The sequence below is a fragment of the Methanocella paludicola SANAE genome (assembly GCF_000011005.1).
GTDB lineage: Archaea > Halobacteriota > Methanocellia > Methanocellales > Methanocellaceae > Methanocella > Methanocella paludicola.
Genome location: NC_013665.1, coordinates 1,124,767 through 1,181,299 on the forward strand (window position 1 = coordinate 1,124,767; position 56,533 = coordinate 1,181,299).

The following is a 56,533-nucleotide window of genomic DNA, read 5'->3' on the forward strand; positions in this document are numbered from 1 at the left end:
GTCGAGCATAATATCATGTACACCATCGCCTGCGTCCTCGCCATACCCGTGACGCTCTACCTCGCCTACGTTATGGTCAAGGACGAGCGCGAGTCGCTCATGGTGCTTACCCGGGCTGCCGCCATCAGCTCGATATTCTATTTCCCGTTCGCGTATTTCACCTGGCTGGGAGACTGGCTGATCGGGGTCACTACCTCTATTACGCTGGCCGCGGTGAACGCCCTGGGGAACAACGCGACCGCTTCGGGCAACATCGTTACGCTGAACGGCCTCAAAGTGGAGATCATCCTCGCCTGCACCGCCATCCAGAGCATGGCGCTCTTCGTGGGTGTCGTGGGATGCATCCGCGCCCCCGCAGACCGGCTGTTCAAGGCGTTCATGGTCTCGGTGCCGGTCATCTACGTTTTAAACGTCGTGAGGAACACCTTCGTTATCACTTCTTATGGCAACCAGTGGCTCCAGATCGCCCCGGACATGATCGTAGAGTGGACCGGCGAGCTGCCGAGCTATGCCAGCTTTTTCTGGGCTCATAATGTACTGGCTGAGGCGGGATCTCTTATTGCATTAGTGGTCATCTCATATGCGGTCATATCGATACTGCCAGAGACGCTGACCTATATTAGGGATATCTTCAGCCTCATACAGATCGACAACATTAAAAAGAACCTGCGCGGCGAAAAAGTGGTCGAAGCAGCCCCGCTACAGCGCAATAAATGATCAATAATTTTTTGGTTCATCTTGTGCATTTTATGTGATTAATTGGTCTAGCCGATGCGAATTTTCACATTTCCATGTTATGCCTTCGTGGCATGTCCTCAACCACAGAGGCACCGAGAGCACGGGAGACGCACAGAGATTTTTTAATAATGGAGGTCACAGAGGGCACGGGGACGGGTTTATAGTTATCTAAGGCACGGAGTCTTTAGAGGCACTGGCGGGGATAAACCGGATAAGTTTTTTATTGGTCAACCGTGCCTCAACAGTCTCTGTGCCCCGGGTAAGCCAATAAAACCTATTCTGTGGCCTCTTTGTCTCAAATTATAAAAAAGTCTCTGTGAAACTCCGTGGGCTCTGCGTCTCTGTGGTTGAGGACACGCCACGAAGGCCCAAAGTAAAATGGGAAAAATGTTTATCCCACAACAGCCGAGTCGATTTTTATTTTATCGCCTATAGCTATGCCGTGTGCCTCGCAGAAACCGCCGTTGACCTCGACGACGTACTTACACGGCTTTGCAGACGTGAATATGCTCTCACTATACGGGGTGGCGTTATGATTGATGTCGACAATGGTGAGCCCGCTGTCGACGAATATCATGTCCAGGGGCAGGGGAGTGTTCTGCATCCAGAACGACCTCGGCATGTCGCCGCTGAAGATGAACAACATGCCGCTGCTCTCGCCTAGCGACGTCCGGCTCATGAGCCCGTGCTGCTGCTCCTGCGGCGTGTCGGCGATCTCGACGTCGATGGTCGTCGTGCCTTTCATGCCGATCAAGTCAACGCGGCTGATCTCTCCATTGCCGTTCGCGTGCGTGCTCAAATAATAAGCCGCCCCGATCAAGGCCAGAATAACAATAACGGCCGCTGCGATCCATTTTGTTTTCACTGTATATCCCTCTGCGACATCTGCGCCGCCCATGAAAGGTATGACTGCTTCAACTGTATCTCGTCGAGCACGGGCTTAATGCCTTTCCACCGCTCTTCCAGTAATTCTAACTCCCGGCCGGCATTCTTAGCGCACCGCATGCCCTGACAGGTGCCGAAGCCCACGCGGTTGAACTTCCAGAGGTCCTCCGGCCTCATGAAATCCATCTCCATTATACGGCCTGCGGCCCTCTCACAATTACAGAGCAGGCTTCCGTCGGGCTGGTCTTTCATTATGTCGGGCAGGGCCGCCTTAGTCCGGCATTCTCCCCTCTCGCCCAGGAGCCTCATGGCCGCATTCGATACCGTCTCAGCGATGAGCCGGTATGTCGTCAGCTTGCCCCCTGCGACCGTAATAACGCCTTCATCTTCCTCGACCCTGTAGTCCCTTGACAGGGACCGGCCGTCACCGCTGCCGATAAGCGGCCGTACGCCCGAAAAGGCACGGATTATCCTGATCTCCTTATTATCGGGCAGCAGGGCCTTAGCCTCTCGCATGAGCGCCCTGTACTCGTCCCTCGTTGGGACTGTGCTCGTTGAGCAGGAAGACGTCGTGCCTATGAGCGACGTCGTGTGGCTCGGGACGATGATATCCCCGTCCGTGGGAGGCCTCATCCTGTTGAGCACCACGTCGCATAATCTCCGCTCCGTTACGAGTATGGTGCCTTTATCTGGCTGAACGCACAGGCGCAAGTCCCTGTTGATGGCCCCACAGGCATGCCCTGTAGCATTGATCACTATGTCGGCCCTTATCGTACGGCCGTCATCCAGGCGGACGCCGCTGTCCGCGATCGACTGCACGCCCGTCCTGGTATGAATTGCGGCACCGTTGCAGCGGGCCTCATAGAGGTTGGCAAGTGTGAGCAAGAACGGGTCAATGGCCGCATCGTTGGTCCTCATGCACCGTACGGCCTTTTTATTAAGGGGATCTTCGGGAGATATCTCCTCCATCGGGATCGAAGCCTTTTCGCAAGCAGCTAACAGCGTATCCCCATAAGCCGCCTCATCATCGCTCGTGGCAACGAACAGCCCGCCGGTATCTTCCACATAGTGAGACGCAATATCTTTTAGAATGAGGTTCTCCCTGGCGCATTCGGCGGCCGCGGCAGGGTCTTTAACCGCGTAGCGGGCGCCCGAATGCAACAGCCCGTGGCACCGGCCGGTAGCGCCGGCGGCAGGCGCCTCACGCTCTAAAACCGTGACAGGCAAACCACGCAGGGCGAGGTCTCTGGCGATCCCCGCACCAACGATACCAGCGCCAACGATCACGACCCCGCTCATAACTACAGAATAGCCGGATATGTCTGATAAATCTTATGCGAGATAAAAATAAAAGAGGGGGCGATAATCGCCCTCGGTGAAATCTACTTAGCAGGGAACTTAAAAGCGTCCTTCGGGTTCCTGGCCAGCTCATTATACTGGATATGCTTGATGCCGATCTTCTCGACGCTGGCCTTCCAGATCTTAGCGGGCAGCCATGCCGGAGAGTTCGCGGGCTTCGGGACCTGCTTGCGCTCACCCTTGAAGAAATGCAGCTTCTTCGTGCCCTTTTCCCTGAGTATGATCTTCGTGATGTTCTTGTTCGCGACCTTTAATGCGGCATCCCTGGGCTGGGCGCCGGTGAAAGTGCCTATCTCCTCCCCGTTTTCGTTGAGTAAGCCGAAATTCTTTTTCTCTCTTGCTACCATTGAATCACCTTTCCTTGCCGTTGTTTTAACGGCCCTCGATATAAAATAAATTGGAATCCTTCTATTTATAGGTTGTGAAATTAACCCTCCTCGATATATTGAGCGCATTTAGGGGTTTTTTTGATAGTATAAACTGATTCGGGGAAATATTTAGGCATATCATGCACAAAATAAAAAAGGAATTGTAGTGGAGAAGAACAGAATTAGCGTATAGCGTGCAGGATAGTCGCTGCTGCTCTGCCATTCTCCGTGAGCTCGTATTTGCCCTTTAGCTTTTTAATGACGCCCTTCTCTGACATGTCCCTGAGCGCCTTTTCCAGCAAGAGCTTCGGCGCCCTGGTCAGCTTTCCTAAGGCCTCTTCGGTCTCAGCCCCGTTCTTGTCAAGTACGTCGACGATCTGCTTCCGCTTGACGTTGCCGCTGATGAACCCGGCCAGCTCTTCGATGGTAGCTTCAGCCATTTTATCACTATACTCCTGTATGTCCTTATTGTGCAAAAAGTTTTAGGCCATCTTCTTTTGTGCGATCTTCATCATTCGCCATACGTAAATGACGAATCTTAGCTGTGCCTCAGGGTAGCGTACGTTTTCGGCCTCGTTCTGGTGCCCTCGCGCCAGCAGCATCAGTTTTTGTTTCATCGTACCTCCGACGGTGACCGTTATACTGGCGGGCTCTTCGGCGATTTTTTCCGACATCTTCCTGATAACGTCGAACGTTCCCATTTCATTCAACATACACTGGGCTTCCACTTCTCCTATGACCGTCGCCAGGTCGATATCGTCCGGGTCGACATTATCCAGGGCCTCATATGCCGCGTTCCTGAGGGCATAGTTATCGTCCTTTAATGCTTTGATGAGCGATCGTGCCGCCCTTTTTCCGCCTAAAAGGCCAAGCGCTCGTGCCGCTTCTCTCCGTGCCTGGTTTTCCCTGCCCTCCATGAGGGCTGCGAGGGCCTCTGTTGCCCTCTCGCCGCCAATGGCCATTAGCACGTATGTCAGGCATTTTTGTGTGTCCCTGGAGAGCGACGGCCAGCATTCGAGCATCGGGCCGACCGTCATGTCGCCCATCTTGATCAATGCGTCCATGGCCGACGATTGTAATCGGCCGCCGTCGTCATTTAACATAAAGATCAGCGGAGCGACGGCCCTTTCATCCTCGATCTCCTTGATCCGGCTTATGGCGTTCATCCGCTCTACATAGTTCCCTTTTCGAAGAATTTTGATCAGTTCATTCGTATCTTCACGCTTTCCAGTAACGGACAAACCTTCTAACATAAGCTAATGCTCCCCATATACTTGCCTAATTATATATCGAGGATCAAACCAATAACAACCTTTACCTCCAATATCACAATACAATGCTTAAAAAACCGTTATTATCACAATTTTGGAAGGATAAAGTTTATTTCATAGACGGGACATTTGTTATCGGCGAGCTAGCCCGGGTGGTTCGGCGTCACCTATTACCTTCAATCGTCGGCATGTCGGGGGCGAAGCTTGAGGAAGGCGTTCCTGTTGTATGAAGGCCTTACTTCTCGACAGTGAAAGCCCGTCCCGCTTGGTTGGCGGTGGCGCTATGTCATGCTGGAGAGCATGACGTACGCCTTAATTACGGGGACCGGCACAGGCCCGGAAGGGAGCATGCTTACCGTGAACAACTAACGCTTGTGGGGTCGCGGGCTGGAGGGAAGGGGTAAGATAACTTTCATATTGCTCGGCGTCGACTGATGGCGTGCTCGCTACTTTAACATAAAATCTTTTTCCTCATGTTACATTACTATGATACTCTAAAGGCTGCATTTTGATTTGATGTTTAAACACACGAGTTTAGAGTGTTGCAAAAGTCTTAGAAAGTATTTGGGTTATCTGGACAAGCTGTGTTTATGACGAGTAAAAACGGCTTGCTGATAACCCATAGTTGTCTTGATTGTCAGATACGAATACTTTCTGATGTGCATATTGAGGTTTTGGATTCGTTTGACTGGCAATGCCTCGTTTTTCTGGAACGTTACCGGGGTGTTGGAAGGCCTCTCGAGTATAGCGTGATCGCCTTTCTGCGGGCCTTCGTTTACATGGAGCTAAGCGGTATGACTTCGGTAAGAAAGCTGGTGAGGATGTTAGCTAGGGATGAGAGTGTAAATTTTTTTGTTGAAACTTCTTTTTTCTCTTTTGTTACTTTTCTCTTTTATACCAACCGTTCTATATACATGCTTCCACGCGGTCTTTGAAGTATACCATGAGTTGGTTCATGATCGTGCCCCATTCCCTGACTGCCATCTTCCATTTCTCCGACTTGTCCATAACGATAAGGTAGAGTATTTTGAAAAGGCTGTCGTCCGTGGGGAAACTACTCTTGTTCTTAGTGATCTTTCTGATCTTCCGGTTGAAACTCTCGATGGGATTCGTCGTGTAGATGAGCCTTCTTATCTCCGGAGGGTACTTGTAGAACGTGGACAGGCAAGGCCAGTTAGTCCGCCAGCTCTTTATGGCGTACGCGTACTTAGCGCCCCATTTCTCCTCCAATCGGTCCAGGGCATCGAGCCCCGCCTCTTCAGTTGGTGCCGTGTACACTTCTTTCATGTCCTTGCAGAACGGCCTCCTGTCCTTGTAATTAACGAACCTGGTACTCGTCCTGATCTGGTGGACGATACACCGCTGGACCTCAGTCCTGGGGTACGCGGCATGGATTGCGTCCTCGAACCCATTTAGCCCATCCACGCTTACGATTAGAATGTCCTTCACCCCACGGTTCTTCAGGTCGGTTAGTATGCTCATCCAGAACTTGCTGGATTCTGCCTCCCCAATCCATATCCCAAGGACCTCCTTGCACCCCTCCACCGTGATGGCATACACCAGGTAAGCAGTCTTCTTGACAACGTGGCCGTCCTGCCTCACGTTAAACATCACCCCATCCAGGAATATGATCGGGTACAAGGGTTGCAATGCACGGTTCTGCCACTCCCTGGCCACGGGGAGGATCTTGTCAGTAACCCTGCTGACCATCTCGGCCGACACTTCCACACCGTACACCCTCCTCATCTGCGCTTCGATGTCCCGGTTACTCAACCCGCTGGCAAACAACGAGACGATGGTATCCTCCAGCTCAGTACTGATCGAGCGCTCATACTTTTTAACGATCACAGGCTCGAACTCCCCCTTCGAGTCCCGGGGAACGTCCAGGCTTATCTCGCCAAACTGGCTCTTCACCGTCTTCGATGAATGACCATTCCTCGAGTTATCAGTATCCTTGTTCTTCCAATCGTACTTCGAATACCCCAGGGCACAGGTCATCTCTTCTTCTAAAGCTTCCTGCAGGACTTCTTTGATTTCCCCGACGAAAGCCTTCTCAACATCCCCGCCCCGTTTCAAATTATTATCCTTGCTCGAATGCGAAGCAAAGCCAAGCCCTAATTTGCTCCTTAGTAAACAACTTAGACATGCTAAACCATCCTTTACACAGTACTAGGTAAAAGAAGTATCAGCAAAATTCCTTACACACCCCTAGGATAAATATAAAATGAAAATTCTCGGCTTTCACCGTTTGCCAGATCATAGCCTGTTCAGCAGGTATAAAGAACGGTTCGGAGACCACATACCGAGGATCATGACGATCATTAATACAAGCATAATGCTTGAGGAACCCATGCATATGTCCATGCTTGGTATCGACAGCACCAAGCTGGAGGCCTTCAGCCGGAAAGATGATGACGCCGACTGGGGATTCGATCATGTAAGATGAAAGTTCTACTACGGCTACAAGGTTCACCTGATGTACGATCTACAGTCCATGACACCGGTATGTTACACGGTCACCGGGGCTAACCGTCATGACAACACTCAGACCATCCGGCTAGTAAAAAGGCTCGGAGCACGCCTATTAAAGGTAAACACGATACTCGCCGACAAAGCCTACGACACCAGGGAGAACATAGAAAAACACCTAACTGTAGGCGTCCTTTTCATAGCAGCAAGGAACAAAAGGAACACCAAAAAACCGGTAAACAAATACAGGATACAGGACCACCTCGAACTTGGAGATGAGGAGCTAGACCATATTTATAAAAACAGGATGGACTGCGAACACGCCAATTTCCTACTCAAAGAACACCTAGGCCTAACAAACTTAAAAACTACTGGGCGAGAAAAAGTCCGAGTGAAAGTAGGCATAACACTAATCGCAAGACAAATCCAAGTACTACGCCAGCTAATTAACCAGAAAAACCCACGAACAACAATCACAAACTAATTATGCAACACCCTAACACGAGTTGAATAAATAGGCTTATAATGAGTAGAGAAAGTCGAAGCGGAACAACGCAACATTATCAAGCAGGCCTAATTCGATATGACGAGTGGTGGCGAAATGTTCCTGAATAAGCGATTATGAAAAGGCAATCTCCGTAAATTATTCTACAAGTTCGAAATGTCAGAGAGAAATTACTTATAAATGTCAAATTTACTAATTACTTGAATTGGGAGCTCTTATAATTAGAGTTCAATCCAAATCCACTATAGGAGGATCTTGTACGAAAATAAGCTTTGTGAAATTTTCTGCGATGTTAATTGTATTATTAACTTCCACAGCATCAATTTTGTGTACTGTAAATGCACAAACTTTGGATGTCAAAACTAATAATTTAAATACTGATTTACAGTATTCCGAAAATTTCGAGAATATACAATATGGTGAATGCATAGATATGTCTGGGATCGATCCAGTTGTAAGAGATTTAACAGGTACCTATAAAATATCAGACAATAAAGATGGTACTGTTGATATAATCGTCAGCTTTAAAACTGATGACGGTAAAATTTTAAAAGAAACTTATAAAAATATACCGGTTATCTGGAAATACCATATGTCTTCGGATGGTCGAAAGATCATTGATACAATTGATATTATGGATTGGACACACGCAGTATACGCATGTATAGACATTGCTAATAGTAGCTATGGTCTATTCCATATTGCTATAAATACTGAACACGGCCAATATTCCGCAAGTGGTTATATTAAAAACCCGCTTTCAATAAAATATAAAACTGCTGAAAATTACGGTACAATAGTGCCCATTTCCCAAGATGGAACGATTGAAGTTACAAAAGGGAATCCTGTAAAATTTACGACAATTGATGTTGGCAGTGAAAAAGTTTATGCTGTTCCGATAGGAGATTTAAAAGCGCATAATAAAACAATTATTATAAAAAATAAGACTTACAGCGAATCAACAGGTACAATAAGTCCAATGTCTGTGCCACATCCAACAACATATGGTATTGTTGAAGAGGCTATGCAGGCATATGAACTTACGAATCATCATGTACCAACTCAGATTCCAACGTGGTTGATGAATGCTGGTGTTGATTATGCGTTTTATAGAAATCAACCCGATAGAGCTACTGTCATATCTGATATTGATTATTATACTAGGCTTAATAGATATGATGACTCTAAATCCAGGATTCTATCTGTCTTCGAAATTTGCTGTCATGGAGCAGACGGTGTAGGATATACGGAGCCTGACAGGATACTTTGTTATTGGGGAAGCGGGCTATCTGTATTATATCCAAGCGACGTAACCAATATTTTCCAGACACAGCATACCGATTACATTAACAGTGCGGGCGGATGTATTGCATTTTTCCATGTCTGCGAAGGCCTTTGGGATAATAAAGATGCCAATGGGAACTATTTGAATCCTGATTCACCCGAGATGGGACATGCATGGGTTGACTATGGAGCATCTGCTTACATGAGTTTTACTGGAGACGTTAATATAGCAATCGATACTTTTGAAAATACACTCTGGAACTCAATTTGCTCGTCAAATACTGTCGGTACTGCATGGAATGCAGCTTATGCAGCTCAGAACCCCGGATGTTCCGGTGGGATATGGGGTAATTCAGGAGCGACACTATTTACAATCTAATTATAAAATTAAGTGATAAGTTAATTTACTGAAGAAGCGAATTAACTTATCCTATTATTTAAAATTAGTTAGCCTAGACAAATAAATCAATATATTTGAATCATATTACATGTAATAGACGAAATATAATCTATATTATTCCTTGATTCTATCCTTAGTGATCTGAATGAAGAAGCCGATGATATTCGAAGGTATCCTAATAATACTCTTGATATTCCTCGTTTTCATTATGTACTGTATGTTAACGAATGATGATCCAAGTAAGATGAACGGGTGGGAAATCAATGGTATAGCTCCTGTATCATACATACATCCAGGAGTTAATAAGACGTTATATGCGTTTATGGGATATACCGGAAATTCGATTTACTCTATAGATGATAATGGAAATATTAATTGGAAAAATACTATTTCAGATAAATGGTGTGTATATAATACGTTTTATCGCCCTTCTACGATGTACCTAAATTATATGGGCGATTACACCATGCATGGCAAGAAAGTTGTTTGTTGTTCAGAGAATGGAATATTATATCTTTATATCAGGGAAAATAAGACGACTTACTTGAATCATGATTATTTAAGTAACGAATATACACCGTTAAAATATAATTGTTCAGAATTAGGGGAAAGGATCGTAGCTATCTCTTCACATGGTAAAATTTTATGGAATGTATCTATTAGTGAAAAATACAATCCATTCGATAACGTCAATATTGAAGCAAAAAATGGCAGAATATATGTTTTCAACGATTATAATGAAACAATACTTAATAATAAAGGCGATATTTTATTTAAGATATGCAATATTTCAGATCCTGCATCTATTGATGAAAATGGGAATATATATGTCGTAATGAATAAGGATCCCGAAATATTGCCTGTTTTAAATGGAAGTTTGTATAATTATAAGGAGCCATCAAATATCATCAATGCATATGACAGTAATGGTATTTTGATCTGGCAAACAAAAATTTCAACGCTTATTTATAGAGAGGAATCTTTACATTCGTTGCCATTACAAACAAATTTGCCTTTGTACCAAAATAATACCTTATATTTACCGGTAAAAGACGGAGTTGTAGCTTTAGATCGTGATGGTAGCATAAAATGGTCAAAAAATTTTTCCGAAGGATATTTCCGTCTTTTTGACCTCCTGCCTATCGACTCTCAGGACAATGTTTATATTAGATATTATGATTTTGACCCAAATCTAAATGATTCTTATATTATGGCTTTGGCGTCTGATGGGTCTATTATTAGTGAGACTATTATTAACTCCGATGATTACTATCAAGGACGTGCATGTGCTAATAATGGTACCCTATATTCAATAAAATCCATGTCTGCCGGTGACGCTCTAAATATTGAAGACTTGCCTATTTATTGTGTCACAGCCTATGATATGATAAATGGTGCCTCTCTATGGGAGTACTATATTCATCCCGATGGTCAATTTATTACTACAATTAATAAAAGTAACATACACGAATTCATGAGCCCGATGCCAGCCGATTTTATATTAAATACTATGGTGGACCCACATAATCGAAATTATACTTATTATCCTCAGAGCGATGGCTATTCTTATATTTTACACAATAATAATGTAACGTACTTTGGGTATTACATAACGAGATTTGAATGGCCAGCCCTTCTGGATAAAACAAATTGCACTTATTCAGGGGGGATTTATGCTTTTGATAATAATGGTAATCTTTTATGGAAAAAGCCTGCCGCGTACTTCGTTACATCCATGATCGGAGATGACAAAATCTTATATTACGGTAGCAATAATGGAATGTTATATAAGGAACAGATAGATCAAACAATTGGTGGCATCGCCGCAGCCGCCACAATCTATATATTATTCCGTTTTTTCCTTATAGGAATTTTTTCCAGAGCTAAGGATCGTCTTGATAATAACGAGAACAGGAATACAATATTGAGATACATTACAACTCATCCGGGTTTGACGTTATATGAATTAGCACGTAATCTCGATATGAACGTAGGTACAGCGAGATACCATTTGTTTATATTAAGCGTTAATCACCGTATTCTTTCATTTATAGCTACCGGAAAATATTCACGGTATTTCATTAATTCCAGCCAATATAGCAAAGAAGAACAATATATAATATCTTTAATGAGGCGTGATACTGCCAGAGAATTATCAAACTTACTCCTTAAAAAACCCGGGCTATCCAATATCGAATTATCAAAAGAACTTGATATGCAAAAAAGCACAATAAGTGCGTGTGTGAATGAACTTTTAGATCGAGGTATTGTAATAAAAAGTCCTTCACTACATGGAAAGGTGACTTATTTAATAAACCAAGACTATAAGGATTATATCGTTTCTGCCATTGAGCTCATAAAAAGTGAGCCAAAATAATTGGATTCTAATTTTGATATATTATTAATCTCATGATTTGGTATGTGCTAATTATACAGTCAAATTCATATATGGACTTGGCACCATATATTTGGTATAAATTACAACATTAGCCTTAATTGCGAGGACCGGCACAGGCCCGGAAGGGAGCATGCTTACCGTGAACAACTAACGCTTGTGGGGTCGCAGGCTGGAGGGAAGGGGTAAGATAACTTTCATATTGCTCGGCGTCGACTGATGGCGTGCTCGCTACTTTAATTATAAGTAATGGTACTTTTCTGTAATTTTCGTCAATGCGCATTATGGCGGTATAGTCCGATAGTGACCTTAAGTGGTATTATATGGGTCTTGGGGATGTGATAAAATCGGCGCTGGGCGGCGCTAATGTGCCCCCGGAGCTCCTGGAGATGGCGAAGAGCGGGAACATCAACCTGCCGCTATCGGGCGAATCGGAGAACATGTTAAGTGACCTGCTCAGTAAGGGGGTCTTCAGCAGCAAATCCGACTTCCTGACGTTCATCGTAAAACAGTATGTCCTGAACGACGTGGGAAGCATGATGGGCGGGGACAAAACGCCCCCGGAATCGGCCATTCTCGACATTATCCATAAGACGGGGCTGGACAAGGGGTATCCGGATGGCGATATCAAGAATATGATGGTGCCGCTGCTGATACAGGCGTTCTTTGCGGTCTATAAGCTGATGAGCAGGATGCCGGCCATGAAGCCCGCCTGACGCCTAATCGCAGTCGCCGGGCTCCAGCTGTATCACGTATCCGTCGGGGTCCTCTATGTATATGAAATGGCCGGCGCCTCTGGCCGGATTATGGTGGACCCTGATGTTGTTCCTTTTTATATATTCAAGGGCTTTCTCGAAGTTCTTATCGTCGATGCGGAAGCCGAAGTGCATGTGCGTCAGCCCGCAATCTCCCGGGCTTACCGGCCCGTCGGCCTTGAAGAGGAATATGCTGTCCCGGGCGCCCGCAGTCCGGACGTGTACGTAACGGTCGGTGCGCTCTACGATGTTCATGTCGAACATATCGGTGTAGAATTTGAGGGACCTGTTCAGGTCGGATACGTCGATGGCTATATGGCAGAGCCCGCCGGTCTTTACTTTTTCCTGCGTCGTGGTCGCATACATGAAAACTACCCTGTAAATAGTCGCAGCAGCGAGAAAATAGCCGTTCGTAATAAACCGGGCGGGTTTAATTGCTCACGATATCGAGAAGCTTTTCCAGGCTATCGATCTCGTAGTCGGGCGTGGTCCGAATGGGACGCTTGAAGCGGTTGATATAAATGCTCCGGACGCCGGCGTTCTGCGCGGCCATGATGTCGGAGAGCGTATCGCCCACGTAGGCGACTTCTTCGGGCTTGAGCTTCATGTCGACGACACAATAGATTATGGGCAGCGGAGAAGGCTTGTATCCCGTGTCCTCGGTACAGGCGATTATGGGATTAAAGTACTGCCGCATGCCGACCATTTTCAGGAGCATGTCGGTATGGTCGTACGACGTGTGGGTTACGATGCCCTTCGGCACGTCCAGCCCCTTGAGTATGGCCGCATCCTCGTGGAGGTACGTGCTACGCAGCTTCTCGTCGATGTTCTCATACCTGTTAAAGACGGTCCAGAACTTATCGGGATCGCAGCCCCAGCGCTTGATCACGTTATCCCGGGACTCCGAGTCAATGGCGTACCAGAGCTCTCTAGCATGGCATAAATTAAAATCATAGCCCAGGTCACGGCCGACGCGATGGAGCATAAGCTCCATGTAATCGTCGTCGTTGTCAATGATCGTGCCGTCCAGGTCGAAAATGAGCCCTTTGATGCGTTCCATAGGCTTTAACGATAGAATAAGCACGACCCGCTTCAAAATACTTTGCGGTTCGTACAATATAGTAAAGCTTTTACCGGTTCATAGCGATGATATGGGCATATGAGCGGCTACAGGAAGGGCACGCGTAAAGAGAAGGTGCCGAGGATACGGGAGTTCGAGGTCGGCGGTTTTAAAGTGCCTCCTGCTTTGCTTATCTCGTCTCTGCTTGCGGCTTTGTACGTGCTGTTCCTGCTGGGCGGCCAGCTAGAAAAGGGCCAGGACGCCATTATCCTTTCTGCCTTTTCGGTGCTCTCGTTTGCCGTTTTTGCCTACCTCTCCCGCTCGGGTAGCGTTGTGGGCCTGCGGAACTTTATCCATCTGATCGACGCTTTCCTGGCGTTGTCGTTGCTTACGTTTATCGTGGATGCGGCGTCTTATTTCGGCGTCCTTCCCGCCATGAGCGGCCTCATGCAGCCGTTAACGATGAGCTTTATATTTGCCGTTTTAAGCGCGCTGCTGATATGGCTGGTACTGTACTTTGAAAAGGGCGACCTTGATGACGACTTTATCCGGGATAGCAGCCGCTCAAGCATGCTCTACGGTGCCGCCGCCTTTGTTCTTTGTATCGTGCTGGGCCTCGGCGTCCTGTACTTCGCCTTCGGCGGTTCAGCCATGAGCTTTAACAGTCTCGGGTATCTGGCCTGGATGACGATCATTTTTAGCCTTCTCCTCGGCATTAGCGAGGAGGCGTGGTTCCGAGGCCTTATATTATCGAGGATGGAGCCGCTGGCGGGCGAGAAGCGGGCCAACATCCTGCAGGCGCTTATCTTTGGCGTGTTCGAGGCTTTCGCGGTCTATGCCATCAGCCCGCAGCTCATCTATTTGCCCGTCATATTCGTCGCGGGTTCCCTCCTGGGCTATTATTTCGGGCGGCTGACGCTTAAAGAAGAAAGTATCGTCCCGGCGGCGCTTTATCATGCCGGATTCTACGTGCTCATCGGGCTGCCGCTGTTCGCCGGCATCGCTAAATATCTATAATATTCCCTGTGGTGTTGATTAGTTCGGTCGGTATCACGAACCTCTCCAAAGGAATTAAAACACTAATTTTTCTTTTTAGATTTTTCTCACTAAGCCTCTAAGCCTCGAACTCACCGTCAACGCACGAGCTCTCAAATACACAGGGCAGTGCTCGAATTCTCGAAGGCTCTAACCCGAAACGAAGGCTCTAAATCTCTAATTCACGTTTGAAACGCTAAACAGTGGAGCACGAACACTCTAAAAGCCCGGTCGATCCCCCGCATTTTGGCAGTGTCCCGTATTTTCTGTAATTTTGGTTTTAGCCCTTGTATTCGTTATTCTAGTCATTGCGTTCCAGGTCTATATGTTTTTTGTCTACTGCATATTCCTCGTTCACGTCCATCAGGATGTTTACGATGACTCGTAACGCGGATTGGTTGCTTGGAAATGCTCCGATGGGCCTGGTTCTTCGTTTTATGAGACTGTTCACGTTCTCCAGGGTGTTGGTCGTTCGTAGTTTTATCCATTGGTGTGGGGGAAATGCCAGGTAGTTATAGAGGCAAGGCAGGTTTTTATCGATCAGGCTGCTGGCCTTGTCAAAACCACGGGCTTCGAGATCTTCGGCCAGGTTGGCCAAAAGGTTAGGAGATTCCATGTGATCTTTCAGTAATTGGTTGATCTCGCCTCTCTGTTTCGCTGGTACGGTCTTTATCACGCTTCTTCTGAAGTGTACGTGACACAACTGCCAGCTGGCACCCAGAAAACACTGCTCAACAGCCTTTTTAATCCCCTTATGCCCGTCGCTGATAACCATTTTTATGCCTGTGAGCCCCCGTTTCTTGAGATCATCAAAGAACACGGTCCACCAGTCCTCATCCTCCCGGTCCATGATCCTCGAGTCAAGTATCTCCTTGTACCCATCCTGATTGACGCCCATGGCGATGAACACGGGCTTCGAGACGTACATCCCATTATCTCTCACCTTGATGTAGGTGGCATCAACGAACAAGTACGGAGTACCTCCAAGAGGCCTCGCGAGGAAATGTCTCACATCATCATCCAATTCCTCACTTATTCTGCTTACACTGCTTTTACTCACCTCAACACCAAGAGTCTGTAATACCTTCCTCATTTTCCGCGTGCTGACGCCCTGAAGATAGGATTCGCTAATGACATTCACCACCGCCTTTTCAGCCCTGCTGTACCGGTCGAACAGACAGGTCTCAAAAGGCACCTCACGAAGCTGAGGCTTCTCCAACTCCACCTTACCATAACGAGTCACCAATCCACGAGACTTATACCCATTACGACGAGCCCTCCTTCCCTCCGCCCGCTCATAATGCATAGCCCCGGCCTGCTCACACGCCTCTTCCTCAAGAATACTATTAAGAAGATCCCTGATAAGATTCTTCATAGCATCCGAGTCTGCCCTAATATATTTCAACGCGTACTTCGTATCACTGTATGGCCTTGTATTCCTCATATTTTGTTCTCCAAACAATAAATTGAGAATACAGGGCTAAAAATATTAACCAAATAAAAACAAATTACAGCAAAATAGGGACAGAGCCCGCATTTTTGGGTGTTTAGGGTCGTTGGCGTTTTAGCCGAGCCTTAGAGAGTTAGTGCAGGCTTGTTTAGCGTTTCGAACGTGTATTCGCGTTTTAGAGCCTTCTTTTCGGGTTTGAGGCTTCGGGCGTTCGTGCAATGCCCAGAGTATTAGGGAGTTCGGGCATTGACGGTGAGTTCGAGGCTTAGAGGCTTCGTGAGTAAAATTATAAAAGAAAAATTAGTGGTTTAATTCCTTTGGAGAGGTTCGTGATACCAACCGAACTAATTTGCTTAAAATTACGGATTCTTATGTTTTATCTTCCTCGATTTCATCCTGCACGTTATCCAGGGGCATCTCGTACTGCGCATACCGGATAAAGTTGTACAGGAACATCACGAACACGATAAAAGAGATCGCAGCCAGTAAGAAGAATGCCGCGCCGATAAAAACATTACCCTGGACCGTCGCGCCGCCGAATACCAGCCCGACGATGGTGCCGATCAGCGACAACAATCCCACGAGCTTACTATATACGAACTGCATGCGTACCATCTTGAGCATTGTATCATATTAAAACTATGTCGTGGCTGATGATAACCATCCGTCAGCGTCCCTGCCCTTAAAGATGAAGCTTCCGCCCTTCGCGCTCTTGAACATGATCATTATCTCGCCCGGCTCATGGATAAGTCCCTTCTTTTCGCCGGGTTCGATGTGGTAGTAGAACATGACCTTTTTGCCGCCGTTCGGCTCTATGGAGACGATGACGTACTCCCTGTCCTCAAAGTTCGTGACCTTCGTGTGGATGTCTGCGCCGTTCTGCTTCCCGAGCGCCTTCTTTACGTCCTTAAAGTCCTTTTCAAAGAGCACCAGGGCCATGATATTATCGATCATGCCCAGCGCCGAAGGCTCGAATGAATAAACGCCGTTAGAGCCTTTCACGGCTTTCTTGAACTCGTTATAGAAGCCGCTCAGGTACATGTTCATGGCGCCCTGGTAATACTCGTCGGTGCGGCACATCGCTTCCCGCTGTACGGACTGGTTGAGTAATGTCACGTATATTTCGGCACGGAGGTCCAGGTCTTTTAAGTCCTCCAGCGACTTTTCATAATACGGCGCGGCCGTCTTCTCGTCGAACCGGCCGTGTTTCTGGATATACTCATCCGTGGCATTCACGAGTATGTCCATGTCGATCAGTCTATCATTATCGCCTTTGACCATGGTATCGTAAGGATATTCGTTGATGCGGCACTCGTCCTCGATGATGCCGAAGACCTTGTAGGCCGCAAGTGATGCTTCCATATAGTAGAACGGGTTTCGGGCACAGACCACCGGCTTCATGTCCTGCACCGAGCACTGGCTATCCCTCAGGAACGGGCATCCGCCGTCCGCCTTTAGATAGAAGCGCCGCAGGCCGTTGCTGTTGAACTTGTGGGATATCGTGCAGTATTTTCTGAAAAACTCGCCTGGCTTCATTTTGAGCTTTTCAGATAGGCGATAAATATCATAAATAGTCAGCAGCACGACTTTTTGCTTTTTGCAGCAGGTGCCGCACTTTATACATTGAAAATCATCATAGGTAAGGACGCCGGAGGCCATGATTTTTTATTATTGGCCATCCTTTATCAACTATTTCCTCTTGCCAGTTTTTCACGGCTATTTCAAGAGAATTTACTATTGGTTGCTCGTATTGGTATCGGTTGTTGAGGGCATATCACCTTTAAACTTGCTCCACGCATATACTAAACGTTTAAAACGCCGTGGCAGTCAAAGATATGAATTTTAGATATAGAGTATAAATTTGATGTTCAGCATGCGCTTTTTATCGCTTTGATTATATCGTATATGCTTGCGGGCTTTTTAAGGAATATGAACGCCCCGGCATCCAGGGCATCGTTCTCAACTTTTATATCGGCGCTCAAGAAAATTACCCTGGTCTTAGGCTCTATTTTAAGAATTTTCCTCGTAGCTTCGACGCCATGCATTGACGGGAGGCGGTTGTCCATTATCACGACGGACGGTTTGGGGTTACATTCAGCGAATTTATTGATGGCTTCATGGCCATCGTGAGCAACAAAACAAACGGTTAAGCCCCTTTTCTTTAAAATTTTTCCATACATATCGACGAGGTCTTTATCGTCATCTACGATGGCAATGCCCCTCCCCATGCACGCATCAGCAGTCATTCATGGCCTCCGGATGTTTAAAGCGGCTTTTGTTGTGTTTCCTTATTCTCTCGCTTAAGCCGTCGGTCACGGATGTACTCCATCAGTTCGTTTGAGCTTTTTTCGACCTTAACAGATTCCTCAACCATTTTCTCCATGACATCGAGGTATCTCTGGAAATCCTCGGGGGTCTTGTTCTCCTTGTTCATGATTCTCTTAACATCATCGCGCAAGCCCTCCATTAGTTCTGCGTGTAAGCCAATCACGTGCGTTAACTTGCGAATATTATAATCGAACTCCGCATCATCATTACGTGGCATCTGAACGCCCCCCAATATTGTTAATCCGTTCGATTATAAGATATTATGGGATTACACAATTAACATAGGGTTTGATCAAGGCTGCCGCAAGTCCCCGGCGATACGTTTTTACTTGCGATGACCCGCAAAACACAACAGACTTTTTCGCACAAGCGCCAAATAACGGCCTGATGTAACCGTGTTTACGCATTTTATTTGCCCCCGTCGCCCTTGCTTCCCTGAAGGTATCGTTAATAACGGCTTTAGTTAATGTAATAATCAATAATCCATATATCCTCTGAAAAAGAATTTTTTTTTCGGGTGATTGGATTGTCAAGAGAAAATATGGCAATTAGATATGCAGCGCTAGTCATGGCCATCGTCTTGATCGGGTCCGTTCTAGTCGTTGGCCTCGCCACGGCTAAGGCTCCCGTTAGTGGAACAGATAAAGTAATGCAAAAAGCAAAAAATACTCCCGCCGTGACAAAGAATCCTAATCCGTCCATTAAAGCGATCATGTCGGACCTTACCACCAGGGCAAAGGCGGCCATAAAATCTACGCCAAAGCCAACGATAAAGCCTACCATGCCTAAAAAAATGGTGGCGATAAAGCCTACGGTATATCCTACTGTTAAGACAAAGGCAGCCGTAAAGCCGACGGTAAAACCAACGATAAAGCCTACCACGGTTAAAAGTAAACCCTAGGAAATAGACTTAAAATTTTTTTTAATTATGTCAGTTAAAGCCTCACGGTGAAATACTGGGTTAATTAGCAAGCCTTCTACTTACCGGATCATTACCAGTTAAGCCTTTTTACATTAACAACGCCCGCTATAACAATAGTTATTCTATTTGTCTTATTTTTGTGGCACTTCGTGATTTACGTCGTTCGTTGGTGTCTTCTAAACCGTGAGCCTGGTGTTTTAATTCGCTTAATGGGGGCTTTGAGTTTTCATGGCTTGATCGTGTTTACAGTGTCTTCATGGCTTAGTGTTCGTAAAATCTGAAAAAATTTTGTGTCTTCGTGTCTGAAACCGAAGGGCTGTACGTGAGTCGCATCGAGGGAAATCGATAAAAGAGCGAATACGAAACTACTGACCTCTATGGTGAAACCGATACCAGCCTAAAGTTACAAAAAAATGTATAGCGATATTAATCGAAGTAGTCCTTGTTCTCGATCTTGGCGGGCAAATAGTTGTTCGCCGTGAACTCGATGGACTTAGAGACCAGCGCGTCCTGCTCGATCTTATACCCGAACTTCTTGAGGTCGGCCAGCTCTTTCTGCCACTTGTCCTTTTTAAACCAATCGTAGCTGGCGATCTCCTCCATACGCTTGAAATCCTCATCGTTCAGCTTGACCCATGAGCTCCTGGGAATGTCGAATTCCCGGACGTCCTTTACGGACAGGCCGATGTACTTCGCCCGCGGGCATGCCGCTTTTTCCGAGAAGAAGGCCAGGTTGATGGACCCTGATTTATACACGGAATAAATGTAGTATCCCCACGGGTCCATATCGGTGAACACGTAGATGGGTATCTTGTATTCTTCGCCAAAACGGGCAAGAAGGCGCCGTTCGGCACGGGCCGGCTGACCTTTACCGGTAAGCAGCAGGCAATTATTCTTCTTCCAGTACTTCTCCTGGTTCAGCAGGTTCCAGACGGCATATTTTTCGACGACAAGAATATAGTCGGCGCTCATTTCCTTGATGTGGAAGAAATCGTCCTCGACGATGGGAGGCACCGCGCCGCCGGCCGAGCCCATTTTAGTGAAATCAAGCACGTCGCCGGTCTTATCCTCGACGACCATCGGCCCTGAAAGCACGCCGTTAGGCGTGGCGATGAGGTTCAGCTCTTCACGCAGGCTGTTTGTCACGAGCTCCATGTCCTCGATGATGGGGTCGGACTCTTCCTGAAGGTCGAAGGTATTCTCGCCCGCGCCGGGTATCTCGTGCTTCAGCGTGTAGAACAGCTGACGGATGGACAGGGCGGGCTTATCCTGCTCTAACAGGATCTTGATCTGCTTCGCGATGAGCATGGTCTGGAGGAACTTCTTCGCCTGGCCCAGGTTAAAGTAATACCGCTTTTGCTTATCGTCGCCCAGCTTGATCAAGCCCGACTTCTCGTCATAATACACGTTACTCAGCGAGCGCATGGTGATGTCGATGGACGGGTTCTTGCCTGCTTTGATGTCGCCCAGCACGTCCTCGCCGACCTGCGTCAGCTTTTCCACGATCTCCTTACTGCGGGCTGTCATTTGCCGCCTCCTGCTTCACCGGCTCATCGGTATCGATGAACTTCGTAAACTTCTTTGCCAGGACGTCCCGTAGCTGGGCCTCGATGACGGCGTGGTCCTTGCCCGTCAGGTCCTGCAGCGCGATGGCGAGCTCCTTCGTATAGGCTTCGAACATCTTGATCTTCTTGCGAGCGTCCAGGGCCTTCTTCTGCTCTGCCAGATACCGGCCCAGGTCCCTCGCCGCTTCCCTCACGGCCAGCTCGATCTCGTCCTCTAGCTCGGGGATATCCGCTATGGCATCTTTTGATTCTGAGGTGAACGGGACGTTCGTTGAGGCAACGTGGACCATTATCATGATCGGCCCCTGGGGCATCTTCGCCCCTTTAGGCTGCTCCATATTATAGTTCTTCCAGTTGATGCGCTCGATGGCGTGCGTTATGGCGCATGCGCCCTGCTGGTACATGAGCGGCACGCGGTTCGCAATACGGTATATTTCAGCCCTGCCTTCCGTGTCGATGTCGCCGCCGTAGGCGATGGCCGCCTCGACCAGGAACGGGTTGCCGCGGGACACGTTCACCGGGCGGGACACAGTAGAAATGAAGTCAACTCGATGATTCTGGGTCAGGCCCTTCTTTAATAGATCGCCAGTAATAGGCGAAAGACAATCCTTAGGCGGTGCCTGTATCTTGATCTTCTGGAAAGCTGCCATAAGGCGCTTCACGCCGTCGATATCCTGGGCCAGGTCCTGCGGGGCCATGGCGGGGTCTAGATTGGCCTCCTTACAGATAGAATCCATCGTGTGGCCGCCGATCTTCGCAAAAGACAGAGAAAGGAAAGAGCTCAATTTCAGATTATCCGTCGACTGGAGCATCTTAATGAGCGTGCCCAGCTCGATGCCGTGCGGGTGGGGCTTGATCTCGATGGGCTGCTTCGGGAGCACGTCGCAGGCCCGCTCGAAGATGACTCTCTCGTCGTACGGGTCGACGAACGTGATGCGGGCGTGCGGGTTCACTATTGCCGTATTCTTTAAGTATTCCATTACTGATTGCCGGCCCCTGACATACGTGGCCTCCATGTTCAGCTCGATCCGTGTACCCCTTGAGGTGAAGAAATCATCGTAATTTTCAGAGAGCAGCTTCGGCTCGTTCGTCTGGGTATCGATCTTCAGCTCATAAACATAGGCGGGCAACTTGGGGTCGATGCGGGACGTGATGCGCACGGGCTTACCGCTCGTAAGCTGAGCATAAAGCACGGCAGCGGATATACCGATACCCTGCTGCCCCCTGCTCTGGCGTATCGCGTGGAAACGGCTGCCGTACAGCAATTTACCGAAGACCCGGGGCAGCACGTCCTTCTGGACGCCGGGGCCGTTATCCTCGATGACGACGTTCAATATGCGCTCATCGACCTTCCGGACTCTGATGTAAATGTCGGGCAGTATCTGGGATTCTTCACAGGCGTCGAGGGCGTTATCGACGGCCTCCTTGACGCACGTTATCAGGCACCGCGGGAGCGAATCGAAGCCCAGCATGTGCCGGTTCTTCTCGAAGAACTCGGCGACGCTGATCGCCTTCTGTTTTTTTGCCAGCTCGACGGCGATGGGCGAATCCGCTTTTGGGAGCTTAGCTTCCACCTTCGCCTCCGCCTTGGTACCGGCCTTAGCAGGAGTCATCGTGCATTAAGGTATAACGCGCGTTTATAAAAGCTTTCCATCGTCGCGCTTTTCCGATATTATATTTATCCTTCCACAAGTTCATGGACTTTGTAGGGATCTGTCGATGATATTCGAAGTCACCGGTGAAGAGGCGATCAAGCCCCGCGTCTGGGAGACGGCTGTGGCCGAGGTCATCCCGCGCACGAAAGACGTCAAGAGTTTCCGCTTCCCAAAGCCGGAAGGCTTCCAGCACAAGGCGGGCCAGTGGATGTATATTAACATTAAGATCGAGGGCACGCAGAAGCTGCATCACTTTACCATCTCCAGCAGCCCCACTGAGAACTACCTTGAATTTACGAAAAAGATCACGGATAGCCAGTATTCTCAGGCGCTTGATAAGATGAAGCCCGGCGACTGGGCGAAGATCAATGCTCCTTTCGGCGAGTTCACCTATAGCGGGGAGAAAATAAAGATCGGCGCCCTCACGGGCGGCATCGGCATCACGCCGCTACATAGTATATGCCGGTATTGCGTGGACGAGAAGCTCCCGACGAGCATTGTCATGCTCTACTCGAACAAAACTGAGGACGAGATCGTCTTTAAGGATGAGCTCGAGGAGATGCATAAGGCTGATCCGAATATTGTCGTGAAGAATGTACTGACCCGGCAACCGGACTGGAAAGGGTTGAAAGGGCACGTCAACACAGATATGATCAAAGAGCAGATACCCGACTACCGGGAGCGTGTGTTTTATATCTGCGGCCCGCCCAGCCTGAACGAGGCCATGAAAAAGGCGCTGGAAGGGTTGAACTTAAGGGAAGACCAGATCAAGCTCGAGGACTTTACTGGATATCAATAAACTGCCAGATTTATTATATCCCGGGCCAATATTTACGTTATATGGCCACTAGCCCTAAACCAACTAAAGCCCGGGAAAAAATCTATTTTCAGGTCTGGGAACGGACCGGCGTGACCGAGCACATGGGCGGTATCGAGGCAACTGAAGCCCTCGCCCGGATGGCACGGATCGCTTCGGGACAGCTGATCCTGGACATCGGTTGTGGTACGGGCTATACGGCCGCATATATCGCCGGGGATCATAAGGCAAGGGTGATCTGCATTGACCTCATGCCCGGACTTTTGACCATATCCCGGGAACGTATCACCCGGGAAGGCCTCGACGACCGCGTATCGTTCATCAGGGCGGATGCGCACCATATGCCGTTCCGTAACGCCGTTTTCGACCGGGCCCTGGCCGAGTCGGTTCTGGTCTTTTGCGATAAGGGCCGTGTAGCGAATGAGGTATCCCGGCTCCTCAAGCCTGGTGGGCTTTTCGGCGATAATGAGCTGACCTTCCTGGAACCGCCGCCGGCGGAGTTGCATGAAATGTTATCGATGGACAGGGGCCTGGGCATGGAGCCGATGACGGAAAATGGCTGGGAGGAAATATATAAGAATTCGGGCTTATGTCCCGTCAGTCGTCGCGTACGCCCGGTCAATTTCCTGTCCCAGCTGATCGATCATATACGGATCGACGGCCCGATAAGATATTTTTCTTCGACGGTCAAGGGCATAACCGATGTCCGCTTAAGGAAAGGGTTTTTTAATAAGTATACGGGCAAGGCTGCCCGTAAGTTTTCGTCATACGTCGGATACGGGCTCTACATTAGTGAAAAATCCATGACAGATGACGGGCCCAATTAGCTTTATATCGATGAGAGCACAACTCGAAGTAGTGGTCGGCCCATGTCAAGGAAACGATGTGACGAATTTTCAATAAAATACAACATGGCGGCCCCCTGCGGCATGTATTGCGGCTACTGCCGGCAATATCTACAGCGCGAGATGGGCATAAAGAAGGGCTGCGAAGGGTGCCGGGTGCGAAATAAGAACTGCGTGTTCATCCGGAAGGATTGCCCCTACCTGAATAAAGGCGTCTACCAGTTCTGCTATGAGTGCAAAGAGTTCCCGTGCGTCGACCTCAAGGCCATCGACAGCCTGTATCAAAAGAGATATCATACGAGCTTTATCGAGGACCTGAAAAGGATGAAGGAGGTAGGTGTCGATGCCTGGCTCGAAGAAAAATACGTAGCATCAAAGTGCCCGGCCTGCGGCGGGCGCCTGTGCATCCACGATGCAAAGTGCTACGACTGCGGTGCGCCGCTTATCAAGGAATGATCTCACAGCTGTTAAACTTCGTGTGTTCGAAGTCCTGCAAGCTTATCTTTCCTTCTTTTATGAGTTGCCTGATCTCTGGTAGGGCACTCTGGAGTCCGCTTACAAGGTTCCTGATGGTGCCGCAAACTTCAGCAAATCCCTCGTCGCCCCACTTCACGGTCACGTTAGCATAGAGGCACCGGCCTCCGCAGATATCGAGGATATCGCAGCCCTTGCAGGGGCCGGCGATGAGCGTCTGCTTGAGCTTTAACGGGTCGCCAGTAAGGATGTCGCCGGCATAATACGATTTCATTCCGGACATTACGGGGCAGGGGGATATTTTTCCGTCCGTCTGGATGTTGAATTCCGCCCACCCGGCGCCGCAGCGGAGGAGCGTCTTTTCGTCAAGCAGCATCGAGCGCATGACGGACATGAACGGGTACATCCTTAGGACTTTGCCCTCTTCCCTCATTACCCGGACCCATTCTTTTATGAGCCGGTTGATGCCAGGATTGTAACTGTCCCTGGCCCACTCCCTGAAGTGGCGGCGCTGGTAGTCGTTCTTCCAGAAAAGGGCGTTGAGCTGCCAGTGGACGCTGTCGAAGCAAAAGTCGGGATTATTTAATAAGAATAAGGCCTGGCTATAGATATCGCAATCCTCGGTGACGGTCATCCGGGCGATGGTCTCGCCTTTGAAGCCATTCTGCCGGATGAGCCGGGCGTTCGCCATTATTTTATTGTAGACGCCTTCGCCCCGGTCATAGTCGGTAAGCTTCTCGTCGCCATCAAGCGATATCGATATAGTGTGAAGGCGGTTCAGGTACTCGGGCTTTACCTTATGGAGCATCGTCCCGTTCGTGTGGAGCATGAAGCGCCGGGCAGGCAGCGAGTCCATGAGCTCGTACATCTTCTTAATATTGAGCAGCGGCTCGCCGCCATAGAAAATAAGGGCGGCTTCAGGGTCTTTTTCAATAAAGGCTCTCAAGGCCGACGACTCGCAGCTCAGGTCACGAGGCAGGAAATAATCGATATCCTCGTGGTCCCCCGACTCATCGAAGTCGTCGCAGCACTCGCCATAGCAGTAGCGGCACTGCAGGTCGCAGGCCGTGGTCAGCGTGATGAAAAAGTTCATGCCTGGTCCGCTCTCTCGAATAACGGTCTCCCTAATTGACGATATAATATTTAGGATTATCTATCGGGGCTCAGGAAATATCTTTGATGATCATACGAAGGTTGACCAGTATCATTAGCAACAGAACGAGGACCATTAGTATGACTGCCCACGTGAATTGCTCTCTCAAGAAAAGCCAGCAGAGAATGCCGATCACCAGCACGACCATCAGGCCCGCGTAATTAAATATTTTAAGCCGCTGCTCGCCTTTCGGGTCCGGCGGCGTGTTCTTCATTCTCTTGCGGGCCTCGATACGATCGATAAGAGGCTGCCGGACATTAGCGTAGGTCACCACGATCAGTAAAAGTAATATTAAATAGACGCCCCAGAGGAACTGTTCCCTCGGCACGTAGACCCAGAAAAGCACGACTATTAAAATGGCGGCCACTGCAGCAACTATGTTAATGATAGTAAGCCTTTTATCGGCCATATCATGCTCTCCTATCCCATATTTGTCTATGCCTTGAATAAATAAGTTGGCATTTTTCGGGCGTGCGGCATCACGATCAATTAAGAAATATCCATGATGGCCTTTGCAAGGTTCACGACGATAGCGGTCTGTAATACAACCGTGAAAATACCTATTTTTATGATCGTGCTCCCAATGTTCAGGGTTAAATACGGGTAAAAGAAATAGGCAACGATCAGGGCTAAAAACGCCAGAGAATTAAATATTCTAAGGCTCTGTTCGATGTTCGTGTTTAAAGGCTTATTATTAATATACTTCAGGAAATTGATCGTTTTCCTGGCACGATCATAGGCTATCACGCCCAGGAACAACAGAGTAATACCGATAAAATACCAGGCGAGCTGATACCGTAGGTATATAAATACGGCAATGCCTAATGCAACAAATAACACGGCAGCTATCGTGATATTACTATAATTGATACGGATACTTTTTGATGAATAATATTCGGCAGTATAGGATAGATCGATAAGCCTGGCCAGATATAGGCACGTTAATAAAAACAGGGCCATGATTAACAATAACCCATAAATATGCTGCTCAGGCTCCATATACCATAAGAGCGCGCCGCTCAGGATAGTGATCGCGAGCACGCCAACGTATAGCGAGTTTCTGATAATGCTCAATGGTTTTTTTCCAGTTTCATCGAGTGTTCCATCGGCTTTTTTATAGACTCCTACTTGATCTAAGACCGATTTTCGAATATTCACGAAGAATAAGATAAACATATATGGTATCGGTAAGGCCTCGATCAATACCAGCGGCCAGCTTAGGGCCGGGAGCGAAAAGACGATAATGGCCACGAGTACCAGGGCGATGGAAATAATATTTATTCGCTTAAGCAAAACACGGTCCATCTTCATCGCCTTCTCCCTTATATTGGGATAGCGGTTATTTATAATCCCCTGTCTTTTAGCCGTCCGGCGATATTCTCGTTGATGCGCTTCTCCGCCCAGCTAACATAATGGCAGGGCCCCCTGTTATACCTGGCCACCGCCTCGCGGCATACCTCGAATATCATCGCCTGCCCCTCTTCCCGTGAATACACACTCCTTAATCCGCCGATATCGAGCGCCCACCCGATATAGGAGTTGTCCCCCGCCTTCCAGAAGTCGGCCACTAGCGCCGGGCTGCGGGCGAATAAAAACAGATCGCACTGGCGTTCGCCTTTTGGCAGCGTCTTCCCGTTAAAATGCGCCTCGTCCTGCAGGAAGTGGGTGATCTCGTGGCCGATGACGTAGTTGCTGCTGATTTTTGTAAGGCGTACCGTGCCCGTGCCCCCGTCGTAGTAGGCACTACGGGACGCCCGGCCGAACTTGATATTTATAACTTCAGGGAAAAACCACAGCGTATACTCGATACGATCCTTAAGCGCCGGAGCCTTTACGAACAGCTCCTGCAGGTCCTTCGTATAATGAGCGTTTACCATGGCCGTCACCTACTTCTTTTGTATCCTCCGCAAATTCACGGCCATCTTCAGGAACAAGTACGTAAAGAATGTAAAAATAGCAAGCAATACTACGATCAGGAAGATAACGAGAAAAACAATGAACAGAGGGTCATAGGCCATAACTAGAAGAACACCCTGGAGAAAAGCTTCACGAAACGCCACACGCGCTCCTTGGTCGACAGCTTAAAGAACTGTCTGGCCAGCAAGGACGGGCGGTCGATATCGCCATACTGCGTTATCATGTCCAGGATCTCGGGGTCGTCCAGCGCCGTCACGGCCTCGTTAAAGTCCTCGTCCGTCATGCGGCCGAAAATTTTCCTGAACTCCAGCCCGAACGCCAGCTCCCGGCCGAACTCGCCGCGCCAGCGGCGCTCATACTCTTTAAGCCTCGCCGAGCAAACATTATCCTCGATGGCTGCTTTAGCGGCCACCTCGCCGGCGATCTTGGCGCACCTCGTGCCCATGTAGATGCCGCCGTACGATACCGGCTTTACCTGGCCGGCAGCGTCGCCGACGATAAGCACTCCATCGGTCACCGTGCTCTTCAGCGTGCCTACGGGTATGCCCCCCATAATTAGATCAACAGTCCCCCGGGCCTTCTTTGAGACGATCTCGTGCTCCTTCAGCAGCCGGTCAAGATACATGTGCGCGTCACTGTCGGCGTTCAGGCCGATCCGGCAGCAATCGCCGGATGTGGGCACCGCCCAGGCGAAAAATTTTGGCACGTACCTCTGGCCCAGAAATACCTCCACGAACTCGTCGTCCCGGGGCTCGTAGCTCGCCTCCACCTGGATGCCCGCACAAACGTGCGGTATGCGGCCAAGGCCGGCGCTCTTTGCGACCATGCTCTTCACGCCATCGGCCCCGATGACGACCTTCGCCGGTATCTCCGTTCTCTTACCTTCGCTTACCGCTTCGAGCACGACCCCGCCATTGACCTTTTTAACAGAGCGCACGGCCGTATCCACCCATATCTCGGCGCCCGCGGATGCAGCAGCCTTGGCCATCTCCCGGTCCATGATCTTGCGCTCCACGACATAGGTCATGGTGCGCTTACCGTCAATAGGAATAGAATGATAATTGGGCGCATAGACGAAAGCGCCTCGAATACGCTTGTTAATAAAATTGCCCTCGGGCAGCTCGCACTCGTTGAGCGCCTTCACGCTGATGTGGCCTGTGCAGGAGACCGGGGACCCTATCATGGCGTGCTCCTCGATGAGCAGCGTCCTGGCACCGTTCTTCGCCGCATACTTCGCCGCCATCGAGCCCGCAGGGCCCGCGCCAACCACAACAACGTCGAATTCCATATTCGTTCAACCTTAAAGCGTGATACGTTTAGCATTCTCTATAACATTTAAAGTTTATCATTCTTTGGCTGCGCCCTTGTTATAAGCCCGCGAAGAGGAATAAGCCCGCGAAGACTGTTTCGAGCCCAAAGACCGCGAAGCTTGCGCAAAGACCGCGAAGATACATAATAAGATTAAGCTTTTCTCCATATTTTGGATATGCTGGCACAGCCCTTTGGTTTCTCACCACGGAGACACCATGGCACTAAGGTTCACGGAGATTTTTTTTAAATGCAAGGACACCAGGGACACGGAGGGAACAATGACACGGTGACAAAAAGTGCCGTATAAATGAAAGTTAATATTTTATTCTTTACGATCGCCTTCGCGGTCTTCGCGCAAGCTTCGCGGTCTTTGGGCTCGAAACAGTCTTCGCGGACTTGCACCTCTTCGCGGGCTTCGATAGCTACAGCGAACAATTAGAAATATTCAACTCAACAGCTTTTTAGCATGCCGGGACAAAATGGATATAGGAAGCCATAAATTAATAGCTCTCATATAATACGGTAATCAGAATGACCGAATACAAGCAGTGCATACTCGTCAGGGACGACTTGAAGCTCCCGAAAGGCAAAATGGCAGTACAGGTGGCCCACGCGTCACTCGCGGCGTACGAGTGGGCGAAGCCATCGGTACAGGAAGCATGGAAAAGGGAAGGCATGAAAAAGATCGTCCTCAAGGTCGATAAGGTAGAAGACCTCTTCAGGTACAAGGAGGAGGCCAGGAAAATGGACATACCGACGGCGCTCATCCAGGACGCCGGGCTCACGACCGTGCCTCCCGGCACGATAACGGCGCTGGGAATGGGGCCGGCCGATGCCATCATACTGAACAAGATCGTCGGCCATTTAAAATTAATGTAAGGGATCGAAATGATCGTAGGATTTGCCATCAACAAGGTCGAGTCTGCCAGGCACGTTCCCCTGGAAGAGCTCTCGAAATACCGGAACATCAACGTAAATTACGACATCAACCTCCGGAACCTGTCAGCGGTCAAGGTCCCTATGGCGCCCGAGAAGGTGCTGCGCATCGAGTACGGCGTCACCATCAACTACATCAACCCGTCCATCGGCTTCATCCGGTTCGAAGGCTACAGCGACTATGCGGGCGCTAACGCGGAAATAACGCTGAAGGAATGGGAGCAGGGAAAGCCGGACATCGCCATCCAGAACGAGGTATCGAACAACATGATGGCCCGCATCATACCCCTGGCCATGCTGCTTGCCCAGAACCTCTGTTTGCCCCCGGCCGCCCCGATGCCCGTGATCAATTTCCAGAAGCCGGGCGCAGCGGGACAAACGGGCGAAAAGGATAAGTTCGACGCATATCACGCTTAATTATGGTCCGCCCTACGCATTTTGAGCTTGAGCGGCTGATGGGCATCGATGCCTACCTTACGGATGAGGACGGCGTAGGCGGCGACCTGCGCGTCGAGCCCGGCGACTTTCGCGTTAAGGAAGTCTCTGACTTCAAGTACGGCACGTCCGGCGATTTTTTGATCGTGAGGCTCACCAAGGAGAACTGGGAGACTCACCACCTTATCCGGGACCTTTCCCGGCAGCTTGGCATCAGCGAGGAGCGCATCGGCATCGCCGGCACCAAGGATAAGCGTGCCGTTACTACGCAGCTTATGAGCATCCGGGGCGCCTCCGAAGAGCAGCTTTCCCGTATCGATCTGCCTCGAGTGAGGCTGGAGCCCCTCGGGCGCGCTAACAAGGATATCGGGCTTGGAGACCTCCGCGGCAACGACTTCGACATCACGGTCCGGAACATCTCTCTGCCGCTAGCCGAATGCGAGGCCCGCCTCAGGGCCATCGACGCAAACATGGCAAAGGCAGGCGGCATACCCAACTTCTTCGGGTATCAGCGCTTCGGCATCGTCCGTCCCATCACGCATCTCGTAGGTAAGAAGCTGCTCACAGGAGATGTCGAAGGGGCCGCCATGGACTATATCGCCCGGTCGTTCCCGGGCGAGTCCGAAGAAAATAAAAAAGTACGGAACATGGTCATGGGCACGCGAGACTTCAAGGAGGGCATACGCCTCTATCCTCTGAACCTGCGCTACGAGCGCACCATGATGCACCATCTTATCGAGCGTCCCGGCGACTATGCAGGCGCATTCCGCTCATTGTCCCCCAAACTCCTGAAGCTCTTCATCCACGCGTACCAGTCATATCTCTTCAATAAATTACTGAGCCGGCGCCTTCTGGACGGGCTACCGCTCAACGAGCCGCTCGAAGGCGATGTCGTGTGTTTCACGGATGCGCAGGGCCAGCCCGATACGTCGAAACTCGAGACGGTAACGAAGAGGAACCTGCCCGACATCAAATTTTTAATAAAGCGGGACCGGGCCTACGTGACGCTACCGCTCATCGGCAGCGACTCAGGGCTTGATGCCGGCAGGGCAGGAGAGGAGGAGCGCAGGGTACTCGACGAGGAAGGCATTAAGGCCGGGGATTTCACGGTCGCCGCCATGCCGGACCTGGCGTCGGCGGGACTACGAAGGCAAATACTGCTGAACGCCAGGCCTTCGATAAATACCGGCGATGGTAACGCCACCTTCAAATTTTTCCTGCCGCGGGGATGCTATGCCACGACCGTCCTGCGGGAGTACATGAAAGCAAGCCCCGAACAGATGGATTAAATCAGCGGCTCATGCCATATATCCCCGAAACACACTTTTTATAATCGCTCGGGCCATAGAAAACGGCAAAATATTATAATTTTGCATAAATACAATAATTTATAACGTGGTGATGATATGACCGAGAAGAGTACAACGATGCTGGGCGAGGAGCCGTCGCCCCAGGATATCGAGGCGCTGGATAAGCTTAAGGTGGATATCGTCGAGCAGCTTCGAGCGGCCGACGTGAAGTTCCCGATCAAGACCAAGGCGGACCTGGCGAACATATACCCGAAGGGGACGCGAAAGTCCTGTATGTATAAGGGCCAGGAAGTTTCGCTCCACGACATGATCAATAATATCGATGACCGCGCGTTCCCGCTTGAGAACGCCGGCGATACGGCCATTGCGCTGGTATCCAGTTGTCAGATGAACGTAGTGAAATAAGCTTGTTTTCCGTGATCGGCCCCCTCCCGACGGCAGGGGGCTAATCTATCTAATATAGCTTCGCTTAGAATATTAAACGGTCCTTTTAAATTATCTTAGAGACACTTCAGGCATGCTTCGAGTCACTTCGTAGCTGAAAAAGTCTTTGAGCATTCTTATTATGCTTAGCGTAGCTTAATTGGTCGTTTTTCGGTGCGGCCCGCCCGGGCAGTCAAGGTGTAGTTATCGATACGGGCGGGCCGCACGCCATTTATCGGATCGTTTAAATGCCTTTACCCATTCCTGCACCCATGCCCTTGCCCAGGCCTGTATTCATGGGCATGTTCGGCGCTGCCTTTGCCAGGCCGCCCGGGGCGTTAGCGCCCATCGGCAGGGAGCTTAAGGGCATCGAGTAGACCTGCGGCACCATGCTGGTCACCGGCTGATATGCCGTGCCCGGCACCTGGACGGGCACCTGCTCGGTCACACATGTGGTCGTAAATGTCGTTATGGGCACCTGCTCGGGCACCGTAACAGCACGGGGAACGGTGACCGACGACGGGACCATGACTACCTGTGGCACCTGTATCGGGACCTGCTCGGGCACGCACACCTGCCTGGGGACCGTGATGCTCGACTGGACCGGGACCTGGACCGGGACCTGGACCGGCTGCATGACGGTGTTACACGTCGGGACCGGCACCATCTGGGTTACCGGGACATTACAGCTGACAGTCGCGACGCAGTCCTGCGGTGCGCCATACACTGCCCCGCCGCAGGCCCCGAACTGGGCCATTGCGGGAGTGGCGGCCGCGAGGATCATGATCGCTGCCAGAGCCGCTAACAAGATTTTTCCATTCATACTATAAACCACGCCTCCTTAACACGGAACTGTTGATGGACTAAAAATAAAACCATTAGGCCCAAAAAACGCCAAAAATCAGCAGTTCAGGTGCTATTTAAGAAAATAGGGGCTAAATACGTATTATTAATTGTTTTTGGGCTCATAATGGTCTTTAAATATGCAGTGAATTCGATACCTGTCCCTGTTATCACTCATAGCCGTATTATGGCTAGCCGCGAGGTAAAGTTAATATGCGACGCTCGCCAATCATTAAGCTTGTGAAGTCGATATTCGTAAGCTCCATAACGTCCCGGAGCGGCAAGACCGTCATTACTCTCGGGCTGGCACTCAACTCTAAAGTATTCACCGGGTTCTTCAAGCCGTTCCAGGAAAAGATGATCACGGTCAACGGCCACCTGGTGGAGGAAGACGCTTACCTGATGCAGTCGGTCATCGATTTCGAGGCGAGCCCGGCCGAGCTCTGCCCGTTCCCCCGGGAGTCCATACCATCGCTCACCATGGACCAGGTCATGGAGGCTTACGATCGCGTGAGCAAGAACAAGGAGCTTATGATCGTCGAAGGTGTCGAGCTTATCACCGCCGGGTTCTTGTACGGCCTGTCGGGCTTCGACATCGTCGAGCGCCTGAAATCCGATATCATCCTGTTATCCAACGCGGACCCCGAGTCCCTGGACCGGCTGGCGATGATGAAACATTATATGGATTATCGCGGCATCCCTCTCAAAGGCGTGATATTGAATTTTTGTGATGACGTGGGGATCGAGAACTTCCTGAAGAGCAAAGGCATCCCCGTGCTGGGCTCCATGCCGTATACGCCTTCGCTGAGGACTCTCCATGTATACGAGATCGTGGAGGAGCTCAACGGCCTCGTGCTGGCGGGCAACGAGAACCTGAATGGCCTGGTGGAGAAGACCATTATCGGCGCTATGAGCCGGGACTCGGCGCTTCGGTACTTCGAGCGTGTCCCCAATAAGGCCGTGATCACGGGCGGCGACCGCAACGACGTGTCGCTCGCTGCCCTGGACACCTCTATGGCCTGCCTGATCCTGACGGGCGGCCTGCTGCCGTCGCAGGAGGTCGTCGACCGGGCGCGGTCGCTTGGCGTGCCGCTCATCTCCGTAAGGGAAGACACTCTCGCCGCATCCGAGGCCATCGATAAGCTGATCGCCCGCATCGATCCCAACGACGAGAAAAAGATCAAGCTCATCAAGGATGAGGTCGCCAGGAACATTGACGTCGGGCGTATTTTACATTGAGGGGCTCGTTCACAACTTTTTGTGAACGCGTATTTGTGAATTCATTTGAAAAATAACTATAAATTTGTCTGTTATTGGATTTTCCGGCCTTTCAGCAACTCAGACACAAACCATTAAATACCAAAAAATATGTACATATTAGGTGTATAACTGTCGTAACGTGTATTCAAGTCATATAGAACCGTAAAAAACCTCTGATTTTCCAAAAGTCTTATATACTAAGAAGTCCTAGTAGATTATGTCGTTAGGCGGCAAAGGCTCGCAGCCCAAATCCGGGCTGCAATGCTACGATTTCACCTATACATGGGGATGGATAGGATTCGTGCAGCGGACGACTAAAGATCATCTCAAAACGGCAATGTAGGGATTGGATTGGGTTAAATAAAAACGCAAAACGTAAAAACGCATTAACAATAAGGCAGTCGGGCGGCGTGCAGTAAACGGCATTGGGGTGGATTGGACCGCTTGACTGCCTTTTTGTTTTTCCGGGCACCTGCCCGGAAGAAATGGGGATGAAGCCGATGGAAATAAAAGTGAACGTGGACGAGAAAAGCGGCAAGATCACCCAGTTGACCGTTTCTGCGGACGGCGTCGACATGGCCGCCATCCAGAAGGCCCTGAGCTCGATCTCGAAGAATCTTTCACAGCCCGAGGCGCCTGTGAGCGAGCCCCAGGCTATGGAGAGTAAATTAGCGGAACTGATGGCCGATAAGCATAAGTATACGCTCAAAGAGCGGCTCAGGATGTTCCTCAAGTACGAGTTCCAGAGCGAGTGGTTCACGACCGTGCATGTGAAGGAGAAGTACGATGCCATGTACGGCGAGGAGATCAAGATCAGTACCGTGTCGACTTACCTGACGAGGCTCTTTAACGAGGGCTATCTCGAGCGGCGCGGTAACCGTGTCGAGCGTGAATACCACGTCATCGCTGTGAACATAGAAGAAAAAGCCGTGGAAAGGGCTGTGCAGCGGCCTGCCCGGACTTAATTCACTTTTTGTTCACTGTTCACATTGTTTTGTGAATCACTGTTTTGTGAATTCGAGTAGTGATGTTTGTAAATTTACCGGGCCTTTTCCTTGTTCTACGTCATACCCGATCAGGCCATCCATGTTTATAACGTATAGCGTGCTGCCCTTCTCGATGACCAGTGCCTGCCCTTTCACGCCCAGTACCCGCCCCGATATAGCCCCATTTTCGTGCGGCTCCAGCACGATGGGCTTCATCCAGGGCTTCTCCCTGAAGTAGTCGAATCGCATGACCCGCCCGGCGTCGTATCGCGAGTAGACCATCTGTAGCGTTTCACTGTTCACGGGCTGTGAAAGCCCATCGATCTTATTCTCGAACGTCACGCGGTCCGGGTACGTTGCGGCGAGCTCTTGCTCCCGCTTCCGGGCCAGCTCGCCATCGGGGAAGCGTGCTATCTCTAATCCCACGTCCGCGCCTTGCTCCATTAGCCGCGTTTCGAGGCGCCGCGTCTTCGAGACGCCCACCTTCACGAGGTCTGGCGAAAAGATGGCAAGGTATACGGAATGCTCCATGGTACAGGTCTTCTCCCGCTTCGTGCACTCGCCCCGGCACATGATGCATGGGTCGGGCAGGATGCCGCTGCAGCGCTCGCAGAACGGGGCAGTATCGCTGTCGCAGGGTATGTACCTGTCATCCTCCCAGCGTCCCGCGCAGCCGCGCTTTCGAAGGATCAGGCCGATATCGTCTGCAAGGCTGATGTTGCCCGTGTCCGTTAAAAGAGTCCTGTCTATTGAAGAGTAGCCGATGATCCTCATACGATAGTTGATAATTAGGCCGCCATCATTTAAAATGTTCTTCCATGCCGGTTAATTTTAATTGATCCACAGTCTAATGTTCACATTATGATAACTCGTGAAATTACTTATTTTGATAACGCGGGGCCACAAAACACAGATGACACGATACGGCTGGCAGTGAAGAGGGCGAAGGAGCTGGGCATCAAGTACATCGTCGTGGCCAGCGTCAGCGGCGAAACTGGGGTTAAGACCGCCAGGGCCTTCAAGGGCACGGGTGCGAAGGTAGTAGTCGTAGGGCATCACGTCGGCTTCTCGAAACCCGGCGCCCGGGAACTTGAAGAACGGCATATCAAAGAACTTCAGGAGCTTGGCGCTGTCATCATCGAGCAGACGCACGCCCTGTCGGGCGTAGAGCGGTCTATAAGCCGGCGCCTCGGGGGAGCGTCACGAGTAGAGGCGATCGCCGAAGCGCTGAGGACCGTGGTCAGTGTGGGCACAAAGGTAGCCGTCGAGTGCAGCATCATGGCGGCCGACGGAGGCCAGGTGCCGGTAGACGGCATGACGGAAATTATCGCCATGGGCGGCACATGGCCCGGCGTCGATACGGCCTGTGTCATACTACCGGCGCACGCCAACAACTTCTTCGACCTCCACGTCCTGGAGATCGTCTGCATGCCCCGCAATAAGGCAAAGCCCGCTCACTGAAAAACGACTTCGAACTCTTCGCAGACGACCTGCATGTCGGGGCCGAATTTTCTTCCGATGGACTCGCAATCCAGGGTAAAGACCCGCTCATGGACCTCTCTCCAGCTCCTCAGGCTGCGGTCGTCCTCGCCCTCTTTCCAGGCGAACTCTTCCGGCACATCCCCGAAGGGCATGATCCGGACCGACGTGGTGCGGATAATGCATCTCGCTCTGCCGTCGCCGCCGAGGACAATGCTGAGGTCGCCTTTCTTCGGCAGGGGCTCGCCCTCGAGCTCATACTCGAAGGCCAATCCCGTGGTCGCTCGTTTTCTGCCTTCGATCACCAGGGCCGCCAGCTCGTCGGCGACTTCGGGAGTCCTGCCGAATTGCCAGGCCGTATACGTGGCTGATGATACTCCTGCTGACTTCAAATAATCCTTCCACATCTTTTCTACCGATTCGTCCACCATGCCTATCGCCCGTAGCATTACGCCCTGCATTTTTATAATCCAGGCGGCATATATACTATTATTAAATATTGGGCCCGCAGGGCCGTAATCGCTATACGGAAACGCTATAAGGATAGATATATTTATGGCGGCCATGGCCAGCGCGGCCGGGAGCATGGAAGTGACGGCACAAAAGCATACCGATAGCCCGTTCGCAAAATATCATCTCATCTTCGACAGCGTACGGGACATCATCCTTCTCATGGACGAGGACGGCACTATCCTTGATGCTAACCAGGCCGCAGTCCAGGCATACGGCTACTCGAAAAATGAGCTGCGGGCCATGAACGCCAGCAAGCTGCGCAGCCCAGAAGAGCGGCAAAAGATGCGCGACCAGTGGGAACAATGCGGCGAGGGCGGCCTGTTCGAGTCCCTGCATATGCGCAAGAATGGGGCCACGTTCCCCGCCGAGATCAACCTTCGGTGGCTGCAGCTTGACGGCCGGCAGGTCATCGTGGCCGTCGTGAGGGATATCACCGAGCGTAAGCGTGCAGAGGACGAGCTTCAACGGGCGAACCGGTCGCTTCATGCCCTCTCGAAATGTGATGACGCGGTGATACATGCCGGCGAAGAAAAGAGCCTTTTAGAAAATGTTTGCCAGATCATCGTCGAGACGGGCGGGTACAGGATGGCATGGATCGGCTACGTGGAGCACGATGAAGCGAAGACCGTGAGGCCGGTGGCCCAGAAGGGCTACGAGTCCGGGTACCTGGAGAGCGTCCGCATTACCTGGGCCGACCGCGAGCGAGGACGCGGCCCGACCGGGGCGTCCATTCGCACGAAGTCCCCACACGTCATAAGAAATGTGCTTACCGACCCGAGTTTCGCCCCGTGGAGGGAGGAAGCGGTAAAGCGGGGCTATGCGTCGGTACTCGGCCTGCCTTTGATCTCCGAAGGTAACGTCTTCGGCGCCCTCACCATCTATTCCGGGCGCCCGGACGCCTTTGACGAGGTCGAAGTGGCGCTATTAAAAGAGATGGCCGACGACATCGCGTACGGCATCGTGTCACTTCGGTACCGGCTTCGGCAGACAGAGATCGAAAAGGCCCTGCGTAAGAGCCAGTATATTCTTGCGAAGGCCCAGGAGATCGCTCACGTCGGTAACTGGGCATGGAATCCGAGGATCGACGAGATGAGCTGGTCCGACGAGGGGTTCCGGATATTCGGCTATGAGCCCGGCTCAGTCCGGCTTACCCTCGAATGGTTCATTTCGCGCATATTTGAGGGCGATCGGGACAATGTCAGGGAGTTCGCGTACGCGGCAAGGGACGATAATAAGCTGGGCAGCATCGATTATCGTATCATGATGCCGGACGGCACGATCCGGTATGTCACCAGCGTGGCCGACAAGGTAGTGCGGGATCACGACGGCACGGCAAAATGGGTCTATGGCATCAGCCAGGACATCACGGAGCGCAAGCAGGCCGAGGTCGAGCTGCAGGAGGCAAAGGAACAGGCCGAACTATATGTCGACCTCATGGGACACGACATCAATAACATGAACCAGATCGGCATGGGCTACCTGGAGCTCGCGCTGCGGGCGCTCGAGCTCGAGGGAAGCCTGGGGCCGCAATACCGGACTTTTATCGAGAAGCCCTACGAGGCGTTCGAGAGCAGTTCCCGGCTCATTGATACCGTTATCAAGCTCCGGCGGGCGAAGGCCCTCGACATCCGAATGGAAGTCGTTGACCTTGGGCGGATCCTGGATGAAGCGAAAGCCCGATATTCTCTTGTCCCCGGGAGGAGCATTACCATTAACACGCATTACAGCCACGTCCGGCGATACCCCGTCATGGCCAACGTGCTGCTCGCCGACGTTTTCTCTAATCTGCTCGGGAACTCGATCAAGCATTCGGAAGGCCCCCTCGCCATCGACATCCGCCTGTCGCCCCGGGCTGAGCCGGATGGCAAGTACTATGTGGTGACGATCGAGGATAACGGGCCCGGCATACCCGACGACTTGAAGGCCGGCCTGTTCGCCCGCTTCCACCGTGGCAGGACCAAAGCAAAGGGCACGGGGCTCGGGCTGTTCCTGGTAAAGATGCTGGTGGAAAGCTTCAGCGGTAAGATATGGGTAGAAGACCGGGTGCCCGGGGACTTCAGGAAGGGCAGTAAGTTCGTGGTGGTGCTCCGCGCAGCCGATGAATAAATGATTTATAGTGCCTGTATGATTGTCATATTCGTCGTGGTAACCGGATGACCGACGTTTTCGAGATCACCAATAAGGACCTTTTAGGCCGTACGGGGAAGCTATATACGCCTCACGGCGTCGTGGACACGCCTACCGTCATGCCCGTCATCAACCCTAACCTGCGCCTCATCGAGCCCAAAGAGCTGAAACGCTATGGGGCACAGATGCTCATTACGAACTCATATATTATTTATAAAAGCGAGAAATGGCATGACAGGGCCCTTAAAGACGGTCTCCATGCCATGCTGGGCTTTGACGGCCCTATAATGACCGACTCCGGAGCCTTTCAGCTATCTGTATATGGCTCCGTGGAGGTCACGAACGAGTCGATCATCTCTTTCGAGCGGGATATAGGGACCGATATTGGCGTGCCTCTGGACATTCCCACGCCGCCTGATGTGCCTTATGAAAGGGCAAGGCAGGAGCTGGATATCACGCTGGAGCGGCTCGCTGCAGCCCGTGGATACTCTGGCAGGATGATGCTCGCCGGGCCCGTCCAGGGCTCGACGTACCCGGACCTCCGGGAAGAGGCGGCCCGCCGTACATACGCAATGGATTTCGACATATATCCACTGGGGGCGGTCGTGCCCCTGATGGAGGCTTACCGGTACAGGGACCTTGTAGACGTTGTCGTACGGAGCAAGATGGGCCTGGGCCCCGCGGCGCCCGTTCACCTTTTCGGCGCCGGCCATCCAATGATGCTGGCGCTCGCGGTCGCGCTGGGCTGCGACCTCTTCGATTCGGCAGCCTATGCACTATATGCAAAAGACGGCCGCTACATGACCGTTGATGGCACATATCATCTTGACCAGCTCCAGCATTTACCATGCAGCTGCCCCATATGCTCTAATTATTCGGTAAAAGAGCTGGCTGAGCTGGACGAAAAGACCCGGACCAGGCTGCTGGCAGAGCACAACCTGTATGCGACGTTCGCCGAGCTAAAGCTCATTAAACAGAGTATCGTGGACGGCGACCTGATGGAGTTAGTCGAGCGCCGCTGCCGTAGCCACCCGAAGATGCTGTCCGGCCTCAAGCGCATGATGGACTACTCGCCGTACATCGAGCAATTCGACCCGGCCACTAAGTCGACTTTCTTCTACCTGGGCCCCGAGTCATGCCGCAGGCCCGAAGTCATCCGGCATAATAGTCTTCTCAATAATATTCAGATATCCGGCAAAGCGCTGATCACGACCAGCAGGAGCGTAGACAGGGCCGGCTTCGACCAGGTATTTTATGTCAAGGTGCCCTTTGGCGTATACCCGGATGCACTTGGCGAAACCTATCCCATCGGGCAGTCCGAGAACATCGATGAGCTCGAGTGCGAAGCGAGGGACACCACGCTGGAGAACGTGCTGCAATTCATCATCGAGCATAACGAGGCCGAATTCACCTTCGCCTATGCGCCCTCCTGGGAAAGCCCGGTCATATCGCGCATCGGTGAAGTGGCCAATATTGCCCTGCTCGAATGAGCCGGCGGCCCTTCGACCAAAAACTACTTTTTTAACTTTGAACATTAATCTAGACATATCTGGTATACCTGGTGTTCCGATGTCCGATCTCTTTGACCTGAAAGCGGGTTACATAACCTTCAAAAATCCGGTAGCCGTCGCCTCGATGGCCGGCACGACCGATAGCGAGTTCTTTAAAAACTTCCCGGAAGCCGGCCTTTACATCCTGGGCGGCTACAGCATTGACGAGGCCACGATGAACGCGTCCCGGGAAATGGTGAAGCGGGGTAGGAAGGAATTTATCTCCGACGATATTTTTGCGTTTATAGAGTCTGAGCTCCGGAAAGTCACGGGCAAAGGCGTGGTTATCGGCATTAACGTGAGGGCCACGACACCGGAGCCGTTCCTCAGGGCGGCCGAGCTCGCGAAGAAATACGGCGCCATACTCGAGATAAACGCCCACTGCAGGCAGGAAGAGATGGCCGCCCTGAACGTGGGCGAGGCCATGCTCAAGGACCGCATCGCCCTCGCTCGCCTGGTATCGGACATCAAGAAGACGGGAGTCGTCCTTTCATTAAAAATGCGCTCCGGCGCCGTGGACGACGTCAAGCTCGCACGCATTCTCGAAAAGGCGGGCCTTGACATTCTCCACGTGGACGCCATGGGCATGAGGGGCACAAACTTGAACGCAATTAAAAAGCTCCGCGATTCTACAACTCTCTTTATAATAGGTAACAACTCAGTCAACAACTATGAGACCGCTCAGGCCATGTACTCGGCCGGCTCCGACATGGTCTCGGTGGCCAGGGCCGCCATGGCCAACCCGAAGCTCATCAAAGGCATCGTATCGTACATCGAGGACCAGCAAAAACAGACTGGCTGGTACAACGCCCCGTCTCACATATGCCGCGGCGGCGACCTGAGGGGGCTAACGTGGTGCTGTCCCCCCATCAAGGAGTGCCCGGTGCATGGGGCGCTCGCCCGGGCAAACCTGAGCCCCGAGAAGTTCGCCCGCATCAAGCTCAAATTCGGCGAGGGCACGAAGCTCGAGCGGGGAAGCACGACGTGCTTCGGAAGCATGGTCTGGTGCTGCAAGTTCAACAAGTCCTGTTATCTGCGGGAGGATTCCATGGCCGAGAACAAGCTCGACTATAAAGAATATACGGCCCTAAAAAAGAAGCTCTCGGAAGAGATCATGAGGAACATTGATAAGGAAAAAGTCGTGACTTAATATCTGTTATGGCTGGCCGTCTTACCCCTTCTTTCATCGCACGGTGTGCCGTGCTCTCCATGGCCCTGGAGGTTTCGGGCACCCCCAAGCCGGGCAACATCGATAGAGAACACGACTACGTGGGCACGAAGTACGAGGATTTTCTCGCTTCGGCCATCGGCGTGTATCCCGTCATGGAGAAGGCCTGCCGCGAAGGCGTAGGAGAGAGCGCTCCGCGCGGCATCGGATCCTTAATTCTTGAGGCTTCTGGCGAGAGCGTGCGCTGGCAGGGCGGCGGCAACACGCACTTTGGCGCCTACATACTGTTATTCCCTCTTATTAAGTCGGCCATGCGCGGGCCTCTCGACGAGCTAAGAGATAATGCCATCCAGGTCGTAAAAGAGACTACCATCCAGGATGCAGTCGACTTTTACCGTGCTTTCTCCATGGTCGATGTCCGTATGAAAGAGTCAAAGGATCTTAACTCAAATGAACGATCGCTGGATGTCAGCGACAGCAGCGCCCTGGACGAGCTTGGTAGGCGGGGGACCACCATGTACGACATCATGGAGATCTCTGCGAAGAACGACATGGTCGCCCGTGAGTGGGTAGAGGGTTTCCGCCTTAGCTTCCGCGCGGCGGAAAAGATACAGGGCAAGCGACGGACCGGCACGATGAACGACGCCACTGTCCTTACATTTCTTGAGCTCCTCGCCGAGGAGCCTGACACGCTGGTAGCTAAAAAATACGACATGAACAAGGCTATTTACGTGCAGGGCCTGGCAAACGACGTACTGGAGCGGCGCATGACACTTAAAGAGCTATCGAACAGGCTCTATGTCGAGAAGATCAACCCCGGCTCTACGGCGGACATAATCATAGCAGGGCTATTTATCTCCCTGCTCAACGGCATGAGGGTATGAGCCATGCCCGCTGCCATCGAGGACATACTCAGGGAAGGCATCAGCGAGGTCGTGGTCACCACTGTTTCGAAGAGCGGCATCCCGAATGCTGCTCCCATGGGCATTATCCGAAAAGACAATACGTACATTATCCGGATGTTTTCCGATACGACGACGTTCCGCAATGTCTCGGACACGGGCTTTCTGGTAGCCAATTTCATCACGGACCCTCGCATTTACGTCATTTCTGCTTTTCAGGATCTCTCGCCGGAATATTTCCGGTTCGAGGACGGCATGGTGCCCCCGAGGCTGAAGGACGCCGCAGGATGGGCATACTTTAAATGCCAGGTCGGGGAAGTCGTAAACCTGGAGCCCGTAACGGCAAAGACCGCAAAATGCACGCTGCCCGTATTCAGCAGGGCATTCGCTGCTGTCATCGAGGCCACGATAGTCGGTACCCGCCTCCGGTTCTACAAGAACAACGAGGGCGTTAAAAAGATCAAGGAGCACGAGGCCATCGTGAAAAAATGCGGCAGCCCGGCCGATATTGAGGCTATGAAAAAACTAAAAGAGATACTGAATATTTTTTAGGCAATTGTACGTTTATATGATGATAATTTTCTTCTGATTTCTATACTTGTTTTCCTTTATGCCGTCGTGGAGTGTCCTTAACCACAGGGGCGCAGAGCGCACGGGAGTTTCACAGACCGTACTTCCGATGTGGTCTTTTTTGGGCTGTTATCTAAGTGGTTGTTTTGTTGTGGGGTTTGTTGGTTGTTATTGTTAGAATTGGCTGAATAGCGGGGGTTTTTCAATGTTTTTTGATAGCTTGGGCTATCGGGTTGTCGCTAAGCAATCACTATCAGGGTTCTTGAGAGCCTGTGCTCTCCTATCAGCGATCCTTCAAGTCTCAGTAATTGTTTTACGAGTTTTTTCATCTCGTCGTTCCTGAAAAAGGTGTTGTTAACCATTCTTACGACCTGTACGAGGTTCATCAGGTAAAGGCTGATGCAATAGATAAGGTATCGGTAGGCTTTGTCGGTGCTGCATGTTCGTATCTTGTACTGGTTCTTCTCTTTAAAACCTGTTTCCACGTTGTTCCTTACGAAGTACCAGTCCATGAAATTCTGGACCAGTTCCGGGCACACGTCCATATTGCTGATCACTCCCACGTACTCCCTTTCTCGCTTCTTCTTGCTCTTGTTCCGTCCCTTTCTTTTGCCCTTTTCTTTTCTACCATCCTCTTTTTTCTCTTTCTTTTTCTCTTCGAGGTATAGCCATGCCCGTACCTGGTCTGTTTCGCCCTTTACTGTATACCGTAATTTGTATTCTCCCCGTTTTTTCGATTCCTCCCAGACATTGTCCGATGTCATGCTTTTCCTGAGGGGGATCACGAATTGCATGCCCAAGTCATCCACGGTTTTGAGGATGGTGGCATTGTAGAATCCCCGGTCGAACAGGACGACGTCAACCAGGACATGGCTCATTGTCTTTTCAAGGAGGACTCGTACAATGTCCGAGAGTTTATCGTTCGTAGTGACGGGCATACATGCCAGAGCGAGCTTGCGGCTCTCGTCTACAAGGGAGGCCACGGCGTACCGGAGGACGTACGTGTTCTTGTTAAGGCCCTTTTTAGGGTGCACGTACTCGTCCTCCACTCCCCAGTGCTCCACATCGTTCAAGTCGATGGCAATAGCACAGCCATGCAGGTCCACCAATTTGGCCTGACACTCGAAGAACCAGTCAGCTCCCCGTATCACATCGTCCATGGAGTACTTGAAAAACTGGAAGAAACTGTCCGGAGGGAGCCCCCCGTAATTGTTATACACAGATTCCAGGCTCTTCATTCTCACGGACGCGTTAACAAGACACCTTGCATAACCCATGCTTCGGGGAAAATCAAACAGGCTTGCGAACCGGCGCGCGAAAAGATTTATATCAACATGCCTAACGCTACAAACGCGGGGACTGTGAGGAGTTTTCATTCTTACCAACAAGCCCCTTACACCCCCGCCCTTAAATACTAAAACTTATTCTACCACCACAACCCCTAACAAAACAACCTCGGAACTACGGACAGAGTTTTTCTTTTATTATTTGAGGCTCAGAGGCCACAGAGCCCGGTTTATTGGCTTACCCGGGGCACAGAGTTATTAGAGGCAGGGTTGACCAATAAACAATTTAAGAGTAATAGAATAATGCAAGTATGGAGTGGTTTATCTTCAGCTATGCCTCATTAAACTCTGTGCCCCAGGCATATTATAAACCCGTCCTCTGCGGCCTCTGAGTCTCCATCTATAAAAAAATCTCCGTGAACTCCCGTGCGCTCTGCGCCTCTGTGGTTAAGGACACTCCACGACGGCATAACATGAAAAGGATTAAAATGTATTATCCCCGGAACAGCGGATGAATCAAATTTAGGGGCTCAATGCTTTCTCGCGAGCATACTGATGATGCCGCCCAGCAATCCAAGGATAAATCCCACCGCCGCCAGGAACGGCGCAAGCCCTCCCATTGCGCCTATGGGTATGCCGAACGCCTGCAGGCCGCTGACGAGCGCATTACTAAAGTTCGGGAAGAACCCAAGAAGCCAGCCTATGATATAGCCGAAGACCGCGCCGAAGACGGCGCCCAGTATGACTCCTAAGACCATCGTGACACCTTTTAATAATTGAATATTATTGTGTGAATATTAAAAGGTTTGGTCCTTTGAGGCCGGCTGTTCCGCTGGCTGTACGGGCTGGACCGAAGGGTCGGACACGTTCATGACCTCGAAAAGCTTATCCCAGTCGAGCACCGTGCTCACGCAGCCGGACTTATCGAGCACCACGCCCACGGCGGGTATCTTATTCTTATGCATGAGGTCCAGGCCTTCCTTGACCTCGCACAGGCAGCCCACGCCGATGATGCCCTCCGGGCGGTATTTCCGGATCATGCGGACGATGAAGCTGGAGCCGGGCACCACGAATAACATGTAGCCGAGCCTCTCGGCCTCTTTCTTCGCCCTTGTGATGTCGCACAGCCCGCAGTCCTTGCACTTGATGCCTTCCGGGGACAGCCTGGCGGGGCAGTCGACCGAGCGCAGGCACTGGGGGATGAAGACCGCCCTCTTTTCGAAGGGTATCTTGCTGAACGTGGCCCACATGGCCCTGTTCTTCATGTCGATGCTGATGCGGTCGATGTTAGAGTCGTCGAACCCGAACAGCCGGGTAACCGCCTTTATGGGTCCCTCGAAGAACATGATGCCCAGGACCAGCAGGTTAGGGAATAGTACTTTGCCCGTCTTGATCGTATAGATAAGCAGTAGCGTGGCGATGACCACGATCATGATCGACAGGATGAGCAATAAAAGTAATATGGAGCCTAGTATTATCGCTAGAAAGTTGAACACCGATATTATGTCGTCCAGGAGGGCCATTAGATTAAAACAAATTACGGGTAGATATAAATATATTGTGGGTAAAGGGTTGCAGTGACGGCGATATTCAGCCTGCCGTCACTTTAAAGTTTATATAGTTACGTTCTAAGTTATCTAAGAAGGTGCCATATGAGTAAAGAGTATATGCTGGGTAATGATGCCATTGCCCGAGGATTGCTGGAGAGCGGCGTCGACGTCGCCACGGGATACCCGGGCACGCCTTCCTCCGAGATCCTCACGACACTGGCCCCGTCGGCCAGAGACCGCTTTCATATCGAATGGTCCGTTAACGAGAAGGTGGCGCTCGAGGTGGCTGCCGGCGCGTCCTGGGCCGGCGCCCGGTCCGTCTGCACGATGAAGCACGTCGGCCTCAACGTCGCTGCCGACCCCTTCATGACCCTGTCGCACACGGGCGTCGTGGGCGGCTTAATTCTTATTTCGGCGGATGACCCTGCCTGCCATTCGTCGCAGAACGAGCAGGACAGCCGCATTTACTCGAAGTTCGCCAAAATTCCCTGCTTTGACCCGCAGTCTCCCCAAGAGGCCAAGGACATGGTGGCTTACGCCTATGCCTTCTCCGAGAAGCACGGCATACCTGTCATGCTACGGCCCACGACCCGTATCTCCCACGCCAAGTCGGACATTGAGGTCCATGATATCACGGAGCGCCAGAAAAACATCGAGTTCAAGAAGGACGCCGAGCGGTTCGTGGTGCTGCCGAAGCACACGCGTGTCCTGCTTAAGAAACTGAACGCAAAGCAGGACTCGATGCGAAAAGAGCTCGCCGAATCGCCCTGGAACAAGCTTGATCTAAAGAAGGGCGCAAAGCTGGGCATCATCGCGTCGGGAGTGGCCAGCACCTACGTGGAAGAGGCGCTGGAGACCTTAGGCACCCCCGTCTCCTACCTCAAGATCGGCGCATATCCCATAGACCCCGAGCTAATAAAGAAATTAGCCGGCAGTGTCGAGCGCATCCTCGTCATAGAGGAGCTTATGCCATTCGTGGAGGAGCAGGCCCGGATGTATGCCGATAACGTGCTCGGCAAGATGACCGGCGATGTGCCCCATGAGGGCGAGTTCGACACGCTACTCGTATCGAATATCATCCGCAGGGTCGCCGGAAAGCCGCTGCTGCAGAACCATGACGTTAAGCTCGACTTCGAGCTCCCCGCCAGGCCTCCGGCAATGTGCGCCGCATGCCCGCACAGGGCTACCTTCTACGTCCTGAAGAGCGTCTTCAAGGAGGACTCCATTTTCGCCAGCGATATCGGCTGCTACACCCTGGGAACGCAGCTATCCGCCGTCGATACGTGCATCTGCATGGGCGCGAGCATCACCGTCGCCTCGGGCCTGAGCTTTGCCGGCGTGAAGAATAAGATCGCCTGCACCATCGGTGACTCGACGTTCCTGCACACGGGCATTCCCGGCTTGATAAATGCGGTATACAACAAGGCCGACATCACCGTCGTCATCCTCGACAACCGGACCACCGGCATGACGGGCCACCAGCCCAACCCGGCGACCGGCGAAACCATACTCGGCGAGCCGGCGGCCGAGATATCCCTCGAGTCCATCGTGAAGGCGTGCGGCGTCCAGTCCATGCAGGTCATCGACCCGTTCGACCTGGAGACCTCGAAGGCCGCCTTCAAGAAGGCCTACAACACGGAGGGTGTCAAGGTCATCATCGCCCGCCAGCCCTGCGTCATAACGGCAAAGAGAATGGGCATCCGCAGGCAGCAGTACGAGGTCCTCGAGGACTTGTGCGAGGGTTGCAAGCGCTGCGTGAAGTTCGGCTGCCCGGCCATGGAAGTGCGGAATGGCAAGGCGTTCATTAACGATACCTGCGCCGGATGCGCCATGTGCACGAAGATATGCCAGTTTGGCGCCATTAAGGCGAAGGGGGTGTGAGCATGGATAAGTTCGACTTACTCATCGTCGGCGTCGGCGGCCAGGGCGTCATATTAGCCTCGGACATCATCGGAAAAGCGGCAGTACAGGAAGGCCTGCCCGTCCGCTCAGCGGAGACTCACGGGATGGCCCAGCGCGGCGGCGCCGTGGAGAACCACGTCCGGATCGGCTGCAAGTACGGGAGCCTCATACCCGCGGGCGGCGCTGATTGTTTAATGAGCATGGAGCCCCTGGAGGCGCTCCGGTTCGCGAAATACCTTAACACGAAGGGCCTCGCCGTCATCAACACCGAAAAGATCGTGCCGGTGACCGTGAACCTGGGCAAGGTGCCTTACCCGGAGCTTGATACCATCCGGGATACGATGAAGGGCCTGTGTGCCGAGGTCAAGATGGAGGACTATACGGCGCTGGCGAAAAAGGCGGGCGCCGTGCAGGCGCTCAACGTCGTCATGATCGGGGCCGTGTCGAAGTACCTGCCCATCAGCCAGGAAACCCTTAAGGAAGTCATCGCTAAGTCCGTGCCGCCTAAGACGGTGGCCGTGAACCTCAAAGCGTTCGACCTCGGGCGTGAGGCATAACTCGCCCCTTTTTCCTTTTTTATCAATATTGCCAATCACGAAAGATATTAATATAGTCAAATACACCTACGTATATAGTTGTACGTAGGCGACCAAAAATGAACGCACAAGCTTCATTTCATGACGACGCTAATAGTCCCAGCACTATGAGCGACATCCTTTATATGCCCAGGAAAGAGCTGGAGGAACTACAGAGCAAGCGGCTCCGGGCTGTCGTGAAGAAGGTTTACGAGAATAACGCTTTTTACAGGAAAAAGCTCGACGATATGGGGCTCAAGCCCGGCGATATCAAGGGCATCGAGGACATTCGCAAATTACCGTTCACCGAGAAGACCGACTTCAAGGATAACTATCCATATGGCCTCCTGTCGGTCCCGAGAAATGAGATCGTGCGGATGCACGCATCGTCAGGGACGACGGGCAAGCCCACCGTGGTCTTTTACACGAAAAATGATATTAAGACGTGGGCAAAGATGTTCGCCCGCTGCCTGGAGATGGCCGGCGTCAGGAAGGACGACGTGTTCCAGGTAACGCCAGGCTATGGGCTGTTCACCGGCGGCCTGGGTTTCCATTATGGCGGCGAAGAATTAGGTTGCATGGTCATCCCGATGGGGCCCGGCGACACTAAAAAGCAAATTGACATGATGCGGGACTTTGGTACGACCGTGCTCGGCGGGACGGTCACGTACTCTCTCCGCCTGGCGGAAGTCTGCAAGGAGATCGGCATCGACCCGAAGAGCCTGGGTCTCAGGGTCGGCATCTTCGGCGCCGAGCACTGGTCAAACGGCATGAAGGACAAGATCGAGGGCATCTTCGGCTTCGAGGCCTTCGACATCTACGGCATGACCGAGATGTTCGGCCCGGGCATCGGCCTGGACTGCCCCAGGCACGAGGGCATCCACATCTGGGAAGACCATTTCATCATTGAGATCCTGGACCCGAAAGGCGAGCCATGTGCCGAAGGGGAGAGGGGCGAAGTCGTGCTCACGACGCTGACGAAGGAAGGCATACCCTTACTGCGCTATAAGACGCATGACCTGAGCCGGATGCTGGGCTATTGCTCCTGCGGCAGGACGCACCGCATCATCGACCGCGTCAGCGGCCGTACTGACGACATGGTCATCGTCCGGGGCGTCAACGTGTTCCCCGGCCAGATCGAGTCCGTGCTCATGAAGTACCCGCAGGTCGGCCCCGAGTGGTACGCCTATGCCTACCGCAATGAATTCGGCTCCATGGACCACCTGCAGGTCAAGGTCGAGGCCACCGGCACCACCAAGGAACTGCTCCAGATCCGGGAGCCCATGATCAAAGAGCTTACCTCGACGCTGATGGGCCTCAAGCCCGAGCTGGTCTTCGTGCCGACAGGCACGCTTCCGAGACAGGAAAAGAAGACGAAGCGGCTTATTGACCAGAGGAAATGAACCATTCGCCTTAATTTCATCGCAGAGGAACCAATAGCTTAATGATATATCGCTACTATTATAATTTTAAGGGGGTAGAGTATGAAAAAAGAGATGATATATTATTACATGGCGCCGGGTGACCGGAATACGAACACGACCCTTAAAACGGTCCGTGAGTGGGCCCTGAAGTATAATATCAAGAGAGTCCTTGTGCCTTCGAAAAGCGGCCAGACCGCCCAGAAGGCTTACAACTTATTCAAGAACACCGGAATTATCCTGACGATCGTGGGCACTGATCCCAATATCTTTTCGAGCGAGATACTGGCACAGTTACGGAGTAATGGCACAAAAGTCGTCTTCTATAAGGACGTGCCGTACACCTATACTCAGGACATGAAGACCGCCTACCGGCGCATGGGCGAAGGCTTCAAGGTCGCCGTTGAGCTGGGCATCATCGCCGCCTACCTGGAAGAGGGCGATATTAACGACGTTATAACGCTCGGCGGCACGAAAAAGGGCGTCGATACGGCGCTCGTCATCCGGCCTGCAAAGTCAGATACGTTCGACCAGCTAGAAGTCAGAGAAATCATAGCCAAGCCGCGATCTATTAAAATGGCATAAAAACATTAATAAAAAAATTAGATCTGGCTAATTTCTTTATCGTCGACAATACGGATCTTAGCCTCTTTAAGGACCTTGAGCGCCTCTTTGACGTTATCCACACGGATAATGAGCAATGCCAGGTTAGAGGTCGTAACGAACGCGTAAGCATAGTCGATGTTCACGTTATTCTTGCCCAGCACATTGGCGATCGCATGCAGCCCGCCGGGCACATCCTTCATCTCGACCCCTACGACATCCGTCTCCGAGACGGCAAAACCCTGCCCCTGCAGCGTCTTATAGGCCTTATCCGGGTCGTCGACCACCATGCGTATAACGCCAAAATCGCCGGCCTCAGCTATCGTAAAAGCACGGATATTGACCTTAGCCTTCGACAACGTCTCGGCGATCTTCGAAAGCCTCCCCGGCTTATTCTCAGCGAACAGCGAAATCTGCTTGATCGTGCCACTCATAAACAACTCTCCGAAATGTAATCCCTTAAACCTTTCTCCTGTCGATGACCTTCTGCGACTTGCCCTGGGATCTGGGCAGCGTTCCCGTCTCGACCAGCTCCACTTTCGTCGCGAGCTGCAGGACCTTCTTGAGCTCGTACTCGATCTTCTTCTCGAGCTTCATGAGGTCGGCCAGCTTATCGCTGAATGCGGCCCGGGTGACCTCGACCCGCACCGTCAGGTCGTCCAGCTCTCCTTTGCGGTCGGCTATGATCTGGAAGTGCTCCCCGACTTCGGGGATGGTCATCAGGACCGACTCGATCTGGCTCGGGAACACGTTGATGCCGCGGATGATGAGCATGTCGTCGGCCCGGCCCAGGATGCGCATGATCCTCGGGTGGGTCCTGCCGCATTCGCACTCCTCGTTATTCAGTATCGTGATGTCGCCGATCTTATACCGTATCAGCGGCAGCGCTTCCTTGGACAGCGTCGTGACGACCAGCTCGCCTTTTTGTCCGTCCTTGACAGGGTCGCCGTTCTTATCGATGACTTCCAGCAGGAAGTGGTCGGCCCAGACGTGGATGCCGTTCTGCGCTTCGCATTCCGTGAACAGGGGCCCGGACAGCTCGGATGTGCCGTAGATATCATAGGCCTTGATGCCCATGCTCGTCTCGATGCGCTTACGGGTTTCAAGCGACCATGGCTCAGCGCCTAATATCGCTGTCTTGAGGCTGGTATCGTCCTTCACGCTGATGCCCATCTTCTTCGCCACCTCGTTCATGTGCAGCAGGTACGAAGGCGTGCACGCGATGGCCGTTGCCTTGAGGTCGACCATGAGCTCGATCTGGCGCTCGGTATTGCCTACGCCCATGGGGATGACGCTCGCCCCTATCTCCTCGGCTCCATAGTGCAGCCCGAGGCCGCCGGTGAACAGGCCGTAGCCATAGCTCACCTGAATGATGTCTTTCCGGCCGAGGCCGCAGGCCGTCAGCGCACGGGCCAGCGACGTGGTCCAGCAGTCCACGTCCCCCCGCGTATAGCCGACTACCGTGGGCTTGCCGGTGGTGCCCGACGAGACGTGGAAACGCACGACCTGGTCTAGCGGGACGCAGAACATGTTGGTCGGGTAATTATCCCGCAGGTCCTTCTTATAAGTAAAAGGAAGCTTCGTGATGTCGTCAAGTGTCTTGATCTGCTCGGGCTTCACGCCCGCCTCTTTAAAGCGATTGCGATAGAAAACGGATGACCTGTATACGGTATCGACGAGCTGGCGGAGCTTCCTTTCCTGGATCTCCTGCAGCTCTTCCAGGGGCGCTCTCTCGATCCGAGAGTTCCAGTAATCAAGCATAGGCATATTTTTACCTCACTATCTTATGCACGCTGAGCGATATTTATAGTCTGTAACGTCGCTGTCCGTACTTCAACGGACTAATATATTATCCACATTCGATTTATCGGACGATATACAATTATCTGCTGCAATATATATTAAATGCTCGTCCTCATGTCGATGACTTTCTTGCTCTTGCCCTCGAACCGGGGGAGGCTGCCCTTTTCGACGAGCATGACGTTCGTACGCAGGTTTAGCTGCTCCTTTAGCTTCTTCGTGACGGTGCCGGTGACCTTCTTCAGGTCGCCCAGCTCGCCCGAGAACGCCCGGTCGCTCATCTCGACCTTTACCGTCATCTCGTCCATGTGATTGACCCGCTCAAGCACGACCTGGAAGTACTCGCCCACTTCGGGCATGTCCATGAGTACGTGTTCGATCTGGCTGGGGAACACGTTGAGCCCTCTAATAATAAGCATGTCGTCGGCGCGGCCAAAGAACTTTGTTATTTTCCGGGCCGTACGGCCGCATTCGCACTCACCGTCCATGAGTTTCGTGATGTCGCCCGTACGATAGCGTATCAGGGGCATCGCTTCCTTGCACAACGTAGTGAGCGTTAGCTCGCCTTTTTCTTCGGGGTCACATGGCTCGCCCCGCTTATCGAGCACTTCCAGGATAAAAGCATCCTCCCAGATATGGAGGCCATCCTGCTCCTTGCATTCGAAGCCGACGCCCGGCCCCATCATTTCCGACAGGCCGTATGAGTCGTATGCCTTGATCCCGAAGGACTTTTCCAGCTCTTTCCTGGTATTCACGGACCACGGCTCGGCGCCGAACAGCCCGATCTTTATAGGCAACGAGCCCGGCTCGATGCCCAGCTTCTTCGCCGTCTCCGCGATGTAGAGCGCATAGGAGGGCGTAGCGTGAAATGCCGTAACTCCGAAGTCCCGGATCATCTCGATCTGTTTCTGGGTACTGCCGGTGCCACTCGGGACGACAGCGCATCCCAGCCTTTCGGCGCCGGCATGAATGCCCAGGCCCCCTGTGAATAATCCATAATTGGCCGCGTTCTGGAACACGTCGCCCGGCCTGACCCCGGCCATATAGAAGCATCTTGCCATTAACTCGGCCCAGACCTTGAGGTCGTTCTTCGTGTACCCGACGACCGTCGACTTGCCGCTGGTGCCCGACGACGCATGTAACCGGTTGATCTTGCTCCGGGGCACCGCGAAAAGCCCGAACGGGTAGTTATCCCTCAGGTCCGTCTTCTTCGTGAATGGCAGCTTTCGGACGTCGTCAACGGATTTGATGTCTGAAGGCCTGACTCCCGCCTCATCGAACTTTTTCTTATAGAACGGCACATTTTTATAAACGCTGTTGGCTGACTTCTTGAGCCTCTTGAGCTGCAGCTCTTCCAGCTGCTTTCTCTTCATTGTCTCGAACCTGGGCTGCCAGTATTCCATGTAGCTTCCTCAATTGAGATATATGCTACCATATAACATGGTTTGGGCATATAAAGGTGTCGATTGTCGTTACATGGGGCTTAAAATTATTTATTCTGGATTGTGTTGAGTAAATGGTTCAAAATATCTCATATTCTCGTTTTTCGGCATACTTCCCGCAAATTAGTTCGGTCGGTATCACTCACATTTCTTCGATCTTGTGGGCGCTGGATTGTCCGGTCGGTATCACGAACTTCACTAAAGGAATTAAAACACGAACTGTTTTTAAGATTTTACTCACAAAAGCCCTGAGCCCCGAACTCACTGTCAATGCCCTAATGGACTAATCCACAGGGCAGTGCTCGAAATCACTAATGCTCTAACCCGAAACGAAGGCTCTAAAACACGAACGCACGTTTGAAACGCTAAACGATAGAGCACGAACACTCAAAGGCACGGCTAAAACTCCAACGACACCAAGCTTAAGCGCTTAAACCTTATGGTTCCTACCGGGCTTTTAGAGTGTTTGTGCATGACTGTTTCGGGTTTCAAACGTGTCTTCGAGCTTTAGAGCCTTCCTTTCGGGTTAGAGCCTTCGAGAATTCGAGCACTGCCCCGAGTATTGGAGAGTTCGAGCGTTGACGGTGTTTTAGTACCTTAGAGCTTTCGTGAGTAAAATCTTAAAGAAAAATTCGTGGCTTATTTCCTTTGGTGAGGTTCGAGATACCGACCGAACTAATCAGCACACACGGGGCATAAGAAATGTGAGTGATATCGACAGAACAGTTCAGCTCTATATGAAATAACGCATAAAATAAAACTATGATGTCGGCTTCTCATCGGAAATATCGTAATGGCCCTGCTCTGGCGGCACATCGCTCGAACCGTCGATCTCCTGGGGCGGAAGCTCCTCGATGGGATATTCCTCGACTTCCCGGTGCTTTTCGGGCAGGTCGATGATATTGAAGATACCGTGGCCCTCGGCCAGGTCGAAGTAGGCCGCATAGTCGAGCACGGTCTGCCTCAGCTCTTTGGTCGCCGAGATCTCCTGAAGCTGCACGACAGCAGTATTCAGGTTATTGATGTCGGCGTCCTCGCGGTAGACGAGTATGAGCTCTTTAAGGGGAGCATAAACGATCACGCGGTCGCCCAAATTAACATTCACCGCGTCCAGCAGCCCTTTCACGAAGGCCGGGTGCACCATGATGTCGCAGGCGTTGTTGCTCAGGGCGCCAACGATGACGTCCTTGCCGAACTTACCGGCATGCGCCTCTACGTTGATGCGCAGGCTGTCCAGCTCCTCCTCGAAGGCGTCGTCGAGGTCCTTACGCTCGACAAGCCATTCCGCCAGGTCGGTCTTCCTGACCGGGTTCACGTGCTGGCCGCAGGCCGTCGAGTACAGGATCACGATGCCTTCCCTCTCCTCGTAGACGAGGTCCAGGACACCGGGCGTCGACTTTATCCAGGAGGCGGGCTCGATGGACTTGAGAATGAACGCAGGGCGGCCGCACTTGCAGACTGGATGGAACTTCTCGTTCTTGCTGAGCACGTCCTTTAATTCCGCGGTCAGGTCGCGCGTCCCTCCCTTAGGCATGGGCGAGTAGGGGTCGATCTTCTGTGATTCGCCGGTGCGTGGGTTGATGATCTCCAGCATGTCCCCGTCGAGAGCGAACTCATAAGTCGGCAGGTCACGGCGTAATAACTTCAGCAACGACTCGGCGGAGTACACCTTATTAACGGCGATATCCACCTTCTCGTCGATGGCCTCCTGCAGGGTCTTACCGCGGAAGGCGGCCGAGCGGATGATATCCTTGAACGAAAAGTACGCGCTGAACGGCTTCTTCTCTATACGGCACGTATCCTCTTTGATCGTATAGCCGATGTCCTCGCGCTTGAGCGTGCCCTCCACCAGTTTCTTGACGACCTGGGAGTCGATGACGACCGAGGCGTCGATGCGGTTCTTCTTAATGTCGTCCACGAACTCAGGCATCCACTCTTTGAACGAGTCCTTAGGCGCCTCTCTCTCGCCGTCGATCTCGCTGAGCTTGATGACCACGGCGCTGCTGCCAGGCCAGCTCGGCCCGACGATCTCCCTGGTCGAGACGTCGGCGTGGGGAATATCTCCGGGAACGGCGACGATAACATAGCCTCTCTCGATGTTGTAGGCCTGGATGCTCCGGGTCTCCTTGACCGTGCTGAGCATCCGCTTCCAGGTCTCGCGGACGCTGAACACGTGGCCGAAGGCGTCGTACATGTACCGGAAGTCCATGATGTTGCTAAGTTCTTCCCGCACTCCCTTCAGGTCCATCCGGTAAAAGGTCACGAACTCGCTGTCCGCCGTGACCTCGGCCTCCAGGTCCAGCCCGACGTCGGGGAAAAAGTGACTGTACTGGGCGATGATGATATTCTTATAAGTAAGCTTGTTCCCGCACACGCAGTTATGGGTCTCGAAACGGTATCCTGAGACGGTGTGCAGGAAGCTGTCCAGGCTCAACGTATGGAAGAACAGCGGCTTCATGACCGTGTTGTTATGCGAGCACCGGGGGCAGAA

The 56,533-nt window shown here is 51.6% G+C and carries 58 protein-coding genes, 1 other RNA gene and 1 pseudogene (2 of these 60 running past the window's edge); 28 read left to right on the forward strand and 32 right to left on the reverse strand.

The window, feature by feature from the left end; all coding sequences use genetic code 11:
* Nucleotides 1–717: the 3' portion of an archaeosortase A gene (gene artA / locus MCP_RS05780; protein WP_128859956.1), read on the forward strand. Its footprint begins 150 nt before the window's first position; 717 of the gene's 867 nt are visible here — the last part of the coding sequence; its start codon lies beyond the left edge, outside the window; its stop codon occupies nucleotides 715–717.
* 412 nt (nucleotides 718–1,129) lie between these two features.
* Here artA and MCP_RS05785 read toward each other — a convergent pair whose 3' ends face one another.
* The 5 genes from MCP_RS05785 to MCP_RS05805 form a co-directional block, all read right to left on the reverse strand.
* Nucleotides 1,130–1,603, reverse strand: a complete 474-nt coding sequence (locus tag MCP_RS05785) for a DUF192 domain-containing protein (RefSeq protein ID WP_012899889.1) — start codon at nucleotides 1,601–1,603, stop codon at nucleotides 1,130–1,132.
* Nucleotides 1,600–2,922, reverse strand: a complete 1,323-nt coding sequence (locus tag MCP_RS05790; protein WP_012899890.1) for an FAD-dependent oxidoreductase — start codon at nucleotides 2,920–2,922, stop codon at nucleotides 1,600–1,602. Before MCP_RS05790 ends, MCP_RS05785 begins: the two co-directional genes overlap by 4 nt.
* Nucleotides 2,923–3,005: 83 nt before the next feature.
* A complete protein-coding gene (locus MCP_RS05795; protein ID WP_012899891.1) occupies nucleotides 3,006–3,329 on the reverse strand; it encodes a non-histone chromosomal MC1 family protein in 324 nt (107 codons plus the stop codon).
* Nucleotides 3,330–3,532: 203 nt separating this feature from the next.
* Nucleotides 3,533–3,790: a hypothetical protein gene (locus MCP_RS05800; RefSeq protein WP_012899892.1), complete on the reverse strand. Its 258-nt coding sequence runs from the start codon at nucleotides 3,788–3,790 to the stop codon at nucleotides 3,533–3,535.
* A gap of 42 nt (nucleotides 3,791–3,832) precedes the next feature.
* Nucleotides 3,833–4,603, reverse strand: a complete 771-nt coding sequence (locus MCP_RS05805; RefSeq protein ID WP_128567056.1) for a HEAT repeat domain-containing protein — start codon at nucleotides 4,601–4,603, stop codon at nucleotides 3,833–3,835.
* Nucleotides 4,604–4,757: 154 nt separating this feature from the next.
* Between MCP_RS05805 and ffs the strand changes: the two genes are divergently transcribed.
* Both ffs and MCP_RS16215 read left to right on the forward strand, forming a co-directional pair.
* Nucleotides 4,758–5,070, forward strand: an RNA gene (gene ffs / locus MCP_RS05810) — signal recognition particle sRNA.
* 141 nt (nucleotides 5,071–5,211) lie between these two features.
* The gene (locus MCP_RS16215; protein ID WP_012899894.1) at nucleotides 5,212–5,556 is read left to right on the forward strand and encodes a transposase; all 345 of its coding nucleotides are present in this window, start codon (nucleotides 5,212–5,214) and stop codon (nucleotides 5,554–5,556) included.
* Here the strand turns inward: MCP_RS16215 and MCP_RS05815 are convergent.
* Nucleotides 5,528–6,697, reverse strand: a complete 1,170-nt coding sequence (locus MCP_RS05815; protein ID WP_012899895.1) for an IS256 family transposase — start codon at nucleotides 6,695–6,697, stop codon at nucleotides 5,528–5,530. The two genes, MCP_RS16215 and MCP_RS05815, sit on opposite strands and share 29 nt — an antisense overlap.
* Nucleotides 6,698–6,869: 172 nt before the next feature.
* On the opposite strand from MCP_RS05815, the gene MCP_RS16035 reads away from it, so the two are divergent.
* The 5 genes and pseudogenes from MCP_RS16035 (at nucleotide 6,870) to MCP_RS05830 (ending at nucleotide 12,390) form a co-directional block, all read left to right on the forward strand.
* Complete coding sequence (locus MCP_RS16035; RefSeq protein ID WP_231845176.1) at nucleotides 6,870–7,067, forward strand: hypothetical protein; 198 nt, start codon at nucleotides 6,870–6,872, stop codon at nucleotides 7,065–7,067.
* 12 nt (nucleotides 7,068–7,079) lie between these two features.
* Nucleotides 7,080–7,574: pseudogene (locus tag MCP_RS16040) on the forward strand (transposase); the annotation flags it as partial.
* A gap of 226 nt (nucleotides 7,575–7,800) precedes the next feature.
* The gene (locus MCP_RS15360) at nucleotides 7,801–9,258 is read left to right on the forward strand and encodes a hypothetical protein (protein ID WP_128859958.1); all 1,458 of its coding nucleotides are present in this window, start codon (nucleotides 7,801–7,803) and stop codon (nucleotides 9,256–9,258) included.
* Between the two features lie 166 nt (nucleotides 9,259–9,424).
* On the forward strand, nucleotides 9,425–11,656 hold the full coding sequence (locus tag MCP_RS05825; protein ID WP_012899899.1) for a winged helix-turn-helix transcriptional regulator: 2,232 nt from the start codon (nucleotides 9,425–9,427) through the stop codon (nucleotides 11,654–11,656).
* 341 nt (nucleotides 11,657–11,997) lie between these two features.
* On the forward strand, nucleotides 11,998–12,390 hold the full coding sequence (locus MCP_RS05830; RefSeq protein ID WP_012899900.1) for a hypothetical protein: 393 nt from the start codon (nucleotides 11,998–12,000) through the stop codon (nucleotides 12,388–12,390).
* A gap of 3 nt (nucleotides 12,391–12,393) precedes the next feature.
* Here MCP_RS05830 and MCP_RS05835 read toward each other — a convergent pair whose 3' ends face one another.
* Nucleotides 12,394–12,795 carry a VOC family protein gene (locus MCP_RS05835; protein WP_012899901.1) on the reverse strand — a complete coding sequence of 134 codons (402 nt, stop codon included), beginning with the start codon at nucleotides 12,793–12,795 and terminating at the stop codon, nucleotides 12,394–12,396.
* 64 nt (nucleotides 12,796–12,859) lie between these two features.
* Nucleotides 12,860–13,525: an HAD family hydrolase gene (locus MCP_RS05840; protein ID WP_231845177.1), complete on the reverse strand. Its 666-nt coding sequence runs from the start codon at nucleotides 13,523–13,525 to the stop codon at nucleotides 12,860–12,862.
* Nucleotides 13,526–13,588: 63 nt separating this feature from the next.
* Between MCP_RS05840 and MCP_RS05845 the strand changes: the two genes are divergently transcribed.
* On the forward strand, nucleotides 13,589–14,506 hold the full coding sequence (locus MCP_RS05845) for a CPBP family intramembrane glutamic endopeptidase (RefSeq protein ID WP_012899903.1): 918 nt from the start codon (nucleotides 13,589–13,591) through the stop codon (nucleotides 14,504–14,506).
* Between the two features lie 319 nt (nucleotides 14,507–14,825).
* On the opposite strand, the gene MCP_RS05850 is transcribed toward MCP_RS05845, so the two are convergent.
* The 8 genes from MCP_RS05850 to MCP_RS05885 form a co-directional block, all read right to left on the reverse strand.
* The gene (locus tag MCP_RS05850; protein ID WP_012899904.1) at nucleotides 14,826–15,968 is read right to left on the reverse strand and encodes an IS256 family transposase; all 1,143 of its coding nucleotides are present in this window, start codon (nucleotides 15,966–15,968) and stop codon (nucleotides 14,826–14,828) included.
* 375 nt (nucleotides 15,969–16,343) lie between these two features.
* A complete protein-coding gene (locus MCP_RS05855) occupies nucleotides 16,344–16,598 on the reverse strand; it encodes a hypothetical protein (RefSeq protein WP_012899905.1) in 255 nt (84 codons plus the stop codon).
* 15 nt (nucleotides 16,599–16,613) lie between these two features.
* Nucleotides 16,614–17,633 (reverse strand): YkgJ family cysteine cluster protein, encoded by a 1,020-nt coding sequence (locus MCP_RS05860; RefSeq protein WP_012899906.1) that lies wholly within the window; start codon nucleotides 17,631–17,633, stop codon nucleotides 16,614–16,616.
* Nucleotides 17,634–17,842: 209 nt separating this feature from the next.
* A complete protein-coding gene (locus MCP_RS05865; RefSeq protein ID WP_128859959.1) occupies nucleotides 17,843–18,220 on the reverse strand; it encodes a response regulator in 378 nt (125 codons plus the stop codon).
* Nucleotides 18,221–18,237: 17 nt separating this feature from the next.
* Complete coding sequence (locus tag MCP_RS05870) at nucleotides 18,238–18,519, reverse strand: hypothetical protein (RefSeq protein WP_012899908.1); 282 nt, start codon at nucleotides 18,517–18,519, stop codon at nucleotides 18,238–18,240.
* A 242-nt stretch (nucleotides 18,520–18,761) separates the two neighbouring features.
* Entirely contained in the window at nucleotides 18,762–19,184 is a 423-nt protein-coding gene (locus MCP_RS05875; RefSeq protein ID WP_128567058.1) for a hypothetical protein, read from the reverse strand.
* Nucleotides 19,185–19,650: 466 nt separating this feature from the next.
* Nucleotides 19,651–20,751, reverse strand: a complete 1,101-nt coding sequence (locus MCP_RS05880) for a DNA topoisomerase IV subunit A (protein WP_012899910.1) — start codon at nucleotides 20,749–20,751, stop codon at nucleotides 19,651–19,653.
* Nucleotides 20,735–22,402, reverse strand: a complete 1,668-nt coding sequence (locus tag MCP_RS05885; RefSeq protein ID WP_012899911.1) for a DNA topoisomerase VI subunit B — start codon at nucleotides 22,400–22,402, stop codon at nucleotides 20,735–20,737. The genes MCP_RS05880 and MCP_RS05885 overlap by 17 nt, the downstream gene beginning before the upstream one ends.
* 106 nt (nucleotides 22,403–22,508) lie before the next feature.
* Between MCP_RS05885 and MCP_RS05890 the strand changes: the two genes are divergently transcribed.
* The 3 genes from MCP_RS05890 to MCP_RS05900 are packed head-to-tail and all read left to right on the forward strand — an operon-like array spanning nucleotide 22,509 to nucleotide 24,562.
* Nucleotides 22,509–23,243, forward strand: coding sequence for an FAD-dependent oxidoreductase (locus tag MCP_RS05890; protein WP_012899912.1), 735 nt, complete (start codon nucleotides 22,509–22,511; stop codon nucleotides 23,241–23,243).
* A gap of 41 nt (nucleotides 23,244–23,284) precedes the next feature.
* The gene (locus MCP_RS05895; RefSeq protein ID WP_012899913.1) at nucleotides 23,285–24,088 is read left to right on the forward strand and encodes a class I SAM-dependent methyltransferase; all 804 of its coding nucleotides are present in this window, start codon (nucleotides 23,285–23,287) and stop codon (nucleotides 24,086–24,088) included.
* A gap of 42 nt (nucleotides 24,089–24,130) precedes the next feature.
* Complete coding sequence (locus MCP_RS05900; RefSeq protein ID WP_012899914.1) at nucleotides 24,131–24,562, forward strand: DUF3795 domain-containing protein; 432 nt, start codon at nucleotides 24,131–24,133, stop codon at nucleotides 24,560–24,562.
* On the opposite strand, the gene MCP_RS05905 is transcribed toward MCP_RS05900, so the two are convergent.
* From MCP_RS05905 to MCP_RS05925, 6 genes are all read right to left on the reverse strand, one after another.
* A complete protein-coding gene (locus MCP_RS05905) occupies nucleotides 24,552–25,673 on the reverse strand; it encodes a TIGR04084 family radical SAM/SPASM domain-containing protein (protein ID WP_012899915.1) in 1,122 nt (373 codons plus the stop codon). The two genes, MCP_RS05900 and MCP_RS05905, sit on opposite strands and share 11 nt — an antisense overlap.
* Before the next feature lie 70 nt (nucleotides 25,674–25,743).
* On the reverse strand, nucleotides 25,744–26,142 hold the full coding sequence (locus MCP_RS05910; protein ID WP_012899916.1) for a hypothetical protein: 399 nt from the start codon (nucleotides 26,140–26,142) through the stop codon (nucleotides 25,744–25,746).
* Nucleotides 26,143–26,222: 80 nt separating this feature from the next.
* A complete protein-coding gene (locus tag MCP_RS05915) occupies nucleotides 26,223–27,044 on the reverse strand; it encodes a hypothetical protein (RefSeq protein ID WP_012899917.1) in 822 nt (273 codons plus the stop codon).
* Nucleotides 27,045–27,076: 32 nt separating this feature from the next.
* A complete protein-coding gene (locus tag MCP_RS05920) occupies nucleotides 27,077–27,610 on the reverse strand; it encodes a hypothetical protein (RefSeq protein ID WP_128859960.1) in 534 nt (177 codons plus the stop codon).
* Between the two features lie 9 nt (nucleotides 27,611–27,619).
* Complete coding sequence (locus MCP_RS16155) at nucleotides 27,620–27,751, reverse strand: hypothetical protein (RefSeq protein ID WP_269446006.1); 132 nt, start codon at nucleotides 27,749–27,751, stop codon at nucleotides 27,620–27,622.
* A 2-nt stretch (nucleotides 27,752–27,753) separates the two neighbouring features.
* Nucleotides 27,754–28,938, reverse strand: coding sequence for a geranylgeranyl reductase family protein (locus tag MCP_RS05925; protein WP_012899919.1), 1,185 nt, complete (start codon nucleotides 28,936–28,938; stop codon nucleotides 27,754–27,756).
* A gap of 554 nt (nucleotides 28,939–29,492) precedes the next feature.
* Between MCP_RS05925 and pth2 the strand changes: the two genes are divergently transcribed.
* The 4 genes from pth2 to MCP_RS05945 all read left to right on the forward strand — a co-directional run bounded on the left by pth2 (nucleotide 29,493) and on the right by MCP_RS05945 (nucleotide 32,047).
* Entirely contained in the window at nucleotides 29,493–29,840 is a 348-nt protein-coding gene (gene pth2, locus MCP_RS05930) for a peptidyl-tRNA hydrolase Pth2 (RefSeq protein WP_012899920.1), read from the forward strand.
* A gap of 9 nt (nucleotides 29,841–29,849) precedes the next feature.
* Nucleotides 29,850–30,314, forward strand: a complete 465-nt coding sequence (locus tag MCP_RS05935) for a hypothetical protein (RefSeq protein ID WP_012899921.1) — start codon at nucleotides 29,850–29,852, stop codon at nucleotides 30,312–30,314.
* Between the two features lie 2 nt (nucleotides 30,315–30,316).
* The gene (gene truD / locus MCP_RS05940; RefSeq protein ID WP_012899922.1) at nucleotides 30,317–31,621 is read left to right on the forward strand and encodes a tRNA pseudouridine(13) synthase TruD; all 1,305 of its coding nucleotides are present in this window, start codon (nucleotides 30,317–30,319) and stop codon (nucleotides 31,619–31,621) included.
* A 117-nt stretch (nucleotides 31,622–31,738) separates the two neighbouring features.
* Nucleotides 31,739–32,047, forward strand: a complete 309-nt coding sequence (locus tag MCP_RS05945; protein ID WP_012899923.1) for an MTH865 family protein — start codon at nucleotides 31,739–31,741, stop codon at nucleotides 32,045–32,047.
* A 262-nt stretch (nucleotides 32,048–32,309) separates the two neighbouring features.
* Here the strand turns inward: MCP_RS05945 and MCP_RS05950 are convergent, their stop codons facing one another.
* Entirely contained in the window at nucleotides 32,310–32,888 is a 579-nt protein-coding gene (locus MCP_RS05950; RefSeq protein WP_012899924.1) for a hypothetical protein, read from the reverse strand.
* 260 nt (nucleotides 32,889–33,148) lie between these two features.
* On the opposite strand from MCP_RS05950, the gene MCP_RS05955 reads away from it, so the two are divergent.
* Both MCP_RS05955 and MCP_RS05960 read left to right on the forward strand, forming a co-directional pair.
* The gene (locus MCP_RS05955) at nucleotides 33,149–34,147 is read left to right on the forward strand and encodes a DRTGG domain-containing protein (RefSeq protein WP_128859961.1); all 999 of its coding nucleotides are present in this window, start codon (nucleotides 33,149–33,151) and stop codon (nucleotides 34,145–34,147) included.
* Between the two features lie 512 nt (nucleotides 34,148–34,659).
* The gene (locus MCP_RS05960) at nucleotides 34,660–35,133 is read left to right on the forward strand and encodes a hypothetical protein (RefSeq protein WP_012899926.1); all 474 of its coding nucleotides are present in this window, start codon (nucleotides 34,660–34,662) and stop codon (nucleotides 35,131–35,133) included.
* 36 nt (nucleotides 35,134–35,169) lie between these two features.
* Here the strand turns inward: MCP_RS05960 and MCP_RS05965 are convergent, their stop codons facing one another.
* Nucleotides 35,170–35,928: a DUF2797 domain-containing protein gene (locus MCP_RS05965; protein ID WP_012899927.1), complete on the reverse strand. Its 759-nt coding sequence runs from the start codon at nucleotides 35,926–35,928 to the stop codon at nucleotides 35,170–35,172.
* 87 nt (nucleotides 35,929–36,015) lie between these two features.
* Here MCP_RS05965 and MCP_RS05970 point away from each other — a divergent pair, with 87 nt between their 5' ends.
* Entirely contained in the window at nucleotides 36,016–36,615 is a 600-nt protein-coding gene (locus tag MCP_RS05970; protein WP_012899928.1) for a pyruvate kinase alpha/beta domain-containing protein, read from the forward strand.
* Here MCP_RS05970 and MCP_RS05975 read toward each other — a convergent pair.
* Nucleotides 36,609–37,094, reverse strand: a complete 486-nt coding sequence (locus tag MCP_RS05975) for an ASCH domain-containing protein (RefSeq protein ID WP_158301449.1) — start codon at nucleotides 37,092–37,094, stop codon at nucleotides 36,609–36,611. The genes MCP_RS05970 and MCP_RS05975 overlap by 7 nt on opposite strands.
* 94 nt (nucleotides 37,095–37,188) lie before the next feature.
* On the opposite strand from MCP_RS05975, the gene MCP_RS05980 reads away from it, so the two are divergent.
* The 5 genes from MCP_RS05980 to MCP_RS06000 all read left to right on the forward strand — a co-directional run bounded on the left by MCP_RS05980 (nucleotide 37,189) and on the right by MCP_RS06000 (nucleotide 43,445).
* Complete coding sequence (locus MCP_RS05980) at nucleotides 37,189–39,252, forward strand: GAF domain-containing sensor histidine kinase (protein ID WP_128567061.1); 2,064 nt, start codon at nucleotides 37,189–37,191, stop codon at nucleotides 39,250–39,252.
* A 47-nt stretch (nucleotides 39,253–39,299) separates the two neighbouring features.
* Nucleotides 39,300–40,763 carry a tRNA guanosine(15) transglycosylase TgtA gene (tgtA, locus tag MCP_RS05985; protein ID WP_012899931.1) on the forward strand — a complete coding sequence of 488 codons (1,464 nt, stop codon included), beginning with the start codon at nucleotides 39,300–39,302 and terminating at the stop codon, nucleotides 40,761–40,763.
* A 79-nt stretch (nucleotides 40,764–40,842) separates the two neighbouring features.
* The gene (locus MCP_RS05990; protein WP_012899932.1) at nucleotides 40,843–41,973 is read left to right on the forward strand and encodes a methanogenesis marker 9 domain-containing protein; all 1,131 of its coding nucleotides are present in this window, start codon (nucleotides 40,843–40,845) and stop codon (nucleotides 41,971–41,973) included.
* A gap of 8 nt (nucleotides 41,974–41,981) precedes the next feature.
* Complete coding sequence (locus tag MCP_RS05995) at nucleotides 41,982–42,875, forward strand: triphosphoribosyl-dephospho-CoA synthase (RefSeq protein ID WP_012899933.1); 894 nt, start codon at nucleotides 41,982–41,984, stop codon at nucleotides 42,873–42,875.
* 3 nt (nucleotides 42,876–42,878) lie between these two features.
* Nucleotides 42,879–43,445 carry a DUF447 domain-containing protein gene (locus MCP_RS06000; RefSeq protein WP_012899934.1) on the forward strand — a complete coding sequence of 189 codons (567 nt, stop codon included), beginning with the start codon at nucleotides 42,879–42,881 and terminating at the stop codon, nucleotides 43,443–43,445.
* Between the two features lie 257 nt (nucleotides 43,446–43,702).
* Here the strand turns inward: MCP_RS06000 and MCP_RS06005 are convergent, their stop codons facing one another.
* From MCP_RS06005 to MCP_RS06015, 3 genes are all read right to left on the reverse strand, one after another.
* Nucleotides 43,703–44,701 (reverse strand): transposase, encoded by a 999-nt coding sequence (locus MCP_RS06005; protein ID WP_231845044.1) that lies wholly within the window; start codon nucleotides 44,699–44,701, stop codon nucleotides 43,703–43,705.
* Nucleotides 44,702–45,279: 578 nt separating this feature from the next.
* A complete protein-coding gene (locus MCP_RS06010) occupies nucleotides 45,280–45,507 on the reverse strand; it encodes a hypothetical protein (RefSeq protein ID WP_012899936.1) in 228 nt (75 codons plus the stop codon).
* A gap of 39 nt (nucleotides 45,508–45,546) precedes the next feature.
* Entirely contained in the window at nucleotides 45,547–46,272 is a 726-nt protein-coding gene (locus tag MCP_RS06015; protein ID WP_012899937.1) for a DUF116 domain-containing protein, read from the reverse strand.
* 129 nt (nucleotides 46,273–46,401) lie between these two features.
* Here MCP_RS06015 and iorA point away from each other — a divergent pair, with 129 nt between their 5' ends.
* From iorA to MCP_RS06035, 4 genes are all read left to right on the forward strand, one after another.
* Nucleotides 46,402–48,180, forward strand: a complete 1,779-nt coding sequence (iorA, locus tag MCP_RS06020) for an indolepyruvate ferredoxin oxidoreductase subunit alpha (protein ID WP_012899938.1) — start codon at nucleotides 46,402–46,404, stop codon at nucleotides 48,178–48,180.
* A 2-nt stretch (nucleotides 48,181–48,182) separates the two neighbouring features.
* Nucleotides 48,183–48,758: an indolepyruvate oxidoreductase subunit beta gene (locus tag MCP_RS06025; RefSeq protein WP_012899939.1), complete on the forward strand. Its 576-nt coding sequence runs from the start codon at nucleotides 48,183–48,185 to the stop codon at nucleotides 48,756–48,758.
* Nucleotides 48,759–48,904: 146 nt separating this feature from the next.
* Nucleotides 48,905–50,179 (forward strand): phenylacetate--CoA ligase family protein, encoded by a 1,275-nt coding sequence (locus MCP_RS06030; RefSeq protein WP_231845178.1) that lies wholly within the window; start codon nucleotides 48,905–48,907, stop codon nucleotides 50,177–50,179.
* A gap of 81 nt (nucleotides 50,180–50,260) precedes the next feature.
* On the forward strand, nucleotides 50,261–50,782 hold the full coding sequence (locus MCP_RS06035; protein WP_012899941.1) for a pyruvate kinase alpha/beta domain-containing protein: 522 nt from the start codon (nucleotides 50,261–50,263) through the stop codon (nucleotides 50,780–50,782).
* A gap of 17 nt (nucleotides 50,783–50,799) precedes the next feature.
* Here MCP_RS06035 and MCP_RS06040 read toward each other — a convergent pair whose 3' ends face one another.
* The 4 genes from MCP_RS06040 to MCP_RS06055 all read right to left on the reverse strand — a co-directional run.
* Nucleotides 50,800–51,234 (reverse strand): ACT domain-containing protein, encoded by a 435-nt coding sequence (locus tag MCP_RS06040; protein ID WP_012899942.1) that lies wholly within the window; start codon nucleotides 51,232–51,234, stop codon nucleotides 50,800–50,802.
* 25 nt (nucleotides 51,235–51,259) lie between these two features.
* Complete coding sequence (locus MCP_RS06045) at nucleotides 51,260–52,561, reverse strand: phenylacetate--CoA ligase family protein (protein ID WP_012899943.1); 1,302 nt, start codon at nucleotides 52,559–52,561, stop codon at nucleotides 51,260–51,262.
* Nucleotides 52,562–52,701: 140 nt separating this feature from the next.
* Nucleotides 52,702–54,003: a phenylacetate--CoA ligase family protein gene (locus tag MCP_RS06050; protein ID WP_012899944.1), complete on the reverse strand. Its 1,302-nt coding sequence runs from the start codon at nucleotides 54,001–54,003 to the stop codon at nucleotides 52,702–52,704.
* 799 nt (nucleotides 54,004–54,802) lie between these two features.
* Nucleotides 54,803–56,533, reverse strand: the 3' portion of a protein-coding gene (locus MCP_RS06055; protein WP_012899945.1) for a hypothetical protein. It continues 120 nt past the right edge of the window; 1,731 of the gene's 1,851 nt are visible here — the last part of the coding sequence; its start codon lies beyond the right edge, outside the window; the stop codon is at nucleotides 54,803–54,805.

Bases quoted from the DNA above. Each gene is read 5' to 3' on its own strand.
- MCP_RS05800 (WP_012899892.1), bottom strand. From the start codon at position 3,790: ATGGCTGAAGCTACCATCGAAGAGCTGGCCGGGTTCATCAGCGGCAAC.
- MCP_RS05845 (WP_012899903.1), top strand. From the start codon at position 13,589: ATGAGCGGCTACAGGAAGGGCACGCGTAAAGAGAAGGTGCCGAGGATA.
- MCP_RS05850 (WP_012899904.1), bottom strand. From the start codon at position 15,968: ATGAGGAATACAAGGCCATACAGTGATACGAAGTACGCGTTGAAATAT.
- MCP_RS06025 (WP_012899939.1), top strand. From the start codon at position 48,183: ATGGATAAGTTCGACTTACTCATCGTCGGCGTCGGCGGCCAGGGCGTC.
- MCP_RS05795 (WP_012899891.1), bottom strand. From the start codon at position 3,329: ATGGTAGCAAGAGAGAAAAAGAATTTCGGCTTACTCAACGAAAACGGG.
- pth2 (WP_012899920.1), top strand. From the start codon at position 29,493: ATGACCGAATACAAGCAGTGCATACTCGTCAGGGACGACTTGAAGCTC.
- MCP_RS05890 (WP_012899912.1), top strand. From the start codon at position 22,509: ATGATATTCGAAGTCACCGGTGAAGAGGCGATCAAGCCCCGCGTCTGG.
- MCP_RS05995 (WP_012899933.1), top strand. From the start codon at position 41,982: ATGGCTGGCCGTCTTACCCCTTCTTTCATCGCACGGTGTGCCGTGCTC.
- MCP_RS05950 (WP_012899924.1), bottom strand. From the start codon at position 32,888: ATGAATGGAAAAATCTTGTTAGCGGCTCTGGCAGCGATCATGATCCTC.
- MCP_RS05905 (WP_012899915.1), bottom strand. From the start codon at position 25,673: ATGAACTTTTTCATCACGCTGACCACGGCCTGCGACCTGCAGTGCCGC.
- MCP_RS05925 (WP_012899919.1), bottom strand. From the start codon at position 28,938: ATGGAATTCGACGTTGTTGTGGTTGGCGCGGGCCCTGCGGGCTCGATG.
- MCP_RS05830 (WP_012899900.1), top strand. From the start codon at position 11,998: ATGGGTCTTGGGGATGTGATAAAATCGGCGCTGGGCGGCGCTAATGTG.
- MCP_RS05790 (WP_012899890.1), bottom strand. From the start codon at position 2,922: ATGAGCGGGGTCGTGATCGTTGGCGCTGGTATCGTTGGTGCGGGGATC.
- MCP_RS05920 (WP_128859960.1), bottom strand. From the start codon at position 27,610: ATGGTAAACGCTCATTATACGAAGGACCTGCAGGAGCTGTTCGTAAAG.
- MCP_RS05970 (WP_012899928.1), top strand. From the start codon at position 36,016: ATGATAACTCGTGAAATTACTTATTTTGATAACGCGGGGCCACAAAAC.
- MCP_RS05910 (WP_012899916.1), bottom strand. From the start codon at position 26,142: ATGGCCGATAAAAGGCTTACTATCATTAACATAGTTGCTGCAGTGGCC.
- MCP_RS05945 (WP_012899923.1), top strand. From the start codon at position 31,739: ATGACCGAGAAGAGTACAACGATGCTGGGCGAGGAGCCGTCGCCCCAG.
- MCP_RS06030 (WP_231845178.1), top strand. From the start codon at position 48,905: ATGAGCGACATCCTTTATATGCCCAGGAAAGAGCTGGAGGAACTACAG.
- MCP_RS05885 (WP_012899911.1), bottom strand. From the start codon at position 22,402: ATGACTCCTGCTAAGGCCGGTACCAAGGCGGAGGCGAAGGTGGAAGCT.
- MCP_RS05860 (WP_012899906.1), bottom strand. From the start codon at position 17,633: ATGGCCTCCGGCGTCCTTACCTATGATGATTTTCAATGTATAAAGTGC.
- MCP_RS06015 (WP_012899937.1), bottom strand. From the start codon at position 46,272: ATGGCCCTCCTGGACGACATAATATCGGTGTTCAACTTTCTAGCGATA.
- MCP_RS06010 (WP_012899936.1), bottom strand. From the start codon at position 45,507: ATGGTCTTAGGAGTCATACTGGGCGCCGTCTTCGGCGCGGTCTTCGGC.
- MCP_RS05895 (WP_012899913.1), top strand. From the start codon at position 23,285: ATGGCCACTAGCCCTAAACCAACTAAAGCCCGGGAAAAAATCTATTTT.
- MCP_RS05915 (WP_012899917.1), bottom strand. From the start codon at position 27,044: ATGAAGATGGACCGTGTTTTGCTTAAGCGAATAAATATTATTTCCATC.
- MCP_RS05975 (WP_158301449.1), bottom strand. From the start codon at position 37,094: ATGCAGGGCGTAATGCTACGGGCGATAGGCATGGTGGACGAATCGGTA.
- MCP_RS05935 (WP_012899921.1), top strand. From the start codon at position 29,850: ATGATCGTAGGATTTGCCATCAACAAGGTCGAGTCTGCCAGGCACGTT.
- MCP_RS05880 (WP_012899910.1), bottom strand. From the start codon at position 20,751: ATGACAGCCCGCAGTAAGGAGATCGTGGAAAAGCTGACGCAGGTCGGC.
- MCP_RS05855 (WP_012899905.1), bottom strand. From the start codon at position 16,598: ATGCTCAAGATGGTACGCATGCAGTTCGTATATAGTAAGCTCGTGGGA.
- MCP_RS05965 (WP_012899927.1), bottom strand. From the start codon at position 35,928: ATGAGGATCATCGGCTACTCTTCAATAGACAGGACTCTTTTAACGGAC.
- MCP_RS05980 (WP_128567061.1), top strand. From the start codon at position 37,189: ATGGCGGCCATGGCCAGCGCGGCCGGGAGCATGGAAGTGACGGCACAA.
- MCP_RS06005 (WP_231845044.1), bottom strand. From the start codon at position 44,701: ATGAAGAGCCTGGAATCTGTGTATAACAATTACGGGGGGCTCCCTCCG.
- MCP_RS05960 (WP_012899926.1), top strand. From the start codon at position 34,660: ATGAAGCCGATGGAAATAAAAGTGAACGTGGACGAGAAAAGCGGCAAG.
- MCP_RS06000 (WP_012899934.1), top strand. From the start codon at position 42,879: ATGCCCGCTGCCATCGAGGACATACTCAGGGAAGGCATCAGCGAGGTC.
- MCP_RS06035 (WP_012899941.1), top strand. From the start codon at position 50,261: ATGAAAAAAGAGATGATATATTATTACATGGCGCCGGGTGACCGGAAT.
- iorA (WP_012899938.1), top strand. From the start codon at position 46,402: ATGAGTAAAGAGTATATGCTGGGTAATGATGCCATTGCCCGAGGATTG.
- MCP_RS16155 (WP_269446006.1), bottom strand. From the start codon at position 27,751: ATGGCCTATGACCCTCTGTTCATTGTTTTTCTCGTTATCTTCCTGATC.
- MCP_RS06045 (WP_012899943.1), bottom strand. From the start codon at position 52,561: ATGCTTGATTACTGGAACTCTCGGATCGAGAGAGCGCCCCTGGAAGAG.
- MCP_RS16215 (WP_012899894.1), top strand. From the start codon at position 5,212: ATGACGAGTAAAAACGGCTTGCTGATAACCCATAGTTGTCTTGATTGT.
- MCP_RS06050 (WP_012899944.1), bottom strand. From the start codon at position 54,003: ATGGAATACTGGCAGCCCAGGTTCGAGACAATGAAGAGAAAGCAGCTG.
- MCP_RS05865 (WP_128859959.1), bottom strand. From the start codon at position 18,220: ATGACTGCTGATGCGTGCATGGGGAGGGGCATTGCCATCGTAGATGAC.
- MCP_RS05870 (WP_012899908.1), bottom strand. From the start codon at position 18,519: ATGCCACGTAATGATGATGCGGAGTTCGATTATAATATTCGCAAGTTA.
- MCP_RS05990 (WP_012899932.1), top strand. From the start codon at position 40,843: ATGTCCGATCTCTTTGACCTGAAAGCGGGTTACATAACCTTCAAAAAT.
- truD (WP_012899922.1), top strand. From the start codon at position 30,317: ATGGTCCGCCCTACGCATTTTGAGCTTGAGCGGCTGATGGGCATCGAT.
- MCP_RS06040 (WP_012899942.1), bottom strand. From the start codon at position 51,234: ATGAGTGGCACGATCAAGCAGATTTCGCTGTTCGCTGAGAATAAGCCG.
- MCP_RS05825 (WP_012899899.1), top strand. From the start codon at position 9,425: ATGAAGAAGCCGATGATATTCGAAGGTATCCTAATAATACTCTTGATA.
- MCP_RS05805 (WP_128567056.1), bottom strand. From the start codon at position 4,603: ATGTTAGAAGGTTTGTCCGTTACTGGAAAGCGTGAAGATACGAATGAA.
- tgtA (WP_012899931.1), top strand. From the start codon at position 39,300: ATGACCGACGTTTTCGAGATCACCAATAAGGACCTTTTAGGCCGTACG.
- MCP_RS05835 (WP_012899901.1), bottom strand. From the start codon at position 12,795: ATGTATGCGACCACGACGCAGGAAAAAGTAAAGACCGGCGGGCTCTGC.
- MCP_RS05900 (WP_012899914.1), top strand. From the start codon at position 24,131: ATGTCAAGGAAACGATGTGACGAATTTTCAATAAAATACAACATGGCG.